The organism is Ancylobacter mangrovi (assembly GCF_024752355.1).
Taxonomy (GTDB): domain Bacteria; phylum Pseudomonadota; class Alphaproteobacteria; order Rhizobiales; family Xanthobacteraceae; genus Ancylobacter; species Ancylobacter mangrovi.
This window is the reverse complement of record NZ_JANTHZ010000004.1, coordinates 1-57671: the sequence shown is the minus strand read 5'-3', so window position 1 is coordinate 57671 and position 57671 is coordinate 1. Positions and strand designations below refer to the sequence as shown.

At 65.9% G+C, this 57671-nt stretch carries 47 protein-coding genes and 2 pseudogenes (1 of these 49 running past the window's edge); 23 read left to right on the top strand and 26 right to left on the bottom strand.

The features are described 5' to 3' along the window. From NVS89_RS11005 to NVS89_RS10965, 9 genes are all read right to left on the bottom strand, one after another. Positions 1–49, bottom strand: the start of a protein-coding gene (locus NVS89_RS11005) for a uracil-xanthine permease family protein (protein WP_258732786.1). Its footprint begins 1649 nt before the window's first position; only the first 49 of its 1698 coding nucleotides appear in the window; the start codon lies at positions 47–49; the stop codon falls past the left edge of the window. Positions 50–319: 270 nt separating this feature from the next. Beyond that, positions 320–1174 carry a hypothetical protein gene (locus NVS89_RS11000; RefSeq protein WP_258732785.1) on the bottom strand — a complete coding sequence of 285 codons (855 nt, stop codon included), beginning with the start codon at positions 1172–1174 and terminating at the stop codon, positions 320–322. 11 nt (positions 1175–1185) lie between these two features. Continuing rightward, a complete protein-coding gene (locus tag NVS89_RS10995) occupies positions 1186–2118 on the bottom strand; it encodes a DUF2950 domain-containing protein (protein ID WP_258732783.1) in 933 nt (310 codons plus the stop codon). A gap of 17 nt (positions 2119–2135) precedes the next feature. Further along, entirely contained in the window at positions 2136–3866 is a 1731-nt protein-coding gene (locus NVS89_RS10990) for a DUF3300 domain-containing protein (RefSeq protein WP_258732781.1), read from the bottom strand. Positions 3867–4182: 316 nt separating this feature from the next. Then, complete coding sequence (locus NVS89_RS10985; protein WP_258732780.1) at positions 4183–5304, bottom strand: response regulator; 1122 nt, start codon at positions 5302–5304, stop codon at positions 4183–4185. A gap of 8 nt (positions 5305–5312) precedes the next feature. Next, positions 5313–5876 (bottom strand): chemotaxis protein CheB, encoded by a 564-nt coding sequence (locus tag NVS89_RS10980; RefSeq protein WP_258732778.1) that lies wholly within the window; start codon positions 5874–5876, stop codon positions 5313–5315. Next, entirely contained in the window at positions 5873–6724 is an 852-nt protein-coding gene (locus tag NVS89_RS10975; RefSeq protein WP_374114559.1) for a CheR family methyltransferase, read from the bottom strand. Before NVS89_RS10975 ends, NVS89_RS10980 begins: the two co-directional genes overlap by 4 nt. Further along, a complete protein-coding gene (locus tag NVS89_RS10970) occupies positions 6709–10179 on the bottom strand; it encodes a response regulator (protein ID WP_258732775.1) in 3471 nt (1156 codons plus the stop codon). Before NVS89_RS10970 ends, NVS89_RS10975 begins: the two co-directional genes overlap by 16 nt. Before the next feature lie 127 nt (positions 10180–10306). Then, the gene (locus NVS89_RS10965) at positions 10307–10696 is read right to left on the bottom strand and encodes a response regulator (RefSeq protein WP_258732774.1); all 390 of its coding nucleotides are present in this window, start codon (positions 10694–10696) and stop codon (positions 10307–10309) included. A 274-nt stretch (positions 10697–10970) separates the two neighbouring features. Here NVS89_RS10965 and NVS89_RS10960 point away from each other — a divergent pair, with 274 nt between their 5' ends. From NVS89_RS10960 to NVS89_RS10920, 9 genes are all read left to right on the top strand, one after another. Continuing rightward, positions 10971–11606 carry a response regulator gene (locus tag NVS89_RS10960; protein WP_258732773.1) on the top strand — a complete coding sequence of 212 codons (636 nt, stop codon included), beginning with the start codon at positions 10971–10973 and terminating at the stop codon, positions 11604–11606. After that, entirely contained in the window at positions 11606–12967 is a 1362-nt protein-coding gene (locus tag NVS89_RS10955) for a histidine kinase (protein WP_258732772.1), read from the top strand. The genes NVS89_RS10960 and NVS89_RS10955 overlap by 1 nt, the downstream gene beginning before the upstream one ends. Positions 12968–13057: 90 nt before the next feature. Continuing rightward, positions 13058–14008, top strand: a complete 951-nt coding sequence (locus NVS89_RS10950) for an AAA family ATPase (RefSeq protein ID WP_258732771.1) — start codon at positions 13058–13060, stop codon at positions 14006–14008. Further along, complete coding sequence (locus NVS89_RS10945; protein WP_258732770.1) at positions 14002–14841, top strand: DUF58 domain-containing protein; 840 nt, start codon at positions 14002–14004, stop codon at positions 14839–14841. The genes NVS89_RS10950 and NVS89_RS10945 overlap by 7 nt, the downstream gene beginning before the upstream one ends. Then, complete coding sequence (locus NVS89_RS10940; RefSeq protein WP_258732769.1) at positions 14828–15169, top strand: hypothetical protein; 342 nt, start codon at positions 14828–14830, stop codon at positions 15167–15169. The genes NVS89_RS10945 and NVS89_RS10940 overlap by 14 nt, the downstream gene beginning before the upstream one ends. After that, positions 15166–16107 (top strand): VWA domain-containing protein, encoded by a 942-nt coding sequence (locus NVS89_RS10935; protein WP_258732768.1) that lies wholly within the window; start codon positions 15166–15168, stop codon positions 16105–16107. Before NVS89_RS10940 ends, NVS89_RS10935 begins: the two co-directional genes overlap by 4 nt. After that, positions 16104–16988, top strand: a complete 885-nt coding sequence (locus tag NVS89_RS10930; RefSeq protein WP_258732767.1) for a VWA domain-containing protein — start codon at positions 16104–16106, stop codon at positions 16986–16988. The genes NVS89_RS10935 and NVS89_RS10930 overlap by 4 nt, the downstream gene beginning before the upstream one ends. Further along, positions 16985–17599 carry a hypothetical protein gene (locus tag NVS89_RS10925; protein WP_258732766.1) on the top strand — a complete coding sequence of 205 codons (615 nt, stop codon included), beginning with the start codon at positions 16985–16987 and terminating at the stop codon, positions 17597–17599. Before NVS89_RS10930 ends, NVS89_RS10925 begins: the two co-directional genes overlap by 4 nt. Beyond that, entirely contained in the window at positions 17593–18753 is a 1161-nt protein-coding gene (locus NVS89_RS10920; RefSeq protein WP_258732765.1) for a hypothetical protein, read from the top strand. Before NVS89_RS10925 ends, NVS89_RS10920 begins: the two co-directional genes overlap by 7 nt. 133 nt (positions 18754–18886) lie before the next feature. Here NVS89_RS10920 and NVS89_RS10915 read toward each other — a convergent pair whose 3' ends face one another. Beyond that, complete coding sequence (locus tag NVS89_RS10915) at positions 18887–19540, bottom strand: hydrolase (protein ID WP_258732764.1); 654 nt, start codon at positions 19538–19540, stop codon at positions 18887–18889. Positions 19541–19692: 152 nt separating this feature from the next. On the opposite strand from NVS89_RS10915, the gene NVS89_RS10910 reads away from it, so the two are divergent. Then, a complete protein-coding gene (locus NVS89_RS10910) occupies positions 19693–20586 on the top strand; it encodes a LysR family transcriptional regulator (protein WP_258732763.1) in 894 nt (297 codons plus the stop codon). Between the two features lie 212 nt (positions 20587–20798). Then, positions 20799–21734, top strand: a complete 936-nt coding sequence (locus NVS89_RS10905; RefSeq protein ID WP_258732762.1) for a pirin family protein — start codon at positions 20799–20801, stop codon at positions 21732–21734. A gap of 146 nt (positions 21735–21880) precedes the next feature. On the opposite strand, the gene NVS89_RS10900 is transcribed toward NVS89_RS10905, so the two are convergent. Genes NVS89_RS10900 through NVS89_RS10880 form a run of 5 tightly spaced genes read right to left on the bottom strand, consistent with a single transcriptional unit; the run spans position 21881 to position 29029 of the window. Continuing rightward, a complete protein-coding gene (locus NVS89_RS10900; protein ID WP_258732761.1) occupies positions 21881–23356 on the bottom strand; it encodes a gamma-glutamyltransferase in 1476 nt (491 codons plus the stop codon). Between the two features lie 18 nt (positions 23357–23374). Further along, the gene (locus tag NVS89_RS10895) at positions 23375–24103 is read right to left on the bottom strand and encodes an SDR family NAD(P)-dependent oxidoreductase (RefSeq protein WP_258733020.1); all 729 of its coding nucleotides are present in this window, start codon (positions 24101–24103) and stop codon (positions 23375–23377) included. Between the two features lie 11 nt (positions 24104–24114). Further along, complete coding sequence (locus NVS89_RS10890) at positions 24115–25872, bottom strand: hydantoinase B/oxoprolinase family protein (protein WP_258732760.1); 1758 nt, start codon at positions 25870–25872, stop codon at positions 24115–24117. Continuing rightward, positions 25869–27929 (bottom strand): hydantoinase/oxoprolinase family protein, encoded by a 2061-nt coding sequence (locus tag NVS89_RS10885; RefSeq protein WP_258733019.1) that lies wholly within the window; start codon positions 27927–27929, stop codon positions 25869–25871. The genes NVS89_RS10890 and NVS89_RS10885 overlap by 4 nt, the downstream gene beginning before the upstream one ends. Before the next feature lie 44 nt (positions 27930–27973). Then, positions 27974–29029 carry a mandelate racemase/muconate lactonizing enzyme family protein gene (locus NVS89_RS10880; RefSeq protein ID WP_374114563.1) on the bottom strand — a complete coding sequence of 352 codons (1056 nt, stop codon included), beginning with the start codon at positions 29027–29029 and terminating at the stop codon, positions 27974–27976. Positions 29030–29268: 239 nt separating this feature from the next. On the opposite strand from NVS89_RS10880, the gene NVS89_RS10875 reads away from it, so the two are divergent. The 6 genes from NVS89_RS10875 to NVS89_RS10845 all read left to right on the top strand — a co-directional run bounded on the left by NVS89_RS10875 (position 29269) and on the right by NVS89_RS10845 (position 37168). After that, on the top strand, positions 29269–29925 hold the full coding sequence (locus NVS89_RS10875) for a helix-turn-helix domain-containing protein (RefSeq protein WP_258732757.1): 657 nt from the start codon (positions 29269–29271) through the stop codon (positions 29923–29925). A 102-nt stretch (positions 29926–30027) separates the two neighbouring features. Further along, positions 30028–30879: an ABC transporter substrate-binding protein gene (locus NVS89_RS10870; protein WP_258732756.1), complete on the top strand. Its 852-nt coding sequence runs from the start codon at positions 30028–30030 to the stop codon at positions 30877–30879. A gap of 109 nt (positions 30880–30988) precedes the next feature. Continuing rightward, positions 30989–32581 carry an amino acid ABC transporter permease/ATP-binding protein gene (locus NVS89_RS22925; RefSeq protein ID WP_309486535.1) on the top strand — a complete coding sequence of 531 codons (1593 nt, stop codon included), beginning with the start codon at positions 30989–30991 and terminating at the stop codon, positions 32579–32581. After that, complete coding sequence (locus NVS89_RS10855) at positions 32578–34197, top strand: GMC family oxidoreductase (RefSeq protein WP_258732755.1); 1620 nt, start codon at positions 32578–32580, stop codon at positions 34195–34197. Before NVS89_RS22925 ends, NVS89_RS10855 begins: the two co-directional genes overlap by 4 nt. After that, positions 34197–34544 (top strand): gluconate 2-dehydrogenase subunit 3 family protein, encoded by a 348-nt coding sequence (locus NVS89_RS10850; protein WP_258732754.1) that lies wholly within the window; start codon positions 34197–34199, stop codon positions 34542–34544. The genes NVS89_RS10855 and NVS89_RS10850 overlap by 1 nt, the downstream gene beginning before the upstream one ends. A 311-nt stretch (positions 34545–34855) precedes the next feature. Next, positions 34856–37168: a hypothetical protein gene (locus NVS89_RS10845; protein ID WP_258732753.1), complete on the top strand. Its 2313-nt coding sequence runs from the start codon at positions 34856–34858 to the stop codon at positions 37166–37168. 10 nt (positions 37169–37178) lie between these two features. Here NVS89_RS10845 and NVS89_RS10840 read toward each other — a convergent pair whose 3' ends face one another. Then, positions 37179–38078 carry an HNH endonuclease gene (locus NVS89_RS10840; protein WP_258732752.1) on the bottom strand — a complete coding sequence of 300 codons (900 nt, stop codon included), beginning with the start codon at positions 38076–38078 and terminating at the stop codon, positions 37179–37181. A gap of 173 nt (positions 38079–38251) precedes the next feature. Between NVS89_RS10840 and NVS89_RS10835 the strand changes: the two genes are divergently transcribed. Further along, positions 38252–39373, top strand: a complete 1122-nt coding sequence (locus NVS89_RS10835) for a Fic family protein (RefSeq protein WP_258732751.1) — start codon at positions 38252–38254, stop codon at positions 39371–39373. A gap of 75 nt (positions 39374–39448) precedes the next feature. Here NVS89_RS10835 and NVS89_RS10830 read toward each other — a convergent pair whose 3' ends face one another. The 5 genes and pseudogenes from NVS89_RS10830 to NVS89_RS10810 form a co-directional block, all read right to left on the bottom strand. After that, the gene (locus NVS89_RS10830) at positions 39449–40075 is read right to left on the bottom strand and encodes a tyrosine-type recombinase/integrase (RefSeq protein WP_258732750.1); all 627 of its coding nucleotides are present in this window, start codon (positions 40073–40075) and stop codon (positions 39449–39451) included. A 152-nt stretch (positions 40076–40227) separates the two neighbouring features. Continuing rightward, positions 40228–40779: a HEPN domain-containing protein gene (locus NVS89_RS10825; protein WP_258732748.1), complete on the bottom strand. Its 552-nt coding sequence runs from the start codon at positions 40777–40779 to the stop codon at positions 40228–40230. A 95-nt stretch (positions 40780–40874) separates the two neighbouring features. Next, a pseudogene (locus NVS89_RS10820) lies at positions 40875–41023 on the bottom strand (transposase); the annotation flags it as partial. A gap of 136 nt (positions 41024–41159) precedes the next feature. Then, on the bottom strand, positions 41160–42659 hold the full coding sequence (locus NVS89_RS10815; RefSeq protein WP_258732747.1) for an argonaute/piwi family protein: 1500 nt from the start codon (positions 42657–42659) through the stop codon (positions 41160–41162). Then, complete coding sequence (locus NVS89_RS10810) at positions 42649–45381, bottom strand: SIR2 family protein (protein WP_258732745.1); 2733 nt, start codon at positions 45379–45381, stop codon at positions 42649–42651. Before NVS89_RS10810 ends, NVS89_RS10815 begins: the two co-directional genes overlap by 11 nt. Before the next feature lie 616 nt (positions 45382–45997). Between NVS89_RS10810 and NVS89_RS10805 the strand changes: the two genes are divergently transcribed. From NVS89_RS10805 to NVS89_RS10790, 4 genes are read left to right on the top strand one after another with little or no spacing between them, the layout of a single operon-like run. Further along, entirely contained in the window at positions 45998–47659 is a 1662-nt protein-coding gene (locus NVS89_RS10805; RefSeq protein WP_258732743.1) for a DNA cytosine methyltransferase, read from the top strand. Between the two features lie 36 nt (positions 47660–47695). Continuing rightward, positions 47696–48115, top strand: coding sequence for a very short patch repair endonuclease (locus tag NVS89_RS10800; protein WP_258732741.1), 420 nt, complete (start codon positions 47696–47698; stop codon positions 48113–48115). 42 nt (positions 48116–48157) lie between these two features. After that, positions 48158–51250, top strand: a complete 3093-nt coding sequence (locus tag NVS89_RS10795; protein WP_258732740.1) for a helicase C-terminal domain-containing protein — start codon at positions 48158–48160, stop codon at positions 51248–51250. Next, complete coding sequence (locus NVS89_RS10790; RefSeq protein ID WP_258732739.1) at positions 51247–52953, top strand: DUF8724 domain-containing protein; 1707 nt, start codon at positions 51247–51249, stop codon at positions 52951–52953. Before NVS89_RS10795 ends, NVS89_RS10790 begins: the two co-directional genes overlap by 4 nt. Here NVS89_RS10790 and NVS89_RS10785 read toward each other — a convergent pair. Next, positions 52940–54541, bottom strand: coding sequence for a nuclease-related domain-containing DEAD/DEAH box helicase (locus NVS89_RS10785; protein WP_258732738.1), 1602 nt, complete (start codon positions 54539–54541; stop codon positions 52940–52942). The genes NVS89_RS10790 and NVS89_RS10785 overlap by 14 nt on opposite strands. A gap of 1 nt (position 54542) precedes the next feature. Next, positions 54543–55733, bottom strand: a complete 1191-nt coding sequence (locus NVS89_RS10780; protein ID WP_258732737.1) for a sigma-70 family RNA polymerase sigma factor — start codon at positions 55731–55733, stop codon at positions 54543–54545. Positions 55734–55755: 22 nt separating this feature from the next. Between NVS89_RS10780 and NVS89_RS10775 the strand changes: the two genes are divergently transcribed. Beyond that, on the top strand, positions 55756–56202 hold the full coding sequence (locus tag NVS89_RS10775; protein WP_258732736.1) for a hypothetical protein: 447 nt from the start codon (positions 55756–55758) through the stop codon (positions 56200–56202). Positions 56203–56211: 9 nt separating this feature from the next. Here NVS89_RS10775 and NVS89_RS10770 read toward each other — a convergent pair whose 3' ends face one another. The 3 genes and pseudogenes from NVS89_RS10770 to NVS89_RS10760 all read right to left on the bottom strand — a co-directional run. After that, positions 56212–57048, bottom strand: a complete 837-nt coding sequence (locus NVS89_RS10770) for an SDR family NAD(P)-dependent oxidoreductase (RefSeq protein WP_258732735.1) — start codon at positions 57046–57048, stop codon at positions 56212–56214. After that, entirely contained in the window at positions 57041–57391 is a 351-nt protein-coding gene (locus NVS89_RS10765) for a cytochrome P460 family protein (RefSeq protein ID WP_258732734.1), read from the bottom strand. The genes NVS89_RS10770 and NVS89_RS10765 overlap by 8 nt, the downstream gene beginning before the upstream one ends. 11 nt (positions 57392–57402) lie before the next feature. Then, a pseudogene (locus tag NVS89_RS10760) lies at positions 57403–57671 on the bottom strand (alpha/beta hydrolase); the annotation flags it as partial.

The following is a 57671-nucleotide window of genomic DNA, read 5'->3' as shown; positions in this document are numbered from 1 at the left end:
GCAGCACGGAAGGCGGAGGGCGGGAGAGCAGATCGTAGCGTGCGGTCATGCGGGACGGGGATGTGAGTTACGGCGGGATCGGCAAGCCGGCGCGATGTCTGATTAGCCCAGAAGACGTATTGCTGCCGGATCGATCTGTCGCCGTCACGCATTTTCCCGAAGCCATGTCGGTGGCGCTATGCATGTCGGGCCATCAGCGTGTCGGAGAATGCGGGGCCGGCGTTCCAACGACGTCCGGCCAGGCCGGTGTCGCGCAGCGACGGCGGTCGAGGCGAAGCTAAAAATACTCGTGTCGTTGAACGGGATCGAACGGCAGGATTCACGCCGGTTCCCCGCTTTTCGCCACGCGCGGCGAGCCTCGCCGCCACCGCAGATAGGGTATCGACACCAGGGCCGACGCCACGACATAGGCGGCGAGGATGACGATGGTCCGCGGGCCCCGGAAGGCTGTCGCGACGATCACCGCGATGCCGATGTGGCGCGTGGCGCAGGCGATGGCCAGCGTCGTCCGGTCCATTTCCTTCGGTCCGCCGCAGATATGGCCGATGACCAGCGCCATCACCATCACGCCGAGCAGGGCCAGCATGCCCGACAGCCGCACCTCCACCAGGATGTGCCAGTTGACGGCGAGGAGCACGACGCCTGCCGTCATGAGCACCAGTGCGGCCGCGGCGGACAGGCGCTCCGCGTAGTCGGCCGCGAGGCGAGGGAAATAGGCGCCGAGGGCCATCCCGACCATCAGCGGCGCCAGAAAGGCGGTGCCGATCGCCAGGGCGGCGTCGCGCCAGGACAGCTCGGCGGACACGCCGAAATGCCGGGCGAGCAGGGCGACCCACAGCGGTGTCACCACGATGGCGACGGCCGACGAGACCACCACCAGGCTGAAGCCGTAGGCCCCATCCCCGAACTGCTGGAGCTTGCGCGGCAGGAGAGGCGCGCCGGCCGAAACGGCGAGGACCATAAGCGCGGCCTTGACGCCGGTGTTCAGCGGCAGGAACGCCACCATCAGCACGGTCACGAGCGGGACGAGCACGTACATCGCGCCGAGCGAGCGCAGCAACAGCGCCGGCCGGCGCAGCAGATAGGTCACGTCGACGAAGGACGAACCCATGCCGATCGCCATGATCAGCACGGCGACGGCCAGCTTGACGGCGATGAGCGCAACGGCTGTCATTCTACGCCGTCCTAGTGTTCCGACACGGTCCAGCTGTCATCGGGATCGAAGCGGCGAATCTTCGCCACGATGGCGGCAGTATCCCTGCCCAGATCCTTCTCGTAAACGATGCCGGCCTGATTGACCGCAAAGGTGTGCACGCCGGTTTCGCCATAGGTCACCGGCCACGCGACGAGGCCGAAGCCGGCGATCATGTTGCCGTTGATGACGTAATCATACCGCCCGCCGGCGACGTGGTTGCCCTGGCCGCGGAGGATGCGGAACCGGTAGCCGAAATAGCCCTCGCCCTGCTTTGCCTTGTCGAGGTTTCCCGGGTCGATGGAGGCGCCGGCGGGGCTGTCGCCGTCCCCCTGTCCGGGCGGCCAGTAGAGGCCGTCGGTCTTGCCCGGGGAGCTGATCAGCTTCTGCGCGAATTCGTCCACGCCGTCGCCGTCGTGATCCTCCGACGCATAGAGCCGCTGCGCGTCGACATAGGCGCGCAGCGTGGCGATGACCTCGATCTCGTTCTCGCCGATGCGCCGGTTGGCGATCTCGTCGAGGCCGGCCTCCGTGTCGAACGCCCATTTGCCGTCCTTGGCCTTCACCAGGGGAAAGGGCAGCGGCCACAGCTCGCGTCCGATGTCGAGAATCTTGCGGTCGGTGCCGACGTCCTCGACGTCGACGCGCTGGGCGGCGCCTTCCCGCATTTTCGAGAACGTGTCCATCACCCCTTCATTCGCGCGCAGCCGGGCGGCATCGAGACCGAGCAGGCGGGCCAGCGCATCGAGGTCGTCGCTGGCGAGCGCGGCCTTGAACGCGTCGATCGCGCCACCCGGCTCGGCAAAGCCGGGGGGCGGCTGCTCGGCGCGATAGGCGCTCAGTTCGAGTGCCCGGACCGGCATCAGGCCGGCGGTCGCGAGGGTGGCGACGGCGAGGACCAGAAGACGGGACAGATGGTTTGGCATCACCGCTCTCCTCATCCTCAGTGCCGTCGGCCGCCCGGGTGCGGACGAGGCCGTCCGCCGCCCGCCTGACGATGCGGCACCGCCCGCTGCCCTCCGCCCCGCACGGCGGCCCCGCGCGCCGAATGGATCTGCGCCGAGCGTCCGGAACGGACTTCGCCGAGGCCCGAGGGCACCTTCGGCCGATGGTCGATGCGACCGCCGGGCTTGGGTGCGTGGACGGGGCGATTGATCGAGGCGGGCGCCTTCGCGCGACCGGCCGCAGCGGCCTTGGCCTTTGCGCCGGCGCCGCCCGCCGGCCGCTGGATCTGCCCGCCCTTTCCGCCACCACCCTGGACGCGACCCGCCACGTTGGGGTGCTGCGCAACGGCGTTGGCGACGCCGGGCCTGCCCTGGCCGCCCGGCAGGCGGCCCGGTCGGTCGCCGCCCGGGCGGTTCTGAAGCGCGTTCTTGCGGATGTCGCCGATCTTGCCCGCGCCCGGCGGCACCTGATGGTTGCGGCGCACGTCGGCCGCCCTGGCCCGCAGGTCGTTTCCACGGTCGCTGCGCAGGCCCTGCCGGATATTGTTGCGATCCAGCTTGCCGAGCTGGTCGCGGTCGATGTGGAGCTTGCTCCGGTCGACATCCTTCCAGTCGATGTCGTTGGCATGGATCCGGCCGCTGAAATTGCGGTTGTGGAAGCAGTTGTTGCAGTTGAAATCGACGTCGCCGCGCCAGCGGCCGCTCCACACGCCCCAGTCGTTCCAGTCGACGGCCGCCGCCCACGCCGCGCCGGTCACGGCACCGGTGAAGAAGGTCGCCGTCGGCCACAAATAGGAAGGATAGGGGTCGGCGGCGTAGGTGACCGGCGCTACCGCATAGCCCGGCTCGTACAGCATCTCGGGAGCGTATTGGGGAATGTAGACCTGCTCGGGCGTGGCGGGCTGGATGACGATGTTGTCGTTCTCCTTGGTCACCGTCACCTTGTCGTCGGACTTGATGATGTTGGCCGCCACCGCCTCGTCACGCAGCTGCTGGATGGCGAGCAGAACGTCCTTCTGCTGGTTCGCCAATGCCTCGCCGAGCGCCTGCGTCCAGTCGAGATCCTCGCTCATCATCGCGACGATCTCGGGATAGTTCAGGAGCGCGACGACGCTGCCGTCCCAGCTCGCCTTCGGCTCGAGCTTCGGATCCTTCTTGCGAGCCTCGAGGAAGCGGGCGGCCTCGACGATCTGCAGCGGATAGAGGGAGGCGGCCGCGATGGCGGCGACGAGGTCGTCGGGATAAAGCGCGATCCGGGCGACGAGGATCTGCAGTTCCTGCTCGCTCAATGGCTCGTCGGCCGCGTCGGCTGCGTCTCCTGTATCCGTCGCGTCCCCTGCGTCGGTCGTGTCTGCGGTCTGGGCGAAGGCGGCGCGCGGGCCGATGGCCAGTGACGCCGCGACCACGCCGATCGATATCGGGCAAAGGGTGAGGAGGACGACGTACAGGAGGGCCCGGCCTCGGGCGGCGGCGAACCATCGGTGGGCGGGCGTGGCTGTCTGCGGCATCCGGGAAGGTTCTGTCATGATGACCCGCACTCCCGCTGCCTCGCGGACCGACCTCATGTCGCGTCGAACGGAGGGATCAGCTTCCAGTGGTTCCTGATGGCGCTCACCATCCATCCGCGCCGTGGGGGCGCGTGCGGAAGGTTCTCCCCGGGAAAGTGCTGGGCCGGCCCTGCGCGGCAGGAGGGCGTCGGCGATGGCGAGAACTGTACCGAAAGCGGTCATGCTCCGGTCTCCCGGCATTGTCGCGCAGGCGACAACCATCGGATATCGAGCGGCCAATGCTCGACGATGCCAGTCTACAACGCCCGCTGACTTAAAGGTAGGTATAGAAATGCGCCCGCGTACGGCGAGGTAATTCTTGTGCGCACGCGGGACTTTGCTGTGAATGAAGCAGGTAAGCCATGCCCGTGCCCCGGGGGGCGCCCGCGCGTCGCGATCATGTTCTCTTCATCGTTCGTGGCCGCGGCTTCTTCCCGAATGGCGACCAGCTGGCCATCGGGACGCCCCCGCCACCGGCGGTCGCCGCATGGCGAGCGCCTCACGTCTGGGCGATATTCATCATCGGAATTTCGAGCGTGAGCGAGAGGCCGTCCTGCGTCCAGTCGCGGGAAACCGTGCCGCCCATCGCCCTCAGCACCGCTTTCTCGAGCACCGAGCCGAAGCCTTCACGCGAGGGCGAGGTGCCGCTCTCGAGGGAGGCCTGTTCGACCCATGTCATGTGGAACCGGTCGTCGACCGAGGTGACATGAATGGTCAGCCGTCCCTGCGCTTGCGAGAGGGCGCCATACTTCGCCGCGTTGGTCGTGAATTCGTGAAGCAGCAGCGCCAGCGAGGTCAGCGCGTTGCCGGCCAGCACGATGTCGTCTCCGCTGACCGAGATCCGCGTGCTCTGCGGGCAGCGATAGGGGGCCAGGATGGCGTTCAGCAGGGCGACGGCGGTCGTCTCGGATTGCGCTTCGCCGTCGCTGCTCAGGTCCGGCAGGGTGAGATCGTGCACGCGCGCCAGCGCCTGGAGCCGGGCGCGCAGGTCGCTGGCGAGCTCCTCCGCGCTGCCGGCCGCCCGCGTGCTGAATTCGATCAGGCCGACGGCGACGGCGAACAGGTTCTTGATGCGGTGATTTATCTCGCGCAGCAGCATTTCCTGCTGCTCGCGGGCATGCTGATGGCGATGGACGTCGTGGGTCAGGGTGATCAGGAACTCGTCCTTGCGCCGGCCGGCCTCGCGGAGCGCCTCGGCCTGCACTTCCAGCTCGTCGCGCTGGGCGGCGATCATCTGCCGTTGCTGGTAGAGCTCGAAAAAGACGTCCGCCTTGCTGCGCAGGATGTCCGGTTCGATCGGCTTCTGGATGAAGTCGACCGCACCTGCCCCGTAGCCGCGGAAGCGTCGCTGGTTGTCGGCGCTGCCGGCGGTCACGAAGATGATGGGAATGCGCCGCGTCCGCTCATTGCCGCGCATGAGCTCGGCGAGTTCGAACCCGTTCAGCCCGGGCATCTGGACGTCGATGAGGGCCAGCGCGACATCGTTGTGCAGCAGGAGCTCCAGCGCCTCATCGCCGGAGCGGGCTTTCAGCAGCAGCAGATCGTCTCGGCGCAGCAGGGCTTCGAGAGAGACGAGATTGTCTTCGAGATCGTCGACCAGCAGGAAGGGAACGGGGCTCATGGTCGCGTTCAAACCTCCCGCAAATATTCAGCTATCGCGCTCAGGGACATGACCTGCGCGTCCGGACAAAGAACGATCGCCGCCTCGGGCATCGCCGACGCGAATGCCTCGTCGGGATTTTGCACCAGCGCCGTGCCGCCGAGATCGACGACCGTGCTCAGCCCGTGCGCGCCGTCCTGGTTGGCGCCGGTGAGCACGATGGCGATCAGCGCCGACCCATAGGCGTCGGCCGCGCTCTCGAACAGCACATCGATGGAGGGGCGGGAGAACAGCACCGGCTCGTCGCTGGACAGCGAGAGGGTCCGGTCCATTTCCACGAGGAGATGATAGTCCGGCGGGGCGAAATAGACCGTGCCGCCGGTGATCGGCTCCTTGTCCTCCGCCTCGCGCACCTCGACCAGGCACTTGTTCTGGAACAGTTCCGCCAGCACGCTCTGCTTGTCGGCGGGCACATGCACGACCACCATGATCGGCAGCCTGAACCCGGCCGGCAGCTGGGGCAGAATGGCCGACAGCGCCTCCAGCGCCCCGGCCGAGGCGCCGATCACGACCGCTTCCGAGCGCGCCGTCATTGCGCGCTCCTCTGGTAGATCTTCTCCTCGCGCACGAAGTCGACGAAGGAGCCGGCTTGGCTGGAGAAGCGCAGGCTCTCCTTCGCGCCCAGTCCCAGGAAGCCCTTTCGCACCAGCGAACCCTCGAACAGACCCAGCGCGCGATCCTGCGCGGAGCGATTGAAATAGATGAGGACGTTCCGGCACGAGATGAGATGCATCTCGCCGAAGACCGCGTCCGTCACCAGGCTGTGGTCGGAGAAGACCACCTTCCGGCGCAGGCTCTTGTCGAAGGACGCCCGGCCATAGGCCGCGTGATAATATTCCGACAGCGAGTGACGCCCGCCCGACTTGCGGTGGTTCTCGGTGAAGAGGGGAATGCGATCGAGGCTGAAGATGCCGGTATCCGCGGCGCGAAGCGCCTCCTGATTGATGTCGGTGGCGTAGAACAGCGTCCGCTCTTCGAGGCCCTCCTCGCGAAACAGGATGACCATGGAATAGAGCTCCTCGCCCGCGCTGCAGCCCGCGATCCACACCTTGAGGGAAGGGTAGGTGCGCAGATGCGGCACGACCTTCTCCCGGATGGCGCGGAAATAGGAAGGGTCGCGGAACATCTCGCTGACCTGCACGGTCAGGAAGCCGAGGAGGCGCGGCAGCATGTCGGGATCGCGCATCAGCGCGTCCTGCATGGCCGAGAAGCTGGCAAACCCCAGCTGCTGGCGTCCCTGCCGCAGCCGCCGCTTTATCGAGGCCATGGCGTAGTCGCGGAAATCATAGTGGTAGCGGTAATAGAGGGCGTCCAGCAGCAGCCGGATCTCGATGTCCTCGGTCCGCTCATGGGCAAGATCGTCTGTCACCGCGGCATCCATACGCGTACGAGGGACAGGAGCTTTTCGACGTCGAGCGGCTTGGCCATGTAGTCGTTGGCGCCGGCATCGACGCATCGTTGCTGGTCGTCGGGCATCGCCTTCGCGGTGAGGGCGATGATCGGCAGTTTCCTGAAGGCCGCGTTCCGGCGGATTTCGCGCATGGCGGTGAGCCCGTCCATCACCGGCATCATCACGTCCATCAGGACAAGGTCGATGGAACCCGCCGCCGCGTCGGCCGACTTCGCCAGCGCGTCGAGGGCTTCCTGGCCGTTGCGGGCGATCTCGACGATCGCTCCCCTCGGTTCGAGGATGTTGGTCAGCGCGTAGACGTTGCGAACGTCGTCCTCGACCACGAGGATCCGCCGGCCCTCCAGCAGGGCATCGCGGTTGCGCGCCTTGCGGATCATCTTCTGCTGCTCGTCCGGCAGTTCCGACACCACCTGGTGCAGGAAGAGGCTCACCTCGTCGAGCAGGCGTTCGGGCGACTTGGCGCCCTTGATGATGATCGATTTCGAATAGCGGCGGAGCTTCTCCTCGTCGTCCATCGACAAGTCGCGGCCGGTGTAGACGATGGCCGGCGGGAAGGCGTAGGCGCTTTCCTGGCTCAGCGTCTCCAGCAGCGAGTAGCCGGAGGCGTCCGGCAAGGTCAGGTCGAGCACCATACAGTCGAAGGTCTGCTCCTCGAGCAGCTTGAGGCATTCGGCCGCCGTTCCCGCGGTGACGGTCTGGACGTCGTGCGAGGACAGGAGCTGCGCGACGGCGTCCCGCTGCACCGGATCGTCCTCGACGATGAGCACCCTGTGAAGGCGCTGCAGGAGCTTCGCCTCGAGCTTCTTCAACACCTCGACCAGTTGCTCGCGCTGTATCGGCTTGAGCGCATAGCCGACGGCGCCGAGCGAAAGCGCCGTCTCCATGTTGTCGGTGGCCGAGACGATGTGAATGGGAATGTGGCGGGTGCGGACATCGTGCTTGAGCCGGTCGAGCACCGAGAGGCCGGACTGATCGGGCAGGCCGACATCGAGCACGATGGCGTTGGGCATGAACTGCCGCGCCATCGCCAGCGCCTCCTCGGCCGTGCCGGCGATCAGCGCGCGGAAGCCCATTTCGCGCGAGAGATCGCGCAGGATTTCCGCGAAGGTGTCGTCGTCCTCGACCACGAGCAGCACGCGCTTCTCGTCGGCGGGCGCGTCGCGGTCGTCGTCCACCTTGCGGTGGGGCCTCGCGGGCGCCGCCCGCCCGGTCTCGGGCTCCGCCGGCGCCGCCACGGCCGCGCGCGGCGCCGGCGGGTCACGCGGCGCGACGTTGGCGGGGTCGTATTGGTTGGGAATGATCAGGGTGAAGGTGCTTCCCGCGCCTTCTCGGCTCTTCAGCTCGATCGAGCCGCCCAGAAGCCGCGCGAGCTGGCGCGAGATGGAAAGCCCGAGGCCGGTGCCTCCATATTTGCGGCTGATCGTGCCGTCGGCCTGATGGAAGGCCTCGAAAATCGAGTTCTGTTGCTCGGCGCTGATGCCGATGCCGGTGTCGGACACCGCGAAGGCGATCCGCCCGTCGCCCACCGGACTGATCGACAGGCCGACCTTGCCCGTTTCCGTGAACTTGAAGGCGTTCGACAGAAGGTTCTTCAGCACCTGTTCGAGGCGCAGGCCGTCGGTGTCGATAGTGGCGGGGCAATCGGGCGCGAGCTCGACGACGAAGTCCAGGCGCTTCTGCGCCGCCACCGGCTGAAACAGCGGGCGCAGATTGTTGGCGACGCGCTGCAGCGGAAGCGTTTCCGGCTGGATCTCCACATGGCCGGCCTCGATCTTGGACAGGTCGAGAATGTCGTTGATGAGGTTCAGCAGGTCGTTGCCCGACGACTGGATCGTGCGGGCGTATTTGACCTGCTCCTCGGTCAGGTTGTCGTCGGGATTGTCGGCCAGCAGCTTGGCGAGGATCAGCGAGGAGTTCAGCGGCGTGCGCAGCTCATGCGACATGTTGGCGAGGAAGTCGGACTTGTAGCGGCTGGCCTGCTCGAGTTCGCGCGCCTTGAGCTGGACCGAGGCATTGGCGCGCTCCAGGTCGTCGCGCTGGGCCTCCAGCAACTGGGTCTGCTCTTCCAGCTGGGAATTGGTCTGCTCCAGCTCCACCTGCTGCTGCTCGAGCCGGGCCTGCGATTCCTTCAGTGCGCGGCTCTGTTCCTCCAGCTCCTCGTTCGAGACGCGAAGCTCCTCGCTCTGCGTCTGCAATTCTTCCGACTGGCGCTGCGTTTCGTCGAGAAGGGCCTGCAATTCGCTGCGATACCTCGCCGAGCGCACCGCGAGCGCGATGGATTGCGATGCCCGGTCGAGCAGTTCGAGCGTCGCGGCGTCGACCGGCTGCAGGAAGCCGAGCTCCATCACCGAATTGACGTTGCCGTCGACGCCGCCGGGCGAGATGGCGATGGTCCTCGGCTTGTCCTGCCCCATCGCCGAGCCGAAGGCGAGGTAGCCGTCCGGCACGTCGTCGATGAGACGCGGCCGGTTCTCGACCACCGCCTGTCCGAGAAGCCCCTCGCCGACGCGCAGCTCGGCGGGAATGTTCGCATCGTCGGGCACGCCATAGGTGGCCGTGCGCCGATAGCGGGAACTGTCGGCGACGAAGAGCGCGCCGGCGACGGCGCCGAGATATTTGGTGAGGAACGCCAATATGGTCTGCGAGAGCTGCTCGATGTTCTGGTCGCCCATCATCGCGGCGGCGAGCCCCACCTGACCGCCCTGGAGCCATTGGTCCCGGCGTCGCGCCAGGGTGGCCCGGCGGATGAGGAAGGCGATCGAAAAGGTGAGTAAAATGCCGAGAAGGCCGGACAGCAGGCTGCTGGCGAGGGCGACCTGCTGGGACCGGTTCATCTGAGCCAGTCTTTCGCCACGCAACCGGACTTCTTCCTGCGTCATGGCCGCAAGCTGCGTGCGGATCGCGTCCATCTCGACCTTGCCGCGGTCGGAGTTGACGACGGCGAGAGCCGCCGGCAGCCCATCGGTCCGGCGAAGGTTGATGGTTTCGCCGAGCTCGTTCAGCTTGGCGGCCACATGCAGCCGCAGCAGCGCCAGCCTCGGCTTCTGGGACGCGTTGTCGCTGGTCAGCTCCGCGACCTCGTCGATCTTGGCCGGAATGGCGGCAAGCGCGAGCTGGTACGGCTCGAGGTATTTCTCGTCATTCGACAGCAGAAAGCCGCGCTGGCCCGTCTCCGCGTCCTGGGCGCTCGAGCGGATCGCCGCCAGAGCGACGATGACCTCGTGCGAATGAAAGATCTTCTGGCTGTTGTCCTTCAGCGCCTGAAGATTCAAATAGGCGATCGTGCCGCTGAGCAGGAAGAACACGATCGCTCCGAGAAGGCCGATCGCGACCGCGGGGTCGAGCCCCAGCCCGCGCCCCAGCTCCAGCCCGCGCCCCAACCCGCGCTCAAGCCCGCGTTCGAGCCCGCGCTCCCTTGCACCCATTGCCGAACCTTGTGTCATGACGCTGCCGTTCGCGAGAAGTGGCTTTCAGAAAGGGTGCGAGAACGATGGCCCGCCTTGCGCGGCAACCGCCGGCCGGCACGCACGGGGCACCGAAAGGGCGACACCATCATTCGTCCCCGTCGCCGATCAGGCCGCGCAGCGTCTGCGACAGCTGGGTCTTGGACAGGGGCTTGTTCAGGAAAATCCCGTTCGCGGGAATCTCCTCGCTGGCGACAGGGCGCCGGCCGGAGATGACGATCACATGAATCGAGGGCCAACGCTCGCGCACTCTTCTGGCGAACTGCAGGCCGTCCATCGTTCCCGGCATTTCTATGTCGGTGATCAGCACGCGAACATCGGGACGGGACGAGAGAAGCGCCAGCCCGTCATCGGCGGTTGACGCTTCGATGGTCGCGAACCCGGCCGATTCGACCGCATTGATGGTATCTATTCTTACGAAGAACTCATCGTCGACAACAAGAACCGTCGAGGTCCCACTCTCACGGCAGAGAGACATCTACAAACCTTGAGTTGCACTATCGGTCTATGGCACGCCGGCGCAGGTGATTGCCGCCCCTCCCGGCGCCCACTAACTGCGATCGCGACCCAAGGTTCCATGTTTTGTTAAAATATCCAGCTTTTGTGAAAATATCCGAGCCGCCGCTCCCCTCCCGGCCTCACCCGGGCCGCGATATGCCCATGCCCATGCCCATGCCGAGGGCGCGCGCAACCCGTGCGCTCGCACCCCCGTCGCCGTTTGCGTGGTGACGGGCTCGCTATATCCTGACGGCATGGATCTGATCCGCATCATTCTGGTCGATGATCATCCGATCGTGCGCGAGGGCTATCGACGCCTGCTCGAACGTCATCCCGGCTTCTCGGTCGTGGCGGAGGCCGGCGACGGCGAGGGCGCGGCGGCCGCCTTCGCCGCACACCGGCCGGACATCGTGCTGATGGACCTTTCCATGCCGGGCGGGGGCGGGTTTGCGGCGGTGGAGGCCATTCTGGCGCGCGATCCCCAGGCCCGCATCCTCGTCGTGTCCATGCACCAGGGCGCCATATTCGCGCAGAAGGCGATGGCCGCCGGGGCGCGCGGCTTCGTCTCCAAGAGCAGCCCGCCGGACGAGCTCGTCCGGGCCATCAGGACCGTCATATCGGGACGGCGGGCGCTCTCGTCCGACGTGGCGCAGGAGTTCGCCCGCACCTCGATCGAGGATGACGATTTCGCCAGCCTGACGCCGCGCGAACGCGACATCCTGTTCCTGCTGGTGCGCGGCAAGAACGGCCGTGCCATCGCCCTCGACCTCGGTCTCTCGTCGAAGACGGTGCAGAACAACCTGTCGCAGATCCGCGCCAAGCTCGGCGCCTCCGGCGACGCCGACCTCGTGCTCAAGGCGCAACGCGCCGGCCTCGTCCCGGCCCTGTAATGCGCAGGCTGCTGCCCCAGCTCGTCCTTCGGGTGCTGGCGGCCGGGTTCGTCACCGTGATCGTCGCCGCCGGCTGGGTGCTGTGGGACACGGCCAACGCCGCCCGCCACGACGTGGGGATCACCTCCACCCGCGTCGCCGACGCCATCGCCGCGCGGCCGGACTTCATCGGCCTCGCCTTCGGCGGCGTGGCGCCGACCCCGGTATTCCGCGACTGGCAGGAGTTCCCCGCCTGGACGCTGATCGCGCCGGGCGTATGCGTCGAGTTCGGCGCACGCGATCAGCCCGCGCACCGGCGCTGCGGTCCCTATCTCGCGGCGGAGGGATCTCCGCCCGGCTGGTTCGTCTGGCTGGCACAGCGGATCGGACTGGTGCCGGCCCCGAGCATCACGCCGGTGCGCATGCGCTACGCGACCGATGCCCGCGTCACCGCAAGCGCCGATCCCGGCGTTATCGTGGCCCGTGCCTGGGCCCGCACCGGCGACCTCATGCGCGTGGCGGTGGGGATGGCGATCGGCGGCGCCCTCCTCACCGGCCTGCTCGTCGTCCGGCTGCTGGCGCCGTTCCGCCTCATCCTGCGGGGTATCGAGCGCCTGCAGCGCGGGGACTTCGCCACCCATCTGCCGCGTCTGCGCGTGACGGAATTCGACCGGCTTAGCACGGCGCTGAACGACACCGCCGCCACCCTTCAGGAGGCGCAGGCGATGCGTACGGAGCTCACCCGCCGCCTGTTCACCGTGCAGGAGAGCGAGAGGCGGGCATTGGCGCGCGAGCTGCACGACGAGTTCGGCCAGTGCCTGACGGCGACGCGCGCGCTCGCCGCCGCGATCGCCCATTCGGGCGAATCCACCGCGCAGGACGGAACCCGCATCGCCGAGATTTCCGGTCAGATGATGGACAGCCTGCGCGCCGAGCTCTCCCGGCTGCGCCCGCCCGATCTCGACGATCTCGGGTTGCGCCCGGCGCTGGAGCGGCTGATCGCCGACTGGCGCAACCGCGCGCCGGCGATCCGCTTCGCCCTGGAGCTTGTCGGCGACATCGACGGCGTGTCGGACGAGCTGGCGCTCAGCCTTTACCGCATCGCCCAGGAATGCGTGACCAATGCCATCCGTCACGGCGCGCCGAAGGCCGTCGCGCTGCGGATCGAGGTCGCCGACGCCATCACGCTGACCGCCACCGATGACGGCTCGCCTCGCCATGACGGCTCGCCTCGCCATGACGGCTCGCCTCGTCATGACGGCCCGATTGGCGACGGCTATGGCCTGCTCGGCATACGCGAACGGGTCGACGCGCTCGGCGGCAGCTTCACCCTCGCGCCGGTCGAGGGCGGCATGCGTGCCATAGCCCGCCTGCCGCACTGATCCGGGTGATCTTCCCGGGTCGGCCGGGAAGCCCTCTCTGGCGACCGCTTCCGCGCCGGCGCATCCTCCCTCGACACGGGGAGGTGCCGCATGAACGACATGAGCCATCCGATCGCGCGGCTCGGCGGCGAGGTCGCGGCCGGGCTGATCGGCCATGAGGAGATGGTCGAGCGTCTGCTCGTCGCCCTGCTCGCGGGCGGGCACGTGCTGATCGAGGGACCGCCCGGTATCGCCAAGACCCGTGCCGTCAAGCGGCTCGCCGCCTGCCTGCCGGGAAGCCATGCGCGCATCCAGTGCACGCCGGACCTGCTGCCCTCCGACCTCACCGGCACGCAGGTGTTCCGCCCGGAAACCGGCGGTTTCGACTTCGTGCCCGGTCCGCTGTTCCACGCGCTGGTGCTGGTCGACGAGATCAACCGCGCGCCGCCGAAGGTTCAGTCGGCCCTGCTGGAGGCCATGGCCGAGGGCCAGGTGACGACCGCCGGAATAAGCCGTCCGCTGCCCGATCCCTTCATGGTCGTCGCCACCCAGAACCCCATCGAGCACGAAGGCACCTTCCCGCTGCCCGAGGCGCAGATGGACCGTTTCCTGCTGCATCTCTCGCTCGGCCTGCCCCTGGCCGAGCAGGAGCGGGCCATTCTGGATCTGGTGGCCGCCGAGCGCATCGCGCCTCCCGCCCTCGCGGCGCCGCCGCTCGCCGCCGACGTGCTGCTCGAGGCCAGGGCCGAGGTCGCGCGCGTGCATCTCGCGCCGGCGCTCAAGGATTTCATCGTCCGCCTGGTCATGGCGTCGCGGCCGGGCGGTGCGGTCGCGCAGTGGGTCGAGCACCCCATCTCGCCGCGCGGCACGCTGGCCCTCGCCGTCGCCGCGCAGGCGCGGGCCTGGCTGAAGGCGCGTGATTACGTGCTGCCCGAGGACGTCACCGCTCTCGCTCCCGACGCGCTGGCGCATCGCCTGATCCCGAGCTGGACGGCGCTCGGCGAAGGCCGCACGGGGCGCAGCCTCGTCGCCGACATGCTGCGGATGGTCGAGCCATGGTGAGCGCGGCGCTCGCGGCGCCCGGCATCCGTCTTCAGGTCGCCGAGCTGCTGGCCCTGCGCGAAGGGCTGCCGCAGCCGGTCCGCCATCGCCCCGCCACGCGCCGGCCGGGCGCCGTCCCCGCCAGGGCGCCCGGCGCGGGCATGGATCTGCGCGAAATCCGCGGCTTCGTGGAGGGCGACGACGCGCGGCGGATCGATCCGGCCGCCACCGCCCGCACCGGCACGCCGCACATCCGCAGCTTCCACGAGGATCGCGACGACACGCTGCTGCTGATCGCCGATTTCCGCCCGCCCATGCTCTGGGGCACCGGCGCGACGCTGCGCTCGGTTCGCGCGGCGCGGCTGCTGGTGCGGTGGGGTTGGCAGGCCGCCGCGCGCGGGGCCTCGCTCGCGGCAATGAGCCTCGACGCGAGCGGGCTGGCCAGCGTTCCGCTCGGCGGCGGCGTGCCGCAGATGGGCCGGATCAGCCATATGCTGGCCAGTCGCCATGACCGGGCCCTCGCTGCCGGCGCCGACGCTCCCTCCCTCTCCGAGGCGATCCTGCGTGCCATGCGGCTCGCTCCGCTCGGCGCCGAGGTGCTGATCGCCAGCGGCACGGACGGCATCGCTCCGCAGGACGAGCCGGCGCTTGCGCGGCTGGCGCGACGGCGCAAGGTCCGCCTGCTCCTGCCGCTGGACCCGCTGGAAACGGCCCCGCCCGGACGGGCGCTGCCGGTGCGGGCGGGCACGCAGCATCGCCTCGCGCGGCTGCAGCCCTTCGATCCCGCCGCGCTGGCACGGCGGCTGCGGGTTCTGAACGTCAGCCTCGAGGCGATCGGCCATGACGCAGGCTGAGCTGATCGCCGCGCTTCCAAAGGGGCGCCTGCCGCCCGAGCTGATGCAGCTTCATGCCACCGACCTGGTGCTCCTGTTCGGTGCCGGGCTATTGCTCGCCGCGCTCGTGTCGATGCTGGCGATGCCGATGCTGGAGCGCCGGCCGTCACGGCGCGCGCTCATCCGTGCCACACGCGCCATGCCGCCCCAGGAGCGCGCGCTGGCGATCGCCCGCATCCTCGGCCATTTGCCGGACGAGCTGCGCGCGGGGGCCTACGGCGCCGCTCCGCCGCCCGACCCGGCGGTTGTCGAGCGCATCGCGCTGACGGCGAGGCGCCGACCGCGATGAGCTTCGCCTTCCCCCTTGCCTTGCTGCTGCTTCCGCTGCCCCTCCTTGTCTGGCGCCTGCTGGCCGTGCGGGCCCCGGAGGCTGCGGCCTTGCGCGTCCCGGCCGATGTCCTTGGCGCCGCCACGCCCGCGCGGGGCCGGGACGACCGGGTGGGCCTCGCGCTGATGGTCGCTTCATGGGCGGCGCTGGTCCTGGCGCTGGCGGGTCCGCGGGTTCCGGCGGTGAAAAATGTCGTCACCGCATCGGGGCGCGAGATCGTGCTGGCGCTGGACCTGTCCGGCAGCATGGTGAACGAGGATTTCGTGCTCGACGGCAAGCCGCTGTCGCGGCTGGATGCGGTCAAGCGCGTCGCTTCCCGCTTCGTCGCCGCCCGGCGCGGCGACCGCATCGGCCTCGTCATTTTCGGCGACCAGGCCTATGTCGCGCAGCCGCCGACCTTCGACGTGGAGTCGGTGGCCTACGCCATCAACGCCGCCCAGATCGGCGTGTCCGGCCGCTCCACCGCAATTTCGGACGGGCTCGGCCTTGCCACGCGGCGGCTGATGCAGTCCGACGCGAAGAGCAAGGTCGTCGTGCTGCTGTCGGACGGCCTCGACACTTCCAGCAAGGTGCAGGCGATCGACGCGGCGCGGCTTGCCGCCACCCACGGCGTGCGGATCCATACCATCGCGCTCGGGCCGGACGATCTGGAGAACCAGCCGGAGTCCCGCGACGCCGTGGACGCCGCCGCGCTCGACGCCATGGCCAGGGCCGGCCACGGCACGAGCTTCCGGGTCCGCAGCATGGAGGACCTCGAGGCCATGGCCGCGTCGCTCGACGCGCTCGAGCCCAATCCGATGAACCGTCCCCCGCTCAGCTACTGGCGTCCGCTCTGGATCTGGCCGGCCGGTGTCGCCATGGCGGCCGCCCTGTTGCTGGCACTGCGGAGGCAGGCATGAACGATCTCGTCCTGCTGCGCCCCGGATGGCTGGCGGTGCTTCCCCTTCTCCTGGCCGTCGCGCTCTGGCGCTGGTGGCGCGGCCCGGCCGCGGGCGGCTGGGAGCGGGTGATGCCGCCCGCCACGCTCGCGGCGATGCGGGCGCTCGGCCATCTGCGCGGTGCCGCCGTCTATGCGGGCCTCGCGCCACTCGTCGCGGCGGGGCTGATCGGCCTCGGCCTTTGCGGCCCGGCGGTGCCGCGTGCCGATGCGCCGCTGCTCGCGGGGAGCGGCGAGATCCTGATCGCCCTCGACCTTTCGCCTTCGGTCGCCGAAGGCCCGGCCAGAGCGGACGCGCAGGCCGCCGCGGCGGGCGTGCTGGCTGCCGCCAACGGGCGCCCGGTGGGCCTGCTGCTCTATGCCGGCGAGGCCTACCCGATCGCCGCCCCCACGGCGGACCCGGCGACGCTGGAAAGCCAGATCGCCGTCCTCGGCCCCGACACCATGCCGGGCGGCGGCAGCCGGCCCGCCGCCGCGCTCGCCCTGGGCCGACAGATGCTGGAGGCGGGCCGCAATGCCGACCTGGTGTTGATCTCGGACGGGGGTGGCATCGACGACGCCACCCGCGCCGAGGCCGGGCGTCTCGCCGATGCGGGCATCGGCTTGTCGGTGCTGACGCTCGCGGCAGGCGCGGGCGGCACGGCCGACCTCGCGGCGCTCGAGGCGCTTTGCAGCGTCGCCGCCCCCGCCCGCGCGCCGGAGCCGGTGCTGCGACGCCTGTCGCGCGGGGGCGGGCTGGAACGCGATCCGGAGCTGGCGGCACTGGAATTCCGTGATCTTGGCCCGTTCGTCGCGGCGCTCGCCGTCTTTCCGCTGCTCGGCCTGTTCCGGAGGCGCAGATGAACCGCGTCGCCCTGCTCGCCGCGGCCGGCCTCGCCTGCATCGTTCTTGCCGGCCCGGCCGCCTGGGGGCGTCTCGCCGTGTGGACCGGCGCTCCGGGTGGCGCGACGCTGCTCGACGGCGCCGCCGCGCGCGGCCTCGCGCTCTATCGCGACGGCGCCTATGCCGCCGCCGATGCCGCCTTCGCCGAGGCGGGCCGCAGCCAGACCTTCAACCGCGCCCTCACCCTGGCCGCGACCGGCAGGCACGCCTTGTCCGTCGCCTATTTCGACGCCGTGCTCTTCGCCGCCCCGGGCGACGCCGAGGCGCGCCGCCTGCGCGATCTCGTCGATACGCTGGTTCCCAAGACGACCGGTGACGGGTCGGTGCCCGGTCGGCTTCCCGGTCATGGTGGCCTCGACGCCTCGGGCGAGGCGAGCGGCCGGATGATGGCCACCACCCCGGACCCTGCGGGGAAGAAGCCCATCGAGGCGCGTGGCTTCGCGGCGTCCGACGCCTGGCTCGACACGCTCGCCGACGATCCCGGCGCGTTCCTGCGCGTGCGGCTGCGCAAGGAATATGAGCGCCGGGCGGGCCTCGGCCTGCTCCGGCCGGAGGAGGGCGACAGATGGTGAAGTGGATCCCCGTCCTTCTCATCCTGCTCGCGGGCGGTGCCCATGCCGACAGCCTGCGCCTCGAGGTGCCGCGGATGCGGCCGGTCGTCGGCGAGATGGTCCCGGTGACGCTGAGGGGCGAGTATACGAGCCGGATCGCGCTGGAGGCGCTGACCTTTCCCAATTCCGAAGACTATGACTGGATGCAGCTCGCCCGCGACCAGTGGCGTGACGAGGAGATAGGCGGGCGCACCGTCCGGGTGTTCGAGCGGCGCATCGCGGTGTTTCCCCGCAAGGCCGGCCCGCTCGAGATCGGGCCGGTCACGCATCGCCTCACCGTGGTCCGCCCGGACACCCTGCGCGAGCCGCTGGACGTGACCGCGCCGCCGGTCCGCCTGGACGTCGCGCCCTTTCCGGCGGAGGGCACGCCGTTGGCCGCGCATGGCTTGACCGTCGAGGACACGCTGTCGGCCGCGCCCGGCGCGTTGCGCGACGGCGAGACGCTGGTGCGCCGCGTCACGCTCACGGCGGACGGCGCGCTGCCGCACCTGCTGCCGCCGCGCCCGGCGATGCGCGAGCCCTGGCTGATCAGCTTCGCCGCGCCCGAGCGGCGCGAGATGCGGCCCTCGCCGACCGGGCCGGTGACGACGGTCGTCTGGGAATGGCACCTGCGCCCCAAGACCGGCGAACCGGGCGTGCTACAGGGGGTCTCCATCCCGTGGTTCGATACGCTCGCGCGAGAGATGCGCAGCGCCGAGATCGCGGCGATCCCATTCGGCTATGCGAGCTTCCGCGACAATCGCACCGGCGCGGGCGGTCTTTCCGGCGGGCAGGCGGGCGTCGCCCTGCTTGCTCTGGCGGCGGGAGTGGTCGCTGGCCTGATGGTCGTCGTGGCCGGGCTGTCGCCTCGGCGAAGGGAGGATGCGTGGCGCAACCTGCGCCGGCTGCTGCCCTTCGACCCGACCCGGCGCGCGCTGAAACGTGCCATTCGCCACGGCGATCTTCCGGCGGTGCGGCGCGCGGCCGAACGCTATCTGCATCGCCGCCGCGAACTGGGCCTGCCCGTGAGCGGACGGGAAACCGCCGCTCTCGACGCAGTGCTATACGGACGAACGGGCGCTGCGCCGGGAGTCGGGGCAGACAAGGCCGCGACGGCACTCTTTCGACATGGATGAGGTGCGCCGCTCCCCCTCGCGTCCGCCACGCGCGTCGGAAGGAAGCGGGAGCGAGGCAAGCGGTCACGCCGCCGTTGAGGGCGACGGCGGCTCCGGTGAATTGCCTCGCTAGGGCGCCTCGTTTCCTGTCTGATCAGCCCGCGGCGGTCGGCACCGGCGTGTTGAGCAACTGCTGCTCCCACAGATAGGCGATGCCGCTGCCGCCCCCGTGCTGTGCGAACACCTCGGTGAGCTTGCCGGCCGTGTCGAGCCGGGCCCAGTCGCGCTGCCATTCGGCCGCCACCGCGATCCAGGTCATCATGTTGGCGCCGGCCGCGATCATGCGCTTTATGGCGACCTCATGGGATTCGACCGAAACGCCACCGCAGGCATCGGTGACCACCGTCACGTCCCAGCCCTCGCCGAGCGCCTGGATCGCCGGCATCGCCACGCACACCTCGGTCCACAGGCCGGCGATGATCAGCTGCTTGCGGCCGGTCGCCTTGACCACGTCCACCACCTTCGGGTCCTCCCAGGTGTTGATCAGCGTCCGGTCGATGATCTCCTGGCCAGGGAAGACGTCGGTGATCTGCGGAAACAGCAGCCCGCCCCGCTCGGCGATGACGGTGGTCAGGATCGTGGGGACACCGAAGGCCCTGGCGGCCTTCGCCAGTCCCGCCGTGTTGTTGATGACCATCTGCGGCTCGTGGCTGTTCAGGTTCGCGAGCTGGTAGGGCTGGTGATCGATCAGAACGAGGACCGAATCTTCGGGGCGAAGAAGCGAAGCGAGGCCGTTACGAAAAGTCATTGCTGCGTCCTTTGCTGCCGTTTGGAGCGGCGCTGGGTTTGCGAAGGCATGCGTCGACGGGCGACGCGTGCCGGGCGCAATTTGTCGTTCCGTTAGGTGATGAGGTAGTGCCATGATCGGGCACGCTGTGTCGCGGAACGGGGAACGTCGAATTGGACATCGAGGAACTGCAGACCTTCGTCGCCGTCGCCGATGCGGGCGGCGTATCGCCCGCCGCGCGCCGGCTCGGCATCTCCAAGTCAATCGTCAGCCGGCGGCTCTTCCGGATCGAGGCGGAGCTCGGCGTCCAGCTTCTTGCGCGCACGACCCGCGGCGCCGCGCTCACCGAAGCGGGGATGACGTTCAGGGATCATGCGGCCCGGGCCAGTGCCGAGATCGATACGGCAAGGGAAGCGATCCTCCCGACAGGCGAGCTGCGCGGGCGCCTGAGGGTCGCGATGCCGCTCACCTTCGGCCCGACCCACTTCGCCCCCGTGCTTGCGGAGATGGCGCGCCGGCACGCGCAGCTTCACATCCATACCGTCTACAGCGATCGCTTCGTCGACCTGATCGCCGAGGGCTTCGATTGCGCGATCCGTGTCGGCTACCTTCAGGACTCCAATTTGATCGCGAAGCGCGTCGGGCCGATCTATGGAAAGCTCGTCGCCAGCCCGGACTACATCAGGGCGCATGGCGCACCCGAGACGCTGGAGCAGCTCGCCGACCATCAGGCCCTGATGCAGGGAACCGAACCCTGGCAGTTCATGGATGGCGACAGGATCGCGACGGTGCAGCCGCAGGGCCGGTTCAAGGCCGACAATGCGACCGCGCTTGCTGCCGCCGCCGCGGCTGGTCTCGGCATTGCCTGGCTCCCCGACTGCGTCACCTACGAATATGTGGCCTCGGGCGCGCTCGTTGCGGTGATGACGCGTTATCCGCCGCCGTCGGCGGGCGTGTATGTCGTCCGGCCACCCGGACAGCACCCGGCCCGGAAAGTGCGCGTCCTCATCGACATGCTGGCGGAGTACTTCGCGCGAAATCCGGACGTTTGGGGTCTCGACCGCTGAAACGGGAACGGGACGAAGCGTCGTCGGCGTAGGGTGTCCGGCGGCGGCTCACCCGCCGGCCGCCAGGGTCGACGACATGGCCCGCATGTTCCGCCTGCCGCGACACAGCTCGACGCATCGCGGGCCTAGCCGGGTCGACGCTCATCCGCCAGTTTGCGCATTTGCATCGGCGAGGGCGAGGCCCGCCGCAAGCCCGGGAGAGGATGAGGCGCATGAGTTGGAATCCGGCAATCGAACCGGGCTGTCCCGATGAGGTTGGCCTCGACGCGATCGAAACGCTCATCGTTCCGCGCTCGCGCGATCTCGGCGGCTTCGAGGTTCGGCGCGCCCTGCCGGCACCCAAGCGTCAGATGGTCGGGCCGTTCATCTTCTTCGATCAGGCCGGGCCGGCCGAGTTCCTAACCGGGCAGGGCGTCGATGTCCGCCCGCACCCCCATATCGGTCTCGGCACCGTCACGTACCTCTTTCGCGGCGACTTCCATCACCGGGACAGTACCGGCGCCGACCAGACGATCCGTCCGGGCGAGCTGAACTGGATGGTCGCCGGGCGCGGCGTGACCCATTCCGAACGCACGTCGGCGGAAGCCCGAAGCGGCCCGAACAGCCTGTTCGGCATCCAGACCTGGCTGGCGCTGCCCGAGCGCGACGAAGATATGGCGCCGATGTTCGAGCATCATGGCGGGGCGGCGCTGCCGCTGATCGAGGATCGCGGCGTCTCGGTCCGGCTCATCCTCGGCAACGCCTATGGGGAGTCGGCTCCCGCGACGATGTACTCGCAGACCTTCTACGCCGACGTGGCGTTGGAAGCGGGCAGCCGGCTGCCGATGCCCGACGACCACGAGGACCGGGGCATCTACATCGTCGAAGGCCCGATCTCGATCGCCGGCCAGGATTTCGAGGCCGGCCGGATGATGGTCTTCCGCCCCGGCGACCGGATCACGGTTGCCGCCGGCGACAGGGGCGCGCGCCTGATGATCCTTGGCGGCGCGACGCTTCCCGGTCCGCGCTACATCTGGTGGAACTTCGTCGCCTCGTCGCGCGAGCGCATCGAAGAGGCTAAGGCCCAATGGCGCGCGCAGAACTGGGGCAGGGGGCTGTTCGACTTGCCGGTCGATGACCGGGACGAGCACATTCCGCTTCCGGACTGACGGGAGCCCTTCCGTCGATGGCCCGCGCCGTTTGTTCGGCGCGAGCCCTGCGAGCTTGCAGCGTTGTCCGCGATCTCGCTCGGCAGGGTCGAACGCTGCATTCTAGCGCGCTATGGTGGGTCGCTGAAGCGGCGCCTCCCGATCGTTCAAGCCGCTCCCGCCCAGGTCTCTCGCCGCCAGTCCGCGCAAGAGAAAAGTTGGCCATCCCGCATGCCGGCGCAGACCACCGCACCGAAGCGCAGGTCGCCGTCCTGCGTGAGGATGACGTCGTGGCCTTTGGCCTTCAGCTGCGCCGCATGGGGATGCGCGCGCTCGACCAGCAACTTGCCGTCCTGACTACGCCAGCGCGGACGGGCAATGGCGGTCGCGAGGTCGTCATCCTCGGCGAACATATGGCTGAGAACCTGGGTAAGGGTCTGCACCTGCCCGTCGGCGCCCGGTGTCGCAAGCGCGAGGCAGCCATCGGTCGTCTCGAGCAATGCCGGGGCCAGGGTGTGGACCGGCCGCTTGCCGCCGGCGCTGTCATTGGGGGCCACGGTGAAGCCGGCCGCCCGGTTGTTGAGCGTGAAGCCGCCTTCGGGCACGAACACCGCCGAGCCGAAGCTGTCGAACACGCTGATGAGCGAGGATACGACGAGGCCGTCGCCGTCGGCGACCGCAACGCCCGCCGTGTGGAGATAGGCCCGCGGCCCGGTTCGCCCGCTCGCCTTCTCGATATCGACGGCAAGCCGTTCCGACAGCAGCGCCGCTCCTTCGCCGGCGCGATCGCGGAAGGCGAAGCTGCTCGCGGTCAGCTCGATGCCGACATGGTCTCGCAGCTCCGGCGCGAGATCAGGCAGCCTCTCCTCGGCCGCCAGCACCATGGAGAGCAGGACGCCCTGCGAGATCGGCGGTTGGACATGAAGCCGGCGGCCGCGCCAGTTCGTGGCCAGAGGCGGAGCGACCACACTCGCATGACCGGCAAGATCGGAGGGAGCCATCGCACCGCAATGGCGCTGGATCGCGCCGCAGATGGCATCGGCCATCGCGCCCGAATAGAAGGCTTCTCGGCCTTTCTCACCGATATCGGCGAGCAATCGCGCCAGTTCCGGCTGGGACTGGCGTGTGCCGGCTCGTGCCGAACGCAGGGGCCAGTCCTGCGCACCGCCTCGCACCAGCCGCTCCTCGCAATGGCGGAAGGTCTGCGCGAGATCCTCAGCGACCAGCATGCCGCCCTCCGCCAGACGAATTGCGGGCACAAGGACGCGCTGGAGCGGCAACCGCCCCCACAGGCGGCTCATCTCCACCCAGGCGTCGACGATCCCGGGGACGGAGACGCTGTTCCCGCCATCGGTATCCGCCCGGCTCATGGCGGCCGGAGCGGCTCCGGTGCCGTTGACGGCCATCACCTGGCCGTCACCGCTTCGCACCAGGCAGAGCTGGTCGCCGCCAAGCCCGCAATTGTCCGGCGAGAGCACGCAGAGAACGGCCTGCGCCGCGATGGTGGCGTCGACGGCGGACCCGCCGGCAGTCAGCATCTCGGTCGCCGCCGTGACCGCCAGCGGATGGGCCGCGGAGACGGCCCCGCGATTGCCGAACAGGACGGGGCGCTGGCGCGAGGAAAACGGGTCGGCGATGCGCATGGGGAAGCTCCCGGCAATTCAGACGGCGGTGTAGCCGCCATCGACCACCAGCGAGGTGCCGGTGATATAGGCGGCGGCGGGCGAGGCGAGGAACAGCACGGTGGCGGCGAGTTCTTCCGGCGTGCCCTGCCGACGCAGCGGTATCGCTCCGACGAGATCACGCTCGGCCATCCGCCTGTCCGGCTGGTGTGACCAGAACGGACCGTTGAACGGCGTGTCCACCCAGCCCGGCAGCAGGCAGTTGACGCGAATTCCCTGCGGCGAAAGCTCGTCGGCAAGACTGCGGCAAAGCCCCACGAGGCCGGCCTTGGTCGCATGATAGGCGGGCATGCCTGCATGCCCGCGCAGTGCGCCGGTCGACGAGGTGAAGAGCAGGCTCGGGCTCGGCGAGGCCCGCAGCGCCGGCGCCGCCGCCTGCGCGAACAGGAACGGCGCCGTGAGATTCACCGCAAGGCTCGCCTGCCAGTCGGCGAGCGTCCAGTCCGCGAGCGGCGCCGCGCGCAGCAGGCCGGCATTCACGAACACGGTGTCGAGGCCGCCAAAAGCGTCCAGTGCGGCAGTAACGGCGGACTTCGGGAGCGCAGCGTCCGTGAGATCGCCTACGAGCGCCAGTGCTCTGCCCGCGCCCGGTTCGCGGCAGGCCGCCTCGGCTTCCGCCCGGTTGATGTCGACCAGCAGGACATTGTCGCCCTGCGCGCGGAAGGCGCGCAGGCTCGCGCGCCCGATGCCGGTCGCCCCGCCCGCTATGAGAATGTTGGCTATGACACGCTCTCCCGTGCCGCCCGGGCGGCACGGGTCGCCTCCCGGTCGATGCCTCCCTCGCAGTCCAAGGCGACCGCATAGTCGCGCAGTGCGGCTTCGCGCGAGAGGCGTCCGTCCAGTACGTCGTCGAGCACGCGCTCCGGCTCACGTTCGAGCGGGTTGCCGAAGCCGCCGCCGCCCGCCATGACATGGCTGAACAGCGCTCCCCGCCGGAGCGTCAGCGGCACGGTCGGCAGCACGGGAAGCACGGTGCGTTGATTGCCGTCCTCGACCACATTCATGGAGGGCGTCCCCTCGCCGCCGCCGAACAGCCCGTGCGGCGGGAAGGCTCGCTTGTCCGACCGCACGCCGAGGAAACAGTCGTCGGTCAGTACGCGGTAGTCGCGCCGCAGCGCCAGCCCGCCCCGCCGCCGTCCGACGCCGCCCGTGTCCGGCACCAGCCCGTAATATTCGATGCGCAGCGGGTAGCCGGCCTCGATCATCTCCACCGGCGCGTTGGACTGGTTGGAGCCCATATGCGGGACGCCGTCCTGCCCGTCCTCGTCCTGGCTGGCGCCCCATGTGCCCATGATGCATTCGGAGAATACGAAGGGCTTCCCGTCCAGACGTCCGGCAAAGGTCGGCAGGGTGGAGCCGCCGGCCCCGTCCGCCGTCACCCGGTCGGGCAGCGCGGGAGCGAGGGCGCCGAAAATGCAGTCGATGATGCGGTAGCCTGTGATCCCGCGCGCCCCGCACGGCGCCGGCAGGGTGCAGTTGACCAGCGTTCCCTCGGGCGCGCGTACCGTGATCGGCCGCGTGTAGCCATGGCAGTTCGGCATTTCCTGCGGCATGACCGAGCGCAGCGCGGCGTAGACGTTCGACTTGGTGAACGACAGCGGCGCATTGATGCCGCCCTTCACTTGCGCTGCGGTACCTTCCCAGTCGGCGATGATGGTGTCACCGCTCACCGTCAGGGCGACATTGAGAACGATCGGCTCGGGATGGTCGCCGAGACCATCGATATGATCGGTAAAGCGATAGACGCCATCGGGAATGGCCGCGATGTGATGGCGGGCCATCCGCTCGGCGAGGTCGTGCAGATCGGCGAGCGCCTGCCGCGTGCGGTCGGCCCCGAAGCGCGTGTAGAGTTCGTCGAGGCCCCGCACGCCGGCTTCCGCCGCCGCGACCTGCGCACGAAGATCGCCCAGCACGAGATGGGGCACGCGCACATTGGCCTCGACGATGCGCCAGATCTTGGGATCGTCGACACCGTCCTCGCGCAGTTTGAGGAACGGCAGGCGCAACCCCTCCTGATAGATCTCGGTGGCGCCTATGGAGTTGGAACCGGGCACCAGCCCGCCGACATCGACATGGTGGGCGATGGTGGTCGCCCAGCCCTCCAGCCGTCCCCGGTGGAAGAACGGCTTGATGATATAGATGTCCGGCAGGTGCTGGCCGCTCGCCAGATACGGGTCGTTGCCGATGAAGATGTCGCCGTCGCCGATATCGCCGTCATATTCGCGGATCAGATGGCGCATCGCATCGTGGAAACTGCCCAGATGCATCGGCGTCGTCAGGCCCTGTCCGACGATCTCGCCCTCGGCGTCGCAGACCGCCGTCGAATAATCCATCGAGTCGCGGATGATCGCCGAATAGGCGGTCCGCATGAGGATCAGCGCCATCTCGTCCGCGACGGTGTCGAGGCCGTTGCGGATGACTTCCAGCAGGAGCGGATCAGTGGTCTCGCCGCTTTGCCGAGCGGTTGGGTCGCTCATGCCGGCACCTCCACGGTCTGGTCGATAAGGATGTTGAACCCGTCGTCGAGGCTCGCGGTCCAACCGGGCGGAACGATGGTGGTCGCGTCCGGCTCCTCGACGATCAGCGGGCCGGCGAGCGGCGTGGCGAGGTCGTGGCGCTCGACGATGCGCGTGTCGAGCCAGCCGTCCTCGCCGAAATAGGCCGGACGGGTGGCGGCTTCCCGCTGTTCCGGGCGCGGCGCGAGATGGCTCGCCGGCCGCTCGGCGATGACCGTCCCGATCACGCGCAACGTCACGATTTCGCGGGGATTGGCTCGCGGCAGGCTGTGGCCGTAGGTGCGCGCATGTTCCTCGTCGAATGCGGCGGCGAGAGCATCGCGCATCGCGGCGTCGAACGCGCCCTTCGGCATGTCGACAGCGAGTTCGAACGCCTGTCCGGCATAGCGCAGGTCGACGCGTCGACGCAGTCGGATGGTGTCCGCCGGACGCCCGAGATGATGGAGGACGCCGGCTTCCAGCACGGCGAAGGCGTTCTCCAGCGCAGCCGGTTCGGCCGCATCGAGCGGAGCGAGAAAGCCCTGCGACTGCGCGAACTCGATTTCCGAATAGAGCAGGCCGAAGGCGCTGAACACGCCGGCGGCCGGGGGGATGATGACCCGGCGCATGCCGAGCGAGGCGGCAAGGCCCACTGCATGCAGACCGCCGCCGCCGCCGAAGGCGAGCAGTGCGAAGTCCCGCGGGTCGCGGCCGCGCGAGGTGGTGACCGAGCGCACCGAACGCGCCATGAGCGCATTGGCGATGGCGAGGACGCCATAGGAGGCTTCCTCGACCGTGCGCCCCAGCGGGGCGGCCACCTCGCTTATGACCGAGGCACGGGCCCCCGCAAGGTCGATCGCGACCGTGCCATCGGCAATGGCCACCGGATTGAGATAACCCATCGCGACATTGGCGTCCGTAACGGTCGGCTCCACGCCACCCCTTCCATAGGCGACGGGTCCGGGCATGGCTCCCGCGCTCTGCGGCCCGACGCTGATGTTGCCGGCGGCATTCAGGCGCACGAGGCTGCCGCCGCCGGTTCCGACCTCGGAGACGTCGATGACGGGAAGGCGCAACGCATAGCCGCCGCCCTTCACGAGGCGGCTCGACAGCGAGATGCCTCCGCCGACTTCATATTCGTCGGTGGTGAGATAGCGCCCGCGCTCGACCACCGAGGCCTTGGCCGTCGTGCCGCCGACATCGAGCGCGATGACGTTCTCGAAGCCGGCACGGCGCCCGACATAGCCTGCGCCGATCACGCCGGCCGCCGGGCCGCTCTCCACGACGAGAGCAGGCCGTTGCAGGACGGTCTCGAGATCGAGGATGCCGCCGGAGGACTGCATCATGAAGAGGGGCGCCGTGATCCCCTCCCTGTCCAGGCCGGCGCGCAGCGAGGTCAGGTAGCGGCTGACCGGCGGGGCGACATAGGCGTTGATGACGGTGGTGCTGGTTCGCTCATATTCCCGGATTTCGGGCAATACATCGACCGACAGCGTCACGAAGCGGCCGGGGAGCAGCGCGCGCAACACCTCTCCGGCGCGGCGCTCGTGATCCGGGTTCGCGTAGGAATGCAGAAAGCAGACCGCCACGGCTTCTATTCCGGCGGCATCGATCTGTCGAGCGATAGGCTGCAATGCCGTTTCATCGAGAGGCCGCAGCACCTCGCCGCGCGGCCCCATGCGCTCGGCGACCTCGAAGCGGTGGCGCCGCGGCACCAGAGGCGGCGGCTTGCGATAGAGCGGCTCATAGAGCCGCGGCACGCGGATGCGCCGCAGCTCCAGCACGTCGCGAAAGCCTTCGGTGGTGACGAGAGCGGTGCGGGCCCCCTTGCCTTCGAGGATGGCGTTGGTGGCCACCGTCGAGGCGTGCAGCATCTCCGCGACTTCGGAGGGGGCGACATTCTCGCGTAGAAGAATTTGCCGGCAACCCTCGATGACGCCCCGGGCATAGTCGTCCGGGGTCGAGGGAACCTTGGTGGTGGCGAGGCGCCCGTCCGGGGCCATCAGCACCACATCCGTGAAGGTGCCGCCGATGTCCACGGCGAGGCGGAAAGCGCCGGTAGCGCTCGACGCGATCGGCGTGCTCACAGCGCGTACTTCCGGACCTTGGCCTCGTCCACCTCGATCCCGAGACCGGGAGCTTCCAGCGGCAGCAGCATGCCGTCGGCGAAGGGGAAGGGCGCGGAGATGACGTCGTCCTCGAAATAGTGCCCGCCGACCCTGCACGGATGGGTACCGGCCGGCGCCGAGACGGGGATCACCGATGGGAGGCTGACAGCGCGCGCCGACAGCGCGACGGCCAGATTGGCGGCATTGCCGATACCCGATTCGATGGAGCCGTTGACGTCGCAGGGCAGCCCGGCCGCTTCGGCGATGGCAGCGACTTCACCCGCCCGGCGCATGCCGCCGGCCTTGGCGAGATAGATGGAGATCGCGTCGGCGCCGCGCGCGGCAACCAGATCAAGTGCGTCTCGCGGCGACCAGCAGCTCTCGTCGGCAATGATCTTTATGCGGCTTTCCGCCGTCATCCGCGCCATGTCGGGAAGTCCGGCGACGGGCTGCTCGATGTACTCGATACCTTCGCCGTCGAGGCGCCGCGCCAGGTCGAACGCCGCCTTCAGCGGCCGATAGCCCTGGTTGGCGTCGAGACGCAGCCACATCTGCGGCAGTCGGCGGCGCAGTTCGCGCATCAGCTCGACGTCGCGCTCGGCGTCCTGGCCGCCCTTGATCTGCAAGGCCTTGAGGCCGTCGGCAGCGGCGGCCTCCGCTTCGGCGATCGCCTCTCCCACCTCCATCAGCCCGACCATGTGCGCCACCACGACGCCGGGCCGGACAGCCCCGCCCAGCAGGCGATGAACCGGCAGGCCGAGCGCCTTGCCCCACAGGTCGTGCAAGGCCATTTCGACGGCGCATTTCGCATAGGTGTGACCGATGGCGAGCTCGTCCATGAGCGGGATGATGGATCCGATCAACGTCGGATCCCGGCCGACCAGATGAGGGCCGATCACCGATCCCACCATGTGACTGACGGTGGCCAGCGTCTCCCCGCCGTGGCGGCCGTGCTCGCCGCCCCAGGTCGCGAGCGGGGTCGCCTCGCCATAGCCGACGATTCCCGTATCGGAAACAACGCGGATCAGCACGAATTCGCCGAGCTCCTGATCGAGGCCGTTCCAACGAAAGCGCCGCCGGACGGGCAATGCGAACGGAACGGCTTCCACGGCCTTGATCTTCACGCGAACTCTCCTCGATGGCGCAACTGACGATCATTCGCCGATATGAAAATTATTTCTCATGCGAGAATCAAGTTGATTTTTTCCTGTCGGTGAAATTATCTTCTCAGTGTGGATGGCGGGATCGATGAAGGAATGCGTGCAGGCCAATGACTAAGCCGCAATTGCAGAAGACCTCTCTCGGCACGAACGCTGTGGGCGAGCGCCTGAAGCTGGTGCGGCAGGATTCCGGGCTGACGCTGGCCGATGTGGCCCAGCGCACCGGCGTCTCCGTCTCCAACCTCTCGAAGATCGAGCGCGGTGAGGTGTCGCCGTCTTTCGACGTGGTGATCCGGCTGTGCGAAGGCCTCGGTATCGCCATCGAGCAGTTCGTCACGCCGGGGCTGAAGCCGACCGTCAGCGGTCGCAAGACCCAGACCGAGCGCGGCCAGGGCGTGCCGTTCTCCACCGAGCAGTATGCCTATCTCGCCCATTCGACCGAAATCTCCCGCAAGAACATGATTCCGCTGGAGATGTGGGTAACGGCGCGCTCTCCGGACGAGTTCGCGGACTGGGGCCAGCATGAAGGCGAAGAGTTCGTCTATGTGATCTCGGGAGAAATCGAGATTCATACGGACCAGTACGCGCCGTTTCGCGTCGGCCCCGGGGGAAGTGCCTATTTCGACAGCGGCATGCGGCACGTCTACGTCTGCGTGAGCAAGAGTGCGGCACATATACTGTCGGTCTCCTATAATCCGCGGGGCGCTTCCGCGCCGGTCGAGCGGTTCATGCATCCTTCGGCCCGGCCCGGGCGGACGGAGAAATAGGCGAGCAGATCGCCCTGCAGGCCGGCGGAGAACCGGCGCCACGGCGAGACAACGTCCTGATAACCACAACTTCCAGTTGCCATTCTTTCATGGAGAACAGCCATGCGTTCGTCTGTGCTAAGCCTTGCCATCGCTGCTTCGATCGCGCTGGCAAGCGCGCCGGTTCTGGCCGATGCGCCCAAATGCGAACCTGAGAAGGTCGCCGAGAAGTATCCGGAACTCGCCGGCAAGACGCTGCTGATGGGGGCCGACGGCCAGACCCCGCCCTATGCCTATCTCGACTCCAAGACCAACACCCTGGTCGGCTCCGATATCGATCTCGCCAAGAAGGTCTTCGACTGCATCGGCGTGAAATACGAAATCCGTCCGGCCGCCTGGTCCGGCATCTTCCCGGCCGTCGTCGCCGGTCAGATGGATCTGATGTTCTACATCTACTACAACGCAAAGCGGGTGCAGCAGGCCGACTTCGTCGTCTACATGAAGGCCGGCACCGGCGCGATCACCCAGAAGGGCAACCCGAAGAACATCAAGTCGAACGACGATCTGTGCGGCAAGACCGTCGCCGTGGGCCTCGGCACGGTCGAAGAAGCGCAGATGAAGGAGCTGGGCGGCAAGTGTGTCGCCGCGGGCAAGGAGACGGTCACGGTGATGACCTATCCCGATCATGCCGCCGGCTTCCGCCTGGTCGCCAACAAGCGCGCCGACGTCATGCTGACCGACCTTGCGCTGGTCGACCGGACCGTCGCCGACAATCCGGACGTGTATGTGCGCGCCTATGGCATCATCAGCGGCTTCCAGATCGGCGCCGCGGTGAAGAAGGGCAACAAGGTGCTGGCGGACGCCCTCCTCGACGGGCTGAAGGCCGTGCAGGCCTCCGGCGGCGAGCAGGAGGTCTTCAAGAAGTACGGTGTCGATCCGGCGCTCGAGCTTCCCGCCGAACTCAAGACCAACTGATCGGGCAAGACTGATCGGGCAAGACTGATCGACACGCGCACTCGTCCGGCGGCCTCAACGAGGTCGCCGGTTCGCGGCGCGCCTCCTTCTTTCTCCTGGGAGTGATCCGGTGGAGTGGGCGACTGAAGTCCTCAGCTATTTCACATCAGACTTTCTTTGGGCCGGTGCCGTCCTTGCCGTGAAGATCACCGTCGTGTCGATGGTCATCGGGCTTACCTTCGGCCTCGTCCTCGCCCTGATGCGCATGAGCGAATATCGCCCGATCGCCGGCGTCGCCTGGGTCTATATCTGGGTCATGCGCGGCACGCCGCTGCTGCTGCAGCTGGTGTTCATCTTCGACGCCTTGCCGCTCGTCGGGCTCAAATTCGACAGCTTCACCACGGCCGTCATCGGCTTCTCGCTCAATCAGGCCGCGTTCTCGGCGGAGATCCTGCGCGGCGGCATCCTCTCGGTAAGCCCGCAGCAGGCGGTTGCGGCCTCCTCGCTCGGCATGGGGCCGATGCTGACCTTGCGGCGCATCGTGCTTCCGCAGGCGATGCGCGCCATCCTGCCGGCGCTCGCCAACGACACGATCGGCATGCTCAAGATGACGTCGGTCGCGTCCGTCATCTTCGTCAACGAACTCACGTTCCGCGCCCAGCAGATCGTCGGCGAGAACTTCAAGTTCTTCACCGTCTTCGCCGGGGCGGGCCTCATCTATCTGCTCCTCACAAGCATCATTTCCATCGTCCAGATGACGCTCGAGCGCTCGCTCGATCCGGACCGGCGCCAGCAGGCGGGGCCGCGCGGACGGCTCGGCTTCGGACGCAGGGGACAGGTCGCCTTGCCGGTGGCCACTGCGGGTCCGGCGAGGAAGGCTTCCCGCGTCGAAACCGTGCGCGAGCTCATTCCGGCGGCGTCGGCAACTTCGTCCGACCAGCCGTTCCTTCAATGCACCAACGTCTGGAAGGCCTATGGCGAGCGCGACGTGCTCAAGGGCATCAGCTTCGACGTGAAGCCCGGCGAGGTGGTGGCCGTCATCGGGCCGAGCGGATCGGGCAAGTCGACGCTCCTGCGCCTCGTCAACCATCTCGAATCCATCGACCAGGGCGAGATCCGGGTCGGCGGCCGCTATGTCGGCTACGTCAAGGAGAATGGACATCTCAAGCCGATCTCGGGCCGCGCCAGAGCGCGTGCGGAAGTAGGGGTCAGCATGGTGTTCCAGTCCTTCAACCTGTTCGCGAACCTGACCGCGCTCGAGAACATCATGGAAGCGCCGGTCCGCGTCCACGGCGTGCCGAAAGCCGAGGCGGAGGCGCTGGCGCGCCGGCTCCTTGCCGCGGTCGGCCTCTCCAGCCATGCCGACCATTTGCCCCAGCACCTGTCCGGCGGCCAGCAGCAGCGTGTCGCCATCGCCCGCGCGCTCGCGGTCAAGCCGCGTCTCATGCTGTTCGACGAGCCGACCTCCGCGCTCGATCCCGAGCTGGTTGGCGAGGTGCTGAGCGTGATGCGCGCACTTGCCGAGGCCGGCATGACGATGGTCATCGTCACCCACGAGATCCGCTTCGCACGAGAAGTCGCCGACCGCGTCGTGTTCTTCGACGATGGCAACATCGTCGAGGAGGGAGCGCCTGCCGACGTGCTCGACAGGCCTAAGATGGAACGTACGCGGCAGTTCCTGAGCGCCATCAGCAACGAAAGCGACGACGAGGAGGTCGCGTGAGCCCCGATCCTCTCGACCGCGACATTCTTGCCGCCGAGGTGGTGATCGTCGGGGCCGGGCTATCGGGAAGCGTGGCCGCCCGGCGACTGGCGGAAGCCGGCGTGGATGTCCTGTGCCTCGAACAGGGGCCACGTCCGGACCCCGCCTCCTATCGTGGAGAGCACGACGACTGGGAGTTGACCTCCTTCGGCCCCTGGAGTGCCAGCCCGAATATCCGCCGCGGGCCCGGCGATTACCCCATCGATGACAGCCGCTCCGAGATCAAGCCGATGATGTACAACGGCGTCGGTGGCGGCACCGTGCTCTATGGCGCGCAGTGGATGCGCTTCATGCCATCCGACTTCCGCACCTACTCGACCGACGGAGTGGGCGACGATTGGCCGGTTTCCTACGAGGAGCTCGCGCCCTTCTATGACCGGATCGATATCGATTTCGGCGTCTCCGGCCGCAACGGCGATCCGGCCATGCCGCCCCAGCCCGATTATCCGATGGAGGCGCTGCCATTGTCGCCCGTCGGCCGCAAGATCATGCAGGGGCACGCCAGGCTCGGCTGGCACTGCTGGCCGGGCTCGAACGCGATCACCAGCCGCACCTATCAGGGACGCCAGCCCTGCGTTCAGCTCGGCGTATGCGGGCAGGGTTGCCCGGTCGGGGCCAAGACCAGCGTCGACATCACGCACTGGCCCGTGGCCGAGGCGCGCGGCGCGCGGCTTCTCACCGGAGCGCGCGTCTCCCGCGTAACGCTGGACGCGTACGGGCGCGTCGATGGCGTCGTGCTCCGGGCATCGGACGGCGTCGAACGCAAGGCGCGTGCGGGAACGGTGATCGTCGCCGGCAATGCCATCGGCACCGCACGCCTTCTCCTCGCCTCGCGCTCGGCGTCGTTTCCCGACGGGCTCGCCAATCGCTCCGGCATGGTCGGCAGGCGGCTGATGCTGCACCCGTTCAGCCGGGCGGTCGGCCTGTTCGACGAGCCGCTCGAAAGCTGGCAGGGGCATTGGGGGCAGACCGTCTATTCCCTCGAATTTGCCGCAACCCGCCCAGATGTGGGCTTCGTTCGCGGCGCGAAGTGGAATCTTGGCCCGTCGGGCGGCCCGCTTGGCGCCGCGATGTTTCCCTGGCCAAACGAACCACTCTGGGGCGAAGCGCTGCACCGCCATGTCCAGGCCTGGCTCGGCCGCAGCGGTGTCTGGGGCATCATCTGCGAAGACCTGCCGGAAGACGAAAACCGGGTGGAGATCGATCCCGCGAGGCTCGATACCGATGGAAATCCCATCCCCATCCTGCACTACAGGCTCTCGGAAAACTCGAGGGCGATGCTCACCTTCAACCTTGCGCGGGCGGAGGAGTCGCTGCAGGCCTCCGGAGCCATCCATACCCTCACCGTGCCGCTGCTGCCGGATTATGGATGGCATCCACTGGGAACATGCCGTATGGGCGACGACCCCACGACGTCGGTCGTCGACCGCTTCGGGGCCTCGCACGATGTGCCGGGGTTGCACATCGTGGATGGCAGCATCCTGGTGACCGGCTCCTGCGCCAATCCTGCGGCAACGATTGCCGCTCTCGCCCTGCGAACGGCCGAGCAGCTGATTGCCACGCGGGGGTGGTCCTGATGAACGGCGAACCTCTATCGCTGACATCCCGTGAGCGCGCTGTACTCGCGGAGATCGCCGATATCCTGATACCGCGCCATGGAGGCATGCCGTCCGCTTCCGATGTCGGATTGTGCGAGGGGCCGATCGATCGGGCGCTCGCCGCACGGCCGGAGCTTCTGGATCCTGTGCGCGATCTGGTCGCCCGGGCGCATGGGCGCCATGGGCAGGACGTCGTCCGGGAGATCGAAAAGGACGATCAGGCTGTCCTTCTCGCCGCGCTGCAGCTGATCGCGGGGGCCTATTACATGCTGCCCGAAGTGCGGAGGCTTCTCGGCTATTCCGGGCAGATGCGCAAGGCGCCTTAGGTCGCCCGTGAAGGGAAGATCGCGACGACGCGACTCCAGCCAAGGTCCCTGTTGCGTTGGCACAACTTCCGCTTGTTGGCGGGAGCTGACGTTGATGAGATGTCCGAAACCGGACGTTGTAGGCAGATGTAGTTGAGCGTGACCGCGCGTTCGTCAACGCTCCGATCACGCAGCGGGCCGACATCGCAATTCGCTTAATCGATCAGTGGATCAACGGCTTGAAGGGCTTTCGCGAGCGATCTCCATTGCCGAGAAATGCTGCCCGATCCGAGGCGATTCGCCTCCTCACCATTGCGTTCTTCTGATCAAACATGCCTCGACTGACCTTCGCGCGCATGCTGGAGAAATTCTGCCAGCAGCGCGTCACCACCATTCTGTCGCCGCGCGATGCAGCGTTGTTCCAGAACTGGCTTCTCGGGCTGCTCGTCGCCCGGATGTCTCCGCCAAAGGCCGGGCACGACTACGACTGGCTCGCCATCTCGAATGCCTGCGGCGTCGATCATGCCGACCTCAAACGCGCCACGCGTGTCCTCTCGCCCGGCCTCGATGCTCTGACGCGGGACGTTCGCCAGAATGGAGGACTCCACCCGAGGAAGGCGAGCCGCGCCGCATCTCGCCGGATACCTCGTGCGACTGCGCGCCATACCCCTGCAGAGTCGGCAGATTCCAATCCGCGACCGGAGACGTCCGCTCCGCCGCGCCGCAAGCCCGGTGTCCGCCCCAAGCCCATCGTGGATTTTCCAGAGAGCGACGGCAAGCTGTGGGAGAATCCCGCAACCTTCACCGATGCCTTGGAGCTTCACATGCGCCGACACGGCGATAGTTCGAAGCATCTCGCACGCGTCCTGGCGAACGGCGCCAGTCAGGTCGACGAGACGACCCTCAACATGTGGCGGCGCGGCGTGAAGGTGCCGCGCGCAGCCCGTAGCCTTGCGGCGCTGGAATTCATCGAGCGGCGCTATCGCCTGCCACTCGGCTACTTCAGGCAGAAACTACCGATGACTGACCGCTGCACCTCGGCCGGCACCATTGCCGGCATCACCCGTGCCGAACGGCGGCGCCTCGCCTGGCATCTGCCCTTCGACTTCGATCGCCGTCCATTGAAGGAACGGGAAGAAATTCTCGAATGGGTGCAGCGCGTAGTGATTTCCGGCTCGACGGAATATCGTCGGTTCCAGGCTGCCGCGATGAGACAGCGCTACGCAGTGCGCTTTCCCGGCCTGCTCGGCGAATCCACGCGTCCGCGCGGGCTCTATCGCTTCTGCCGGGAAGAGGATGGTAGCCTGCCCGATCCCGAGCTTGCGGTCGCGGCCGTGGATGCACCGGCCCAGCTTTCCGAGGAGATGGCGGACCTTGTCCGCTTCAAGACGGCGACGCTGACAGCCTTCGGCTATCAGCGCAACGGCGTCTGGGGCGAGGAGACCGCCTCGCAGAAGGTCGAGCATCTCGGCCTGATGTTCGGCGCCCTGGCGGCAGCGCCGAGCGGGGCCGTGCACGGTTTCGGCGTGCCACTGGAAAGCCTGACCGTCGGTCTTCTCGTCTTTCCGATCGTCTGGGACTGGTACATCCAATGGCGCGAACGTCGGCGTGGCTTCTACACCGCATGGGAAGTCGACATGCTGCGCATCGCCATCGCACTGACGCGGGTCGACACCGGGTGGCTGCGCCAGAGCTCGCAACTCGCTGATCGGATCAAGCCCATTCCCAATCTCATCACCGAGTGCGACATCGCCGCAATCCGCGCCGACTGGGCCGGCGCCTGCGAGCAGATGCACAAGCATGGACTTGCCCGCGCCAAGGAAGTCCAACGTGTCGCGCGCATCCATCGCGATCCCTTCGAGCCGGTCATGGTCGTGCTGGAAGCCGACAGTCCCGTTGGTGAGTACCGCAAGATCACCGAGGAGATCCTGCGGCTGATGCCGGACGAGAAGCGCTACCCCCGCGCCGCGGCCGAGGCGGTGCGAGCCTTCCTGATGCTCCGGCTCGGCCTGCATCTCGGGCTGCGCCAGAAGAACCTGCGCCAGCTCCTCGTCTGCCCGCGCGGACACATTCCGAGCTCGGAACGTCGGCTCACGGAACTGAAGCGCGGCGAGTTGCGCTGGAGCGAACGCGATCGAGGCTGGGAAGTGTTCATCCCCTCCGTCGCGTTCAAGAACGCGAATTCGTCCTTCTTCGGCAGCAAGCCGTTCCGGCTGATCCTGCCGGACTTGGGCGGTCTCTACCACTATCTCGACGCCTATATCGACCGGCACCGGAGAGCACTGCTTAAGAATGCCGCCGATCCCGGCACGCTGTTCGTAAAGACGGTAAAACTGACCAGCAAGGACGCCGCGTACGACCAGAACACCTTCTATGAGGCGTGGCGGCTCGCAATCCAGCGCTACGGTATCGACAATCCCTATACGGATCGCGGCGCAATCAAGGGGCTATTGCCCCATGGACCGCACAATGTCCGCGACGTGCTCGCCACCCATATCCTGAAGCAGACCGGCTCCTACGAGCAGGCGAGCTATGCGATCCAGGACACGCCCGACATGGTGGCCAAGCACTATGGGCGCTTCCTGCCGCAGGACAAGGCGGCGCTCGCCGCACAGATCCTGAACCGCGTCTGGGAGGCGGCGTAGCAGTATCGCTTCACTGCTTGAAACAGTGTTCCCGGTGCCATTGCAGGAAATGCGGATGCGGCCGCTCGAACGTCTTTTTCGGCGCGATGGCGCGGCCGCTCCGGTTGATGAAGGCCCGCACACCATCCGGGTCGTTGACCTGCCGGGAGATGAGGATCTCCAGATTATCCGAGAGGCTGATCAGACCGCGATCGAACATCCAGTGCGCGGTGCCCGACAATGCCAGGCCGTTGCTGATGATGTCGGGTCCGTTCGCTTCCACCGGTCGGATATGGGCCGCGGCCACCTCGGCCCGTCCTCCGCCATTGATCAGCTTAAGCCCGCTGATCGCACAGCGCTGGTCATAGGCGCGCAGCACCACCCGCCGGAAGATCCGATCCCGCACGATCCGCGATGACAGAGTGCTGATGCGTTCCCGGTTCTGCTCGAATACGAACGGTGCCTGCTCTTCATGAAAGCCGGCAATGGGCGCGTCATCGTCGACGCGCGGAAGCAACGGTTCGCTGTCATCCAGCCCGAGCCGGATGATGCGATCGAAATCGTCCGGCGAGAGCGAGCGCACGGCGGCCTGTGCGCGACCTGAAATCCGCCCCTCTTCATTCAGCACGCCACGCTCGATGACACCATCCGCATCGCTGAACGGCACCGGATGGACGAAATCGAGATAGCTGCCGGGCTTGATCAGCGCCAGATACATGCCGGGCGCCGTCGGATCGGGCACCACACGTTCAACCTTGGCGATCGCGAAATAGCCGCGTGTCTCCGTGATCTTCCGTGGCTCGTAATAAACGATCCAGTCGCCGACACAGGCCTCGACCCGCCCGAGATACTGTGGTGGAAACTGATATCGCTCCGCCGGACTGTCATCGTAGATCGAGTCCGAGCGGTGAATGAAGACGCCGAATCCCATGTCCCATCCTTGATCCGCGTCATCATATTGAGTTTTCGGCGCCAAGGAGGAGAAAGCTGCGCCCTTCGTTCCACAATGCACTTCGGCCCCGTGGGCCATGTGAGCGATAGGACGGCTTTCTATAAATTATATATCTGCTAATATATGAGCTATAGAGGAGGTCTCTATCGCTCATGGCATGGAATTGGACGCAGCCCCATTGGCCGCACTTTACCTATGATCCAGCCGCCCTTGAGTCGCTGGAGCGGCACTTCCTGCTGCTCTCCGGTGAGGTGATCGGCGCGGTCCGGCATGTGGGCGACGATGACCGCGACCTGCTGCGGATCGAACTTCTCAGTGACGAGGCGGTCAAGACCAGCGCGATCGAGGGCGAGGCCCTGGATCGCCTGAGCGTGCAATCCTCGCTGCGCCGGCAATTCGGCCTCGACACCGACAATCGCACCGTGAAGCCGAAGGAGCGCGGTATCGCGGAGATGATGGCCGATCTGTACCGGAGTTGGGCGGATCCGCTGGAAGACGATACCCTGTTCCGCTGGCATCGCATGCTCATGGCTGACAGCCAGCATCTGGAGACGATTGGCGGTTACCGCCGTCACGAAGACGCGATGCAGATCGTGTCCGGCCGTTACGATCGGCCCACGGTGCATTTTGAGGCCCCGCCATCCTTTCGGGTTCCCGGGGAGATGACCGCCTATCTCGCTTGGTTCAACGGCTCGGCACCGAACGGTGGCACGCCGCTGCCCGCCCTAACCCGTGCCGGGATTGGACATCTCTATTTCGAGAGCATCCACCCCTTCGAGGATGGCAATGGCCGGATTGGTCGCGCCGTCGCGGAAAAGTCCCTCGCGCAGAACATCGGACAACCGACGCTGATCGCACTCGCCCATACCATCGAGCAGCACCGCAAGGCCTATTATGAACAGCTCGAGGTCCACCAGCGGACACTCGATATCACCGGTTGGCTGACCTACTTCGCCGAGACGATCATCACAGCCCAGCGGACGACACTGGGCCGCGTCGCCTTCCACATCACCAAGACGCACTTTTACGATCGCTTCCGCGACAAAATGAACGACCGCCAGGAGAAGGTGATCGCCCGGCTATTCCGTGAAGGCCCCGGCGAATTCACGGGTGGCCTGAGCGCGGAGAACTACATCGCGATCACCGGCACTTCTCGTCCGACCGCCACGCGTGACCTGCACGATCTGGTCGAGAAAGGCGCCCTGACGCGAACCGGCGAGCGCCGATATACGCGCTACCATCTGAATCTGCCGGGAGCAGCCTGCAAACCATGATTCCGGGAGCAATGCGGCCCAATACTCCGAGGATTAGCTTGGGTGCCACGGCAAGCGTCGCTGATGTGCCGAACCTCAAATCTCCGTTTGCTCAGATAGGCTCAAGGCGTCATCCACTTCGATCCCGAGATACCGCACGGTGCTTTCGAGCTTGGTGTGACCGAGCAGGAGCTGGCAGGCACGCAGATTTCCGGTCCGCTTGTAAAGGATGGAGACTTTTGTTCGCCGCAGGCTGTGCGTCCCGTAATCCGCCGGGTTGAGGCCGATCAGGCTGACCCATTGGTCGACGAGTCGCCCATACTGCCGAGTTGTGACGTGTCCTCCACTATGGCTGCGGCTTGGCCAAAGCCAATCGCTTCCCTTTGCGCGCCGGATTGCGAGCCACGCAGCGAGAGCGTCCTTCGTCGGTTCGGTGATCTCGAAGGGGACCGGCTGGCCGGTCTTGTGCTGGACGACCACTGATCTCGCGCGAATGCCGCTGCCGGAGAATACGTCGCCGACTTTCAGTGTGACCAGATCGCAGCCACGCAGCTTGCTGTCGATGGCAAGGTTGAACATAGCGAGATCGCGCACCCGGTTGGCAATTTGCAGCCGCGTGCGCAGGGCCCATATGTGCTTGGGCTTCAGGGGAGGCTTGGCTCCGACGATCCGGCCGGCGTTCCAAGGCTCGTGCTGTGAGTGGATCTCTTGATTGACGTGCATGGCATCCTCCTTCCGAGGAGCAGCCCCAATTAGGCTAATGCCATAAGAGCCGGCCGCGAAGAGGTCGGCGGGATGCCAGCGCCAGGAACTGACATTGGCTTCGAAGCGGAAAGCGGACACTCTTTCGCGGCCACGAAGACAAGGGCAACCGTTTAGCGGAACCCTTGCACGTGCGCCTCGAATCGGTCCCCGAAAGCCTCCGCAAAATTCCTGAAGTTCTCAATCTTGGCCATCGTCAACGAGTAGTTCGCGTTATCGACGCGCAGATGCGCGTTCCCATGGGCGATGCCGTTCCGGATCTGGTTCAGGTGCCGCAGCTTCTTCTTGATTGCCGCAGTTGGCGTACGCTGCCATGAGAGACCAGCGAAGACGTCGGGAATGCCGATCCGGAGGAAGAGAGCGGTCACATTCTCATCACTTGGGTTTCCCCACATCTTCATCTGCTTCCAGTACGTCTCGAACAGCGGGTCGGTATTGAGACGCTGGTATCTATGCCTGGCCTCAGCCTTGAAGACGTCCTCAACGAAGCTTTGGAGAACCGCGCTCAAGAGGACGATGCAACTTCGATTGAGCGCCGCCCCAACGCGCTCGGCCTGTTGGCTTCCTGCGTTCGACGCCAGCAACCTGGGCGCGCCCCTGCCACCGCCGTGAAGGGCTTTCCGGGCGGCGATAATCTCATCGATGTAATGCAGTTGAAGTGGCATTGAGTCCCCCGACCGTCATGCGAGCTGAAGTGTACGCCTCGGACGGCGGTTCCATGTCCACTTGGACATGAAGATCTCGACCGCTTGTCCTCCTACACGTCCAGGCCGTCAAACCGTGTCTTCCACTTGTAGGTGCTGGCATCGCTGACGCCACGTTTCCGGCACTGCTCCGCGACCGGTACGATGGCCTTATGCTCCTTCAGGAGCCGATAATCTGCTCTTCTGAAAAGCGACTGCGCTTGATGCTCTGGTCCTCTCAGTGGGCCAGAACGAATTTTAATACTCGATTAGCAACGTCAACCAGCCCATCGAGCTCAACGGTAAGTCTGAGTTTAGGGTCATCTTCGGTCGCATCCCGGAACAGCGAAGCGTTACTATCATTAGACAAAATAACGGAACGAAGTTTCGGTGAGATCGTCGTCACCATACTCGTCAAGGATACCGCCGACCCGCCGGGCGAAGGACAAGGACACCGGCCATTTCCCCCGGATATCCGCCGTGTTCCAATTCATCCGAGTGAGGTTCAGAACATCTTGCGCGGCGGCGACGGCGCTCTCTGCACCGAGACAGCGCACCTCGAACGGCTGAGGCACATGCGGGCCCGGGTAGGTGCCGAGTTCCGGCATGAAGCCGGAGGTGAAAAGGTAGGATCGGTCGCTGTTGACCGTGCAGACCGTCCCTACCTTCGGCGGATAAGGGCCGTACCGCAGGAGCCGGAAAAGGCTGGGCACCAAGGTGACCATCGACACGATGGGTGTGTCCTTGAGCGCCGCCGCGAAGCCCGCCTGCTCGGCAACATCGAAGTAGGAAGTTTTGTGCAGCACGACCCGGAGCGGCGCTCCACCTGTTCTCAGCTCGTATTCGGCGAGAACGTTCTGGGCGAGCTCGAACGCCTGTTGCTCGGAGAGGTGCACGTTCCGGCCCTGTTCGGGTTCCACAGGAACGCCGTCTCCGCGGATGGCGAACCCTTCACCGTCGCTCGAGAAGGCTTGAGCCAGGCTGGAACGGACGATGGCGCGCTGCGTCGTTCGGAAGTGATGGAAGCTGATGCCAACAAAGCATGTGTCCGGTCCCGTCGGTGGCAGCCGCCATGGCACGCCCCCGGCCTTGTAGTAGAGGCCGACCGCGAAGTTCCAGGCACGGGTCGCCGGATCCTGATTCTTCACATTGTCGCTGAGTAGGGCGTCCGTGACCAGCTGGATCGGCAATCGGCTCCGTAGCGCGCGCGCCTTGAGCGCCAGCCTGAGGTCCCGCTTCAGGAAGTCCTCGGGCGTCTGCTCGACCTCATCAAGGGTGTCGAACAGGTCTAGCTGACCACTCGGGCGAGCGCGCCGGATTTCCTTGGCGCGCTTACGCTCTATTTCGGTCGCCTTGCGCTCGACGGAGCTGACCTTGCTGAAGACATCGTCGGGAATGCACATCAGCACGATGTCGGGACGGTTCAGGTCGCGCGACGCCAGGCGCGAATGCGCTTCGGCGTAGAGATCGACCACGCGCTGAAAAGCCTGGTAGGCGTCCCCCTGCAAGGCTCGAGCGAGTTCGTCGTGGTTCTCCGAGTTGAGCGCGATCGAGGACGTGTCGGGAGCCACCAGCTTCTTATGAAAAGCCTCCTCGAAGCCGGGAAAAGGCTTCTTGAGCAGGCTGAGTTCACCTAGGATCGGGACCTCCCGACTGCAGCGCTCCAGCCAGCGCCGCGCCGCTCCCACCTGCTCGGCTGGGCCGATGATCCCGACATGGACATGGTCCTTCCGGGCCGACCCGAAGCGCAGGTCGAAAGGACCCGCGGAGAGGAGCCCGACCTTGGGATCGGTGTGCGTGCTCGCGCCGCCGAATTGAAGCCGCGGCGGAGACAGTTCAACGATGGCCAGCTCAATCGACATCGTCGGGCTCACCTTCGCCGGGATCATCCCCGTCCCGGCCCAAGCCCCCTCCGTCCTCTTCGTCGGGCTCGAGCGCGAGCGCTTCCAGCTCGTCGTCGAGCCTCTGGAGGTCCTCGTCGATCTCCGTGTCGCGCTGGGCCAGCTCGTTGAAGGCCGACACGTTGAACGAGATCGTCGGCATGCGATGCGAGAGGAGCACGGACGGGGCGAACCGCGCGAGGTCGTTGTCGGGGCGATGCTCGAGGGCGAACAGGCCCTCGGCCTCGCCGGACAGGATCGCGAGCCAGAACGACACGTCCTGGAGAACACTTGGATTGAAATCGCGCGCCGCGCGCCGGGTGGAGAGCGCGTTGGTCCGCTCCCGGCTAATCGGGTTGCGCAGGCCGTCCCGGGTGAAAGCGTATCCGGGCGTCAGAACGACCGCCCAGTCGCTGCCGAAGCGCAGGACCGAGAAGCTGACTGCCTTGTGCTCGTAGTAGACGATGTCGTCGGAATCGCGCTTCGTGCGCGCCTTGACCACGGTCCGGGTCGCTTTGCGTAGGCGTCCCTGATAGCTGACCTTCAGCTCCGGCTCGTCGCCCCTCGCGAAGTAGGCGCGTCGCCGGTCGTACTCAATCTGTAGACCCTTGGTCTTCAGGTGCTCGAACAGCAGCTCATGAAGCAGCTTCAAGGCGACGGATTCGCCCCCAGGCATTTCGATGAGCTCATTGAAGTCCAACGCCTCGATCTCGCCGGGGTCGAACGGCGTGACCATCACCTCAGCGAGCTCTTCCAAGTCATAGAGGGAGTAGAAGCGGCCGTCGCTCACATGGCCCGGCGGAACCGCCAGACCCTCCGCGGCGCGATAGAAGCTACGGTTGGAACCGGCGCTGGTGGCGGCGTGCCAGACCTTCGCCGGCATGCTCTCGATCGCGATCAGGTTGGAGGAATAGCGGACGGTCTCCTCGGCCATCGGCAGCGCAGTATTAGTGATCTCGTCGACAGCTTCCGGCCGCGCCTCGAGGGTGACCGTGAATCGGGTGTTGTCGGCCGATGGCCCGAAGCTGACTGACCCGTTGTTGTTCACGGTTGCAAGGACCATGTCGGAGAGGCCTGATCCCCGACGGTCCATTTGGCCGCCGCCGTAGAAGAGGTCCGATATGGCGGGGTTTCGATAGCCCTTGATCGGGCTGGTCCGCTCCGCGATCGCGTCCTGGAAGGATTGTCCCGCGACCTGGACCGCGATCTCCTCTATGAGGCCGCCGGGGCTGATGACAGTGATCGACTTGGGTTCGACGACGACCTGGACGGCCTCGTCTCGGTCGTAATCGCGGTGCACGATCGCATTGACGAGCATCTCCTTGATGGCAATGGCGTTGTACGCGTTCACCGTGCGCGACACTTCGGCCTTGAGCCTGAACTGGAAGTTCACCAGCGCCAGAAGGTCGATCAGATCGTCGAGTTGGCTCCAAAGGTTGCCGGTGATGGTCCTCCGGACGGTGAACTCGTCGTCGCGAGCCGTCGGCTCCAGTTCAACGTCCTCGCCGAAGCGGCCCCGCAGCCAGTGGCCAGGGCCCATCGCGCAGAACTCGACTCGGGCCTGAGGGAATTCGACGGAAGGGTTGCGCGAGAACAGCAGCCAACCCGCGAGCGTCGGGGTGACACTCCCACCAACCGGCCGCACTAGGTCGAGCCGGTCGGTCATCTCCTCTACCCAGGCGGCATCGATGTCCCCCGGCCTCCAGAGATCAGTCCGGTCCGCATATTGCCGCAAGCGCGCCTGCAGCAGCGGCTGCTCGAACCCGGACAGGTCGAGGCCGTCGAGCGGCCGCATGTCCGCAGGCATGCCGCCGACGCTGTGGCCGGAAGGCCGACGCGTAGGCCTCGCCCCGGCGGCAATCATGCTGGCCAGCAGATCCTTTTCGAACAAGTCATCGAAACCCCGGATCGGCACGAGCTGGAAGTTGGAGCCGATCGTGGCCGCAAGCTGCTCGACCGAAGGCGAGTGAGGGCCGGCCAAGTCGTTCTCAAGGACGCACCAATAGACGCCGTGCAGGAAGCTGCCCGCCTTGGCCTGAGCTAGGAACAGATCGTTCATGACGGACGCCTCGGCACCCCGATAGCCAACCGTGATGACAGGATGGTCGCGAAGCAACGGCCGCAGGCGTTCGACCAAAAGCGGGTCTAGCGATTGCACCTCGTCGGTCAGGTTCTTATCTGTGTAGTGCTTCACCGATCCATGCAAAAATACGAGCTGTGGATCGTGCGGCGCAGAATTGAACATTACGTAGTCCGCAGGCGTGCTAATGCTGACTAGCCGGTGGGGCCGATTCTGTTGGATCGCTGCCCGTTCGAGGCACCGATCGAAGTTGGTAGTCAAGACGGTCGAAATCCAACCCTGATGCAAGATTTGCGTCAGGGCGACGTACCCCCGTGAAGGCGGTACCTCTGGTGGGTTAATTAGCTTTTCGAAGAACTCTCGACGATCGCTCTTCACTCCTAACAGGTTGTCGATAGCGTCGGGGTAGAGATCGGCAGGGGAGAGCTCCGGCCTGTACCAAGGCTGGGCGGTGAGCCACGGCCAATAGTCGGACCGGCGGATAGTGAAGTCATCCGGATGGCGGCCGTTCTCCTTGCACCACGCCCAGCGCGCCACCTTCTCGACCGTTTTGGCCGCAGCAGGGATGCCGGAAGTGATAGAGGCGCCGGCGCCAAGAAGGAGCACTGGCTCGGAGCTGTCCATCAGTAGCGATCGCAGCCTGGCAGGCGTAGACGTCCGCATGGCGGACGTTCTCCACACTGACCCGGTTTTGGGCACCCCAACTTTATTCATCCACCAGCCCTAGGCGTTATTGCCCTTTACTCGACCGCTCCGAGTCTGCGGATTCGGCGACGTCATTCTTAGGTAACAGAACAGAACGTGAATACGAAGCAAGTCTCGTCGCTTCCAAGCCGTACCGATTGCGGACCTCCACAGCTAAGTTGAGAACGGTCCACCAGCGTTACCGGTCCGAGAAGCTGCCCAAGGGAGGACACGTTAGAATTCGGTTGAGGATCAGCGGCGCCGACAACCACTCGATCGTCGGCGCCAGCAGTCAGCTCTCCATTGCGCCAACAGCTTCCATTGGATGACCTCAGGAAGGCCGGCGCCCGCGCCACAGGGTGGCGGCGCTGCGCGGCATGCCCAAATGGATCCTATGATCGTTCACCTCAAGCCAAGGGCACGACGGCGACCGCTCGAGCGCGCATGCGTGGATAACCACCGATCTGGTGACGGTTTTCGGGATTAGGTGTGACCTTAACCGACTGGATCTTGCAATCCTCCCCGAGTACGGTTGATCTACCGGTCTGGGGGAAAAATGTCCGTCGAACGCGCGCTGAAGGCTATCGACCTTTATTCCGGGATCGGTGGCTGGTCACTCGGACTTCGTCTTGCCGGGATCGAGGTCGTCGCTTCCTACGAGCGTTGGGGACCAGCCAACGAGACCAATTTTAAGAACAACCACCACCAGGCGCAGACGGTGGATATCCGCCGCCTGTCGTTTGCCGACCTACCGGGGGGGATCGACGTTGTGGTTGGCAGCCCGCCCTGCACGGAGTTCTCGTTTTCTAACCGCGGTGGCAATGGCGACTTGGAGGACGGTCTTGAGGACATCATCACCTTCCTCAAGATCGTTGATCACCTGAAACCGAGGATGTGGGCGATGGAGAATGTCCCACGCGTCGCAGCGATCATCGATAAGGAAATGAAGGACGGCGGCCGGCTGCATGCATTTTCCCATTTGGGCATACGGCCCCACATCCTGAACATGGAGGACTTCGGTCTCCCTCAACGGCGGAAGCGCTGCGTGGCAGGGAACTTTGACATGAATCTGCTGCAGGCCTACGTGCCCCGACTGGACCGTTCCACACTCGGAGACGTAATCACTGCACTGAGCCAAGACCCCGTTCGCGATCCGCTATACGGCGTCTCTCTCCCCAAATCACAGCTGGTGGACCACGTTCCCGAGATGCCGCTGAATCCGGAAGAACTCCGGATAAACCGCGCCAACAAGAGGGCCCATGTAGTCTACAACGCCATGCCATTTCCCGATCCAATGGAACGGGCGGTCCGCACCATCACGGCCACCTGCACCCGCGTCTCGCGGGAAAGTATCGTCATCAATCCCCCTGAGGAGCCGGAAAGCGTGCGCCGGCTGACCGTTCGGGAGCGCGCCAGCCTGCAGGGGTTCCCCATCACTTTCCAGTTCTACGGGGCCACCTATGGCCAGAAGCTGCGGATGGTGGGGAACGCGATCCCTCCCGCCTTCAGCTACCTCATGGGCCACGTCTTCCAAGGCACCGAGGCCGAGGTGCTGCCGGTGCTTTCTAGCCATTCCGAGCGTCTTTCGGCACCCAAGCCTATGCCGGTTCTGACACCGCCGCATCAACCAGGCTCCACATACCCTTCCCACCGGAGCTTCCGCTTCGCGATCCAAAGCCTACAGCTGAAGAGTGGGGTCAGGTTTGAGCTACGCAACCGGATCGTGGATAGCACCGCCGATTGGGCCGTTGACTTCTACTTCGGCACCTCAAAGGACATCATTGCGGTGCCGATGGACGGCGCCTTGCTCATCCGATTGTTGAAGGTGGTCACGACGGGTCTGCGTCCGAAGGTTGAAGCCGTGCTTTCGGGCGTTTCTACCTACGTGACCGAAGCAGATATCGAAAACATGCAGCGGGTCTGGACCCACAGAGGCGTGGGCGGCACCCGTCCGTTCATGCTGCTCGACGAACTTGACAGGGCCGGGACGCGCTTGATCGAAGTGCTTCAACCGGAGCCCATGGTGGCGGCCGCGGTTGTCGATGCGGCGATAAGCTTGGTGTTCGGCGACGACAAGCCGTTGGTGGGCTTGGCCAAGCTTGTGCGAAATGCGCCTTTGATTGCGGCGGGTCTCCTTGTCGGATCGACCGTGAATTCGACGATCCGAGCACGCGTCCGCTCAACGGCTGGCCGTTCCGCTATTGCTCGGTCGCACTGAGACCATTCGGGGCGTGACGTGTGGTAGCCTGTTGGAATGGCCGACCGGATCACCACTGCGCAGCGCAGCAAGCTCATGGGACGTATCCGGCGGTCGGACACCAAGCCAGAGCTGGTCATTCGTCGAATGCTTCACGGCCTGGGATACCGCTTCCGGGTCCAATTGAAGGGTGTTCCCGGCCGCCCGGATCTGGCGTTCACTCGGCGGCGCAAGATCATCCAGGTACATGGCTGCTTCTGGCATTTTCATGAGGGCTGTCCGTCTGCTCGGATGCCGACCACGCGCACGGAATTCTGGGCGGCGAAGTTCGCCCGGAATCGAGAACGCGACCGTCGTCTAGAGGAAGACGCTACTGAGGCCGGATGGCAGAGCCTGATCGTCTGGGAATGCGAGCTGAAGGACATTGGGAGGCTGCAGGTCAAGCTCGCCGATTTCCTTGGACCGGCCCGCCTATAGAGCTGATATCAATCGCGGCTAGACAGTTCTCGGGGGCGGAACATGGTGCACGAATTCATCGAAGCAGCTGACGATGAAGCCGTCCGCTACCGGGTCGCGGAGCGGTTCGTCCGCTGGTTGGAGCACCGGGTCCAAGTCGAAGCCCGAGGCGATGAAGTCTCTTTCTCGCCCGTCGACCCCACCGGCCGGTTCTGGCTGGGTCGCCTCGGTCCCAAGGACTTCGTCACCTTGGCTGATGAACGACAGGACCGCCTTGAGCCATGTGCAATCGGGCTGCGGCTGAGACCGGCGGACGCGGGGCCATGGCGCTTCACCGTCCACATCGGCTTCGTGCTCTGGCGCCGGCGCCGGGCTGACGAGGGCAGCGGCTTTCGCTGGGCTTGGGACAAGTCCGAACGCATCGAGGTCTCGCTGGACCTCAACACCCCGCACGTGGTCGGTGACAAGGTGCATGGCGCCGATATCTTCGACACCGCCTTCATAGCGGCGGGCGTCCCATCGCTCTCCGCTGAGATCAGGACGAGGGTTTCAGATCGCGGCGGCTATCCCACCCTGGAGGTGACCTTCGTCAACACCAGCCCCGAGGACGAAGACCTGGCCGATGGTCGGTTCTTCGAAGCGGAGCTGTCGGTTGAAGGTTTCCTCCGCATGCCCTTCGAACTTGAGACCCTGCCTGACAGCTTCCGGTTCAACCGCGACGTGGAAGCCTACGGCATCAACTGTGGCGTCGTCGTTGATGACGATGGTCGCATCCGGACGAGTGACGGCCCGGCCAAGGACCGCGCCCGACCAGAGTTCTGGCCATCGGACGAACCAGAACCGAGCATGGACTTCGATGCGCTCGCCGCTGATCCGGTGACCACCGCTCAAGATTTGCTGCGGATCTTCGGTGCTTGGGGGGACCGAGTCTGGAGCGAAGGCGCATTGGCTGCACGCGCTGCCGGAGAGGGGTGGTCCGACGGGATGCGCGCCGAGGCCGCTAAAGCTCGGGGTGAATTCGAGACTGAGATCAAACGCATCCGCGAAGGCGCTGGGCTACTGGCGACCGATGAGCAGCTTCGGACAGCTTTCCGTCTGATGAATCGCGCCATGGCGATTTCGGCACGCGGGCGGTACACGAAGTGGCGTCCGTTCCAGTTTGCCTTCCTCCTAGCGAATCTCCGTTGCTTGGTCGACCGGGCCGACGAAAGCGGCATTGTCGACATCGTGTGGTTTGCCACCGGCGGCGGAAAGACCGAGACCTATCTGGGACTGCTGCTAACCGCCGCCTTCCTGGATCGGATGCGAGGGAAGCTCTCCGGGGTCACAGCCTGGTCCCGCTTCCCGCTCAGGATGTTGTCCCTCCAGCAGACCCAGCGTTTTGCCAATGCGCTAGCCGCCGCGGAGTTGGTCCGGCGCGACGTTGGGATCACGGGCGACCCGTTCTCCCTCGGCTTCCTCGTCGGCGGCGGCGCCACGCCGAATCGCATCAAGAAGGAGAGCCAGCGGGCGAACGAAGACGCGGACAAGATCGAGGAGATGGAGAACCCCTTCAAGCTCCTGGATGCATGTCCGTTCTGCCGGGAGCGGAGCGTCACCACCAGCTTCGATCGCGCACTCTGGAGGCTGGACCATCGGTGCGGAAATGCCAGTTGCCCTATGGCCGGCGAAGCACTGCCGATCCACGTGGTCGACGATGAGATTTGGAGGTTCCTCCCGACCATCGTCATCGGTACGCTCGACAAGGCAGCCAACATCTCCCGTCACACAGGCATGCGTGGCCTCGTTGGTGCGCCGATGGGCAAATGCTCAAGACCGGGACACGGCTATACCTACGCCAAGCGGACTGAGTTCCCCACTGGCTGCTTGGTTCCGGATTGCAAGGCAGCTTCGTCGGCGTTGCCGATGGCGGCCGATCTCTTCCCGCCGAGCTTTCGCCTACAGGACGAGCTACACCTCTTGCGCGACAGCCTTGGGGCCGTCGATGCGCATTATGAGTGCGCCATGGACGGCATCCAGGAGGAGTTGTCCGGACAGAAGCCGAAAATCCTGGCATCCTCGGCGACACTATCTGGGTACTTGAAGCAGGTAGATGTCCTTTACCGCCGGGAAGCCCGAGTCTTCCCGCAGTTGCCGCCGTCGGATGGCGCAGGCTTCTGGGCGGCGGACTCGGACAGGCTCATGCGTCGATACGTGGCATTTGCTCCTCGCCGTCTGACCGTGGAGTTCGTCGTCGACCGTCTAATCGTGACGCTGCAATCGGCGATCCGCCGACTGGTGCATGAGCCCAATAAGTTATTCGACGAGCTTGGGGTCGATCCCAGCTACGCGGACTTCCTGATCGACTTGTACGGAACCAACGTCGTCTACGGGAATACCTTGCAGGACATCGACGCCGTAGTTCGCTCGTCGGAGACGCAGTACGCCGAGCTCACGCCGCCGCCCAATGTGGAGACCCTGACCGGTCGGACGGATTTCGAGGACGTCCGTAAGACTCTCGACCGGCTTGAGCATCCCGAGGCAGACTTTGATCAGCGCCTCCACCTGATCGCCGCTTCCTCGATGATGTCCCATGGCGTCGATATCGACCGGCTCAACGTGATGATCATGTTGGCCTTTCCGTTGGGCGTCGCCGAGTTCATCCAGGCGACGGCGCGTGTCGGCCGCAGGTGGCCGGCCTTGGTGATCGTTGTGCCGAAGATGACCCGTGAGCGGGACGCAAGCGTCTATCGTGCCTTTCCGCAATTCGTGTCGCACGGAGATCGATTCGTCGAACCGATCCCCATCACCCGTAAAAGCCGCCGCGTCCTCGAAAGGACGATTTCGGGGTTGGAGCTTGCCCGCATCACGCTGGTGCATGAGCCTGCCACGGGAGACCGGATCACCACTATCAAGGCGCTCAACAACGTGGTCCGGCAAAGGCCTGATCTCCTCCAGCAGGATGAGGCGGCGATCGCGGCGGAGCTCGGCTTGACTGAGGACGACGAGTTCATTTGCGACCAGTTGCACCGCTGGTTTGAGATGTTCGAACGCAATATGAGGGAGCCCCCGGCCGACTCCCGGTTCCCATCCGACTTATCTCCGACTGGTCAGCCCATGACCTCGTTGCGGGATGTTGAGGAACAGGCGCCAGTCAAGGGAGACAGCACACGATGAGGGAATATCGCAGTGCGTCCCAGATTCTCTTCGGCCATCTGCCGGAGCAGACGGTTGACGCAGATGGGGGCATCTGGAAAGTCAAGCGCTGGAACGACCCTAAGGCAGAGTCGACGATCGACACGGGTGCCCTCCGGGAGGAGTTGATCCGAGCGGCGTCGCCTTGGCGCGATAACGCACAGGACGGCGGCTTTGTCGATGACCTCTACCAGCAGCGTCCCGTCCGGGTCCGATCGCTCAACAAGGACGAGGGCATCTGGTGCGAACCATTCCCGCGTCTCTATCTCTGCCAGACTTGCAAGCGCCTGCACGATGATCCCATGGGCCGATGCGAATGCGGTTCACGTCGCCGAAGGGGGCAGCTCCCGTTCGTCGGATATCACGATGCCTGTGGGTCCATAAAGACGCCCTACGTCCGGAAGTGCCCGAGGCACGGCCAGAGAGCGGTCCGATTCCCAGGGACAGCCTCGGCTGCGGAACTGATCTTCTACTGCCCCGTCTGCAATGACGTGATCCATCGTGGATTTGGCGCAGCGTGCGACTGCGACCAGGGCGGGGCGCTGTCGTTTACGGTCCACCGATCCGGCACGGTCTTCAAACCGCGCGGCATCAGCATGATCAATCCCCCGAAGCGCGAGATCTTGACCCAAATCGAGCAAGCAGGAGGCGGGGAACGCGCCCTTGAGTGGGTGCTATCCGGGATGGCTGGACGCCGATTGACCGACTCGGCGCCGGCGCAGAGCCCCGAGTCGATCCGACGGCTGCTTGAGGAACGTGGATTCGACGCAGCGACGATCGACGCGATGGTCGCCGCAATGCCCGCTGGGCCTGCCGTTCAGGCGGTTGGGCCAGCCCTTCCGACGTTGATCCGCGGCGTGGCGGAACGGGAAGCTCGACAGATCGCGCTGGCCACGTTCGAGAGCCGTATCACGATCCCGGACCTGCTTGGACGTGCAGAGACTGCGTCTGTGCGGTCGTTGTATGAGACTGCGTACCCTTCATCGCTCGCGCGGGCAGGCTTGGGGCGCGTCGAGCTCATCGATAGGTTCCCTGTTCTAACTGCGCAGTTCGGCTACACCCGCGGTCCCTCGGCAGCCGGTGAGGGGCGGCTAAGGACCTATCGCGATCCGAATGGCGACTACACGGTCTATGGTGAACTCGCCCAGACCGAGGCCTTGTTCCTCCGTCTAGACCCGGTGAAGGTACATGCTTGGCTAATCGAGCTTGGCCTACCTATCGCCCCTGCTAGGGACGCTCGGGCAGCTGCTTCTGCGATCGTCTCGGCCATGGGGCCACCGGAAGCGCCGACGGACATGACCGTCCGGGTGACCGAGCTGGTTCACTCCTATTCCCACGCATTCATCAAGCGCGCTGCCGTGTTCGCCGGGATTGAGCGTAGCTCACTGTCCGAACTCGTACTGCCAACTGCGCTTTCGTTTTTTGTCTATGCGGCGGCGCGGGGTGATTTTGTACTGGGCGGTTTGCAGGCCCTGTTCGAGACCGAGCTCCATCATCTTCTGAACGGCCTAGTCGAGGACGAGCACCGGTGTGCGCTGGACCCGGGGTGCGAAGACACCGGAGCGGCATGCGCGGTGTGCCTTCACCTCGGTGAGCCTTCGTGCCGAATGTTCAACACCGCCCTGTCGCGCAAGGCCTTGGCGGGCGGCGCTGGCTACTTCGACATCACGGCTACGGCCAGTTGACCGCATTTCTCGTCGCTTGGGAGCCGACGACCGCCAGCAGCGACCGCGCCCGGCTGATACCGACATAGGCTTGCGCTTGGTGGGCAGGCCCCTTGTTCTCAGCAAGGGCGAGGACGACCGCGGCGGCATCCAGTCCCTTGAAGCGGGAGATGCTTTCGACCGGCACGCCCCGGCTACCCCAGCGCCCGAAGGAATAGGCGCCGATTGACCTTTCGCGCAGCCGGTTCGCCAAGGCCGCATCCTCGCAGAGCACCACGATGCTGACCGGTGTCAGACCTTCGTCAAGCAGGCGCTCGACCGATGCGATGACGTCGGACTCCCGTGGAGCACCATTGGTGACCCGCCAGATCGGCTGAGGTCCGATGACGCCCCTGTCCTTACAGATCGTAGCAATCGTCGCGGCCACGCGCTCGGCGATCGGCCGGGTGTTCCGCATGTTCCGGGTGAGCTCGTAGACGAACGCATGCCGCGAATCTGTCGACCACGCCCGCGCCCAGATGTCCTGTCGGGGGTCCGCAAACTCAAAGAAAGGAGCGTCCTTGTCTGTGCCGATAAGGCAGCGCAGAGCATCCAGCCATAGCGGCGAGAAGTCCTGCGCCTCGTCCACAACAACCGCGTCGAACGACGTATCGGTCGTGGCGCAGGCTTCAATCAATAGTTCGGGCGCTTTCTGTTCCCACCAGCCTGCATTCCTCTGCGCCGGGACAGGAAGACGGGCCTTAGCAGCCTCGGCCAGACAGATGGAATGGAACGTGCCGGCAGTTAGCGCTGGTGGGGACGCGGTTCGCCGTGCCAAATCGGCGCCTAGCAGCTCGTTGTAGCAGACCAACAGGGTGCGGAAGCCATCCTTCGCCAGCTGCTGCGCCCGGGCGACGGCGAGTATGGTCTTGCCGGTGCCGGCGCCACCGAGGATGAGCCCGCCGCGGCTTGCCCGCAGACCAGCGAATGCCTCCACCTGATCGGCGGTGAACAGGAGCAGTTCCTTCTCGGCCTCTGCGAGCTTCCCAGCGAGATTGGGAGTGACAGATACGGTTGGAGCGAGGAGACCGACGAGCTTCGTCACGTCATGGACCGCGAGCTTGGCCTCCAGGCTCCAGTGTTCAAAACACCTATCGATTGTGGCAGCGATCGCATCTAGATCAGGCTTGGCGAAACTGATTGCAGGAGGGCCCGCCGGGCCGACGTTCGGCAGAGCCGCCATGTGGGGAAACGCCACCGCGTGGCCGATTCGGACCCTTCCAGCCAGACCGCGTTCCTTCAGCCAACCCAGGAGTGCGTGTTTCGAGTCCGTCGCCTGCTCGTATGGGTTCTTGATGTCGTTCCGCTCGCCGCGCCGATTGATTGACGACCAGCGGCCCTCATGGATTTCAATACCCCCACCCTTGACCTCAAGTACGAGCAGACCCCTCTTAGGGTGGAGGACCACGAAGTCGGCTTCGCCGTCACCCTGCCGTCCGCCCCGCCGCGACTGCCAGCTTACGTGATGAAGTACAATCCAATCGTCCGGCAGCCGGCGGAGAGCGATTGCTACCCGACGTTCGGAATCCTCTGACGGTTCTTCTTCCCCAAGTCCGACGTAACGGGCCATCTCAGGTGTCCAGGAAGTCCCGGAGATGTCGGCTCCTGCTTGGATGCTTCAGCTTACGCAGAGCCTTTTCCTCAATCTGGCGAATCCGTTCGCGCGTCACGTTGTATTCGTCGCCGATGCTTTGAAGGGTGCGATCATGATCCAGGCCGACGCCGAAACGCATCCGTAGGATGCGTTCCTCCCGCGGCGTGAGGGTGGAGAGCAGGTCCTTGAATCGTTCCTCCAGCTCGCGTTGCGAGAGGATGTCGAACTGGGACGGACCTTGGTCCGGCACGACCGATAGCAGAGTGACGTCCTCTGCGATAAGCGAGTCGCCCTCGGCGACCTCCGTCGCCTGTACGCGCCACAGCAACTTCATCAAACGCTCACGCTCGATCCCCAATGCATCAGCGAGTTCGTCCTCGGTCGGCGGCCTGCCGTTGGCGAAGGTAAGCTTCGATCGAGCCCGCCGAATCTTGACCAGCTTCTCATGCAGATGCACCGGCAGTCGGACGATGCGGTCCTCATCTGCGATGGCGCGTTCCATGCGCTGCTCGATCCACCACGTCGCGTAGGTCTTGAACCGGAACCCGCGCTCTGGATCGTAGAGCTCAACGGCCCGAAGGAGCCCGATCACGCCCTCCTGCTTCAGGTCATCGGTCGCGATGTACCTGTGTTCACCGCGACGTCGGGCAAGCATCTCCACGTAACGGAGGTTCGACGCGACGAAAGCGCCCCGAGCCATCTCCGCGTCCCGTTTAACACGTCGGACGTAATCCGCGTCCAGACGTGACGTATCGTGTGGTAGCTGGGCTGCAAGCTGGATGCGGCGGCCCAGTTCACGCTCTTCGGCGTGGGTGAGATAACGGACCTTCCGCTTAGAGCCGGCGTACTCGGCTGCGTCGTCGTCGACAGGGACGTCCTCATCGTCTTCGACGATGGCGCAGCCTGCGCCCACTAGATGACCTTCGACCTCGATGCATTCCGCGATGGAAAGCTGCTTGCGGAGATAGGTGCGATTGATGTCACTGCGCTTGAGATGTCCGTCACCCCGTTCGGCGTCAGCAGCGAGTGATTTGAAGACCCGCTCGATGAGATCGGGGCGGACTAGGTCGGCAGATGGCTCGGCGACGTTGGAAACTGCAACGAAGTCGTCGGACGCCTCGGCGGCGTCTTCGTCATCTTCCCATTCCTCTCCGGCCGATTCTTGCACGCCGCCCCCCGCCGGAGGAACAGTGATCAGCGAGTTCCCCCGATTTACTCGTGGTTGTATGAGAGCGCTGGATTACCTGCGAGGCAAGGGCGTTCTTTTCATCGATGCCAAAAACCGGACCTTCCCAAGCGCCGCTATGGGTCAACACCAGCCGGTCGCCAGCCTGCATCGCCCGAAAACCCCATGCGCGCGTTTTCGCCAAACCACCCAATTCGGCAGGGTTTTTCGGCTGCTTTCCCAGCTGGATTTGCCCAGGTCGTGGCGCGCCTCGACGAAGCGGCGCAAAACACCTGTTATTCGTCACCTGGCAACCCTCGCGACAGGTGCAAGACCTTTGGCGAAAGCCGCATCTGATGCTGACCCAAAGGGCATCCGACAGCTGTCGACTTTTCGGTCGGCCAACGAGGTGTCGAAAGGACATCGGATCGTCGCCGATTCTACGTCGTATGTTGGGGTGCGCTGCGAATGACGGACGCGTTCAATCGTCTTCCAAAAAGTCCGTCGACAGGCTCAGTTCCCGCCAGCGCAGCATGGCGTCACAACGTTCGCGATCAGCTTTGAGGATCGCAGCATAGGCGTCGCTGCCAAGGGCCAGTCGTAACGGCGGCTCCCGTGTTGCCGTAAGGGCAAGTATGGCGGCAGCAGCGCGAGCGGGGTCGCCCGGTTGCTGACCGTCATAGTCGCGCTGCATCCGGGCGGCCGCACCGACCACGGCACCATACTCCTCGCGCCCTTGATTGATCCGCGTAGAAGCGCCGGCGAAATCCGTGCGGAAGCCGCCGGGTTCTATGATGGTGACGGAGACGCCAATCAGAGCCATTTCTCGCGCCAGCACCTCCGAGAAGCCCTCGACGCCCCATTTGGCGGCAGAATAGGCTGCCCGCCCCGGCGCACCGATACGCCCACCAACCGAAGAGAACTGGATAATGTGACCAGATCGCTGCTGACGCAGGATCGGGATCATCGCCTTGGTGACGATGATCGTACCAAACAAATTTGTCTCTATCTGTTGCCGGAAATCGGCCAGCGTCGTGTCTTCGACCGAGCCGATATTGCCATAGCCGGCATTGTTCACAACCACGTCGATGCGCCCGAAGTCGGAGAGGGCCGCATCGACGGCCATTTGTGCCGCTGCCGGGTCGGTGACATCGAGAGCGATCGGCAGGATGGATGTACCGTAAGCATGCACAAGATCGTGCAGGGCGTCGGGGTTACGGGCTGTCGCGACCACGCGATAGTTGTCGCGCAGGGCTGCCTCGACGATCGCATGGCCGATACCACGTGTGCTGCCGGTAACGAACCAGACCTTAGACATGTTTGAATGCTCCTCGTTCGAAAGACGAGACTTGTGCGACCCTCGGGTTGAGGGCGGCGAAGGCGAAGGGGAAATCAGGCCCAACTAGGGTGCGAAGCGGGCCGGATCGATAGGCGTCGATGGCCGTGTCATTGGCAACGACGGCGCGCAGTTCATTGATCGGTGCCGCCTCCAGAGCCGGCGCCACGAGTGCCCAGCGCCGATAGCCATCGGGAATGGTCACACCATAGTTGGGTGACGCGTTCGGTTGGGACGCTTCCTTAGGCGCGATCAACCCGAGAGCCATCCCCGGCGCCAGAACAGCAGCGACGCAACCCAGCAAGATGATCCTCCTGCTTTTCATGGCCCTTCCTTTTACAGCTGCGCCACATCGAGGATCGCCTGTGCAAAGGGCTGCGGCGCCTCCTGCGGAAGGTTGTGGCCGATGCTGCCGGTAATCAGCCGGAACTGGTATTTGCCCGTGAACTTCCCGGCATAGGCGGCAGGCTCGGGATGTGGCGCGCCGTTCGCGTCGCCCTCCATGGTGATGGTGGGTACGCCTATGGAAGGGAAGGTCGCGAGCCTTGCCTCGATGTCGTTGTACCTAGTCTCTCCGGGGGCGAGGCCGAGCCGCCAGCGATAGT

Coding starts and splice junctions, on each gene's coding strand:
- NVS89_RS11000 (WP_258732785.1), bottom strand. CDS start 1,174: ATGACAGCCGTTGCGCTCATCGCCGTCAAGCTGGCCGTCGCCGTGCTG.
- NVS89_RS10995 (WP_258732783.1), bottom strand. CDS start 2,118: ATGCCAAACCATCTGTCCCGTCTTCTGGTCCTCGCCGTCGCCACCCTC.
- NVS89_RS10990 (WP_258732781.1), bottom strand. CDS start 3,866: ATGACCGCTTTCGGTACAGTTCTCGCCATCGCCGACGCCCTCCTGCCG.
- NVS89_RS10985 (WP_258732780.1), bottom strand. CDS start 5,304: ATGAGCCCCGTTCCCTTCCTGCTGGTCGACGATCTCGAAGACAATCTC.
- NVS89_RS10980 (WP_258732778.1), bottom strand. CDS start 5,876: ATGACGGCGCGCTCGGAAGCGGTCGTGATCGGCGCCTCGGCCGGGGCG.
- NVS89_RS10975 (WP_374114559.1), bottom strand. CDS start 6,724: ATGGATGCCGCGGTGACAGACGATCTTGCCCATGAGCGGACCGAGGAC.
- NVS89_RS10970 (WP_258732775.1), bottom strand. CDS start 10,179: ATGGGTGCAAGGGAGCGCGGGCTCGAACGCGGGCTTGAGCGCGGGTTG.
- NVS89_RS10965 (WP_258732774.1), bottom strand. CDS start 10,696: ATGTCTCTCTGCCGTGAGAGTGGGACCTCGACGGTTCTTGTTGTCGAC.
- NVS89_RS10960 (WP_258732773.1), top strand. CDS start 10,971: ATGGATCTGATCCGCATCATTCTGGTCGATGATCATCCGATCGTGCGC.
- NVS89_RS10955 (WP_258732772.1), top strand. CDS start 11,606: ATGCGCAGGCTGCTGCCCCAGCTCGTCCTTCGGGTGCTGGCGGCCGGG.
- NVS89_RS10950 (WP_258732771.1), top strand. CDS start 13,058: ATGAACGACATGAGCCATCCGATCGCGCGGCTCGGCGGCGAGGTCGCG.
- NVS89_RS10945 (WP_258732770.1), top strand. CDS start 14,002: ATGGTGAGCGCGGCGCTCGCGGCGCCCGGCATCCGTCTTCAGGTCGCC.
- NVS89_RS10940 (WP_258732769.1), top strand. CDS start 14,828: ATGACGCAGGCTGAGCTGATCGCCGCGCTTCCAAAGGGGCGCCTGCCG.
- NVS89_RS10935 (WP_258732768.1), top strand. CDS start 15,166: ATGAGCTTCGCCTTCCCCCTTGCCTTGCTGCTGCTTCCGCTGCCCCTC.
- NVS89_RS10930 (WP_258732767.1), top strand. CDS start 16,104: ATGAACGATCTCGTCCTGCTGCGCCCCGGATGGCTGGCGGTGCTTCCC.
- NVS89_RS10925 (WP_258732766.1), top strand. CDS start 16,985: ATGAACCGCGTCGCCCTGCTCGCCGCGGCCGGCCTCGCCTGCATCGTT.
- NVS89_RS10920 (WP_258732765.1), top strand. CDS start 17,593: ATGGTGAAGTGGATCCCCGTCCTTCTCATCCTGCTCGCGGGCGGTGCC.
- NVS89_RS10915 (WP_258732764.1), bottom strand. CDS start 19,540: ATGACTTTTCGTAACGGCCTCGCTTCGCTTCTTCGCCCCGAAGATTCG.
- NVS89_RS10905 (WP_258732762.1), top strand. CDS start 20,799: ATGAGTTGGAATCCGGCAATCGAACCGGGCTGTCCCGATGAGGTTGGC.
- NVS89_RS10900 (WP_258732761.1), bottom strand. CDS start 23,356: ATGCGCATCGCCGACCCGTTTTCCTCGCGCCAGCGCCCCGTCCTGTTC.
- NVS89_RS10890 (WP_258732760.1), bottom strand. CDS start 25,872: ATGAGCGACCCAACCGCTCGGCAAAGCGGCGAGACCACTGATCCGCTC.
- NVS89_RS10875 (WP_258732757.1), top strand. CDS start 29,269: ATGACTAAGCCGCAATTGCAGAAGACCTCTCTCGGCACGAACGCTGTG.
- NVS89_RS10870 (WP_258732756.1), top strand. CDS start 30,028: ATGCGTTCGTCTGTGCTAAGCCTTGCCATCGCTGCTTCGATCGCGCTG.
- NVS89_RS10850 (WP_258732754.1), top strand. CDS start 34,197: ATGAACGGCGAACCTCTATCGCTGACATCCCGTGAGCGCGCTGTACTC.
- NVS89_RS10845 (WP_258732753.1), top strand. CDS start 34,856: ATGCCTCGACTGACCTTCGCGCGCATGCTGGAGAAATTCTGCCAGCAG.
- NVS89_RS10840 (WP_258732752.1), bottom strand. CDS start 38,078: ATGGGATTCGGCGTCTTCATTCACCGCTCGGACTCGATCTACGATGAC.
- NVS89_RS10835 (WP_258732751.1), top strand. CDS start 38,252: ATGGCATGGAATTGGACGCAGCCCCATTGGCCGCACTTTACCTATGAT.
- NVS89_RS10830 (WP_258732750.1), bottom strand. CDS start 40,075: ATGCACGTCAATCAAGAGATCCACTCACAGCACGAGCCTTGGAACGCC.
- NVS89_RS10825 (WP_258732748.1), bottom strand. CDS start 40,779: ATGCCACTTCAACTGCATTACATCGATGAGATTATCGCCGCCCGGAAA.
- NVS89_RS10815 (WP_258732747.1), bottom strand. CDS start 42,659: ATGTCGATTGAGCTGGCCATCGTTGAACTGTCTCCGCCGCGGCTTCAA.
- NVS89_RS10810 (WP_258732745.1), bottom strand. CDS start 45,381: ATGGACAGCTCCGAGCCAGTGCTCCTTCTTGGCGCCGGCGCCTCTATC.
- NVS89_RS10805 (WP_258732743.1), top strand. CDS start 45,998: ATGTCCGTCGAACGCGCGCTGAAGGCTATCGACCTTTATTCCGGGATC.
- NVS89_RS10800 (WP_258732741.1), top strand. CDS start 47,696: ATGGCCGACCGGATCACCACTGCGCAGCGCAGCAAGCTCATGGGACGT.
- NVS89_RS10795 (WP_258732740.1), top strand. CDS start 48,158: ATGGTGCACGAATTCATCGAAGCAGCTGACGATGAAGCCGTCCGCTAC.
- NVS89_RS10790 (WP_258732739.1), top strand. CDS start 51,247: ATGAGGGAATATCGCAGTGCGTCCCAGATTCTCTTCGGCCATCTGCCG.
- NVS89_RS10785 (WP_258732738.1), bottom strand. CDS start 54,541: ATGGCCCGTTACGTCGGACTTGGGGAAGAAGAACCGTCAGAGGATTCC.
- NVS89_RS10770 (WP_258732735.1), bottom strand. CDS start 57,048: ATGTCTAAGGTCTGGTTCGTTACCGGCAGCACACGTGGTATCGGCCAT.
- NVS89_RS10765 (WP_258732734.1), bottom strand. CDS start 57,391: ATGAAAAGCAGGAGGATCATCTTGCTGGGTTGCGTCGCTGCTGTTCTG.